Genomic DNA, 57671 nt, shown 5'->3' on the forward strand with positions numbered 1-57671 from the left:
ACTTGATCGGCGTGGTGATGAGGCCCGCGTCGTTGAGGACGTCGTTCACGAGCCCCGAGCTGGAGAACAGCGAGAAGGCGATCATGTAGACGAGCACCCACGAGATGAAGTTCGGCAGCGCCGTGAGGGTCTGCACAGAGCTGCGGAACCAGGGCGCCTTGATCTCGTTGAGCAGGATCGCGAAGAAGAGCGGCAGGACGGATGTCGCGATCCCCAGGAAGCTGATCGCCAGGGTGTTCATCAGCACCTGGCCGATCTGGGCCATCTGTGTGGGCGAGCTCACCAGCATCTGGAACCACTGCAGACCGACGAACTCGCTGCCCTCGATCCCGAGCGCCGGCTTGTAGTCGTACAGCGAGTAGATCCAGCCGTACAGCGGCAGGTACGAGAACAGGAACGCCAGGATCAGGAACGGGACGATGCAGAGGAACAGCGTGAACGAGGTCCGGCTGCCCGCGGGCCGCAGCCGCCGGCCGCGCCGCTTCTGCGCGTTCTGATCGAGGTTGTGGACGGCCGCCTCCTGGAAGACCGTCTGCGCCTGCGCCTGGGTGGTCATCGGACCGTGACCGGGTGGCGGACCGTCGAGGTCGCCGCCGTCTGAGCATGACGCCGTCCCATGTCACTCCTTCGTGTACGTGGTGCCGCTCCGTCGGGGGGGGCGGAATCCGAGGTTCGTTGTCGAACCGCTTCGATTTCGAACCGCTTCGATTGAAGATTAGGCGCGAGCACGCCATTCGTCAAATGTCTTCCCGTAACGCCGAGGTAACGATCGCCGGCTCGCCCGGCGCGGCGACCACCGCCTGGAAAGCGCCTACCATGGTCGCAGCGGACGCGCGGGGGCGCTCGCCCCCGGTCAGGCGCCGGGTGAGAGGGACGGAACAGGCGAGATGAAGCGAGTCGGCATCCGCGATGTCGCCGAGCGCGCCGGCGTCTCGATCAGCACCGTCTCGAACGCGCTCAACCGTCCCCACATGGTCAGCGAGCGGCTGATCCATCGCGTCCGGTCGGCGGCCGACCAGCTCGGCTACGTGCCTCTGCAAGCCGCTCAGCAGCTGCGCGCGGGTCGATCGGGCCTCCTCGGCATGACGGTCATCAACATCGCCAACCCGTTCTTCGCCGACATGGTCGCCGGCGCCGAGGACGCCGCCTCGGCTGCCGGACTGCGAGTGCTCGTCGGCAACTCCGGCGACGACGCCGCCAAGGAGCGCGATCACCTCGAGCTGTTCGAGCGCGTGCAGGTCGAGGGCGCCCTGGTGAGCCCGTTCGGTCCGCTCGCGCCGTGGCTGGAGCGACTGCGCGGCCGCGGCATCCCCGTCGTCATGGTCGATGCCGTCGACGACACCGGCGAGTTGCCCTCGGTCTCCTTCGACGACATCGCCGGCGGCCGGCTCGCCGCCCAGCACCTGCTCGACGCCGGCCGCCGCCGGCTCGCCTTCGTGGGCGCCCGCGAAGAGGTTCGCCAGGTGCGCGAGCGCCTGCAGGGTGCGCGGCTCGCCGTGACGGCGCACCCCGGCGCATCGCTCGAGCCGATCTGGACGGCGCGCACCACGTCCGCGGCCGGCCTCGCATACGGCGCGGAGCTCGCGACCCGCTCCCCCGCCGACCGGCCCGACGGGATCGTCACGTCGAACGACCACCTCGCGATCGGCCTCGTGCACGGTCTCATCTCGCACGGCGTGCGGGTACCCGAGGACGTCGCCGTCGTGGGCTACGACGACATCGAGTTCGCCGCGATCGCCGCCGTGCCGCTCACCTCCGTGCGCCAGCCCGCGCGGGAGATGGGCCGCACCGCGGCCGAGATCCTCCTGGCCCGCATCGGCGGCACGGCGGGCGCCGACCTCGGCAACGTGGTCTACCAGCCGGAACTCGTCGTCCGCGCATCGACCGGCGGCTGAGCCGTCAGCTGACGAGCTGCGAGCCCTTGGCCGGCCCATCGCCGTCCCGCCGCTCGATGGCGCGCAGCGATCGGCCCACGTAGGCCGCGATCCGGCGCGCCCCCTCCTCACGGAAGTGCGTGTCGTCGGCGAGCCCGTCCGGCCACAGCGGATGCTCGCCCGGCGCGAAGTGCGACAGCAGAGCAGCGGATGCCTCGGCCCCGAGCTCCTCGTAGAGCCACGTGGTGAACACCGTCAGGTCGATGAGCGGCACGTCGAGGTCGTGCGCCAGGTCTCGGACGGCGTTGGGATAGTCGCCGTGCGTGGGAGTCACCCGGTCGCCGTCGAACCAGCGCCGCTCGACGGACGTGCACAGCACGGCGTTCGCGCCCCGGCTGCGAACGTCGTCGACCATGCCGCGCAGGTTCGCGGTGTAGCCGCCGCGCGAGGCGAGCTCGGGCAGCTTCTGGTCGTTGTGCCCGAACTGGATGACGACGGTGTCGCCGGGCTCGACGCCGTCGAGCAGGCGCACCCACGAGCCGTCGGCGAGGAAGGACGCGGTGGTCGCCCCGCCGTAGGCGAGGTTCCGCACCGGCGCCTCGACGACGGGTGCGATATACGAGCCCCACCCCGTCATGGGCAGCTCGTCGGGCTTCGCGGGTGCGACCGTCGAGTCGCCTGCCAGGTGATACGTCATCTTGTGCCCTTCCGGGTGCGGGTCGCGGCATCCTCGATACCATTGCATCATGACGCAGAAAGCGTTTACCGGCGCCATCCGCACGATCTCCATCGCCCAGGGCCCCCGTCCCGGGCGATCGGTGCTGCGCCTGCTCGCGCGTCGTCCCGCCCGCATGGCGATCGCGATGCTCGCGTTCGCCTGCAAGGAGATCCCGCTGTGGTTCCTGCCGGTGGTGACGGCGCAGATCATCGACCTCGTCGCGACCGGCGGCGACGTGTCGACGGTGCTGATCTGGTTCAGCGTGGCGGCGGCGCTTCTCGTCCAGAACTACCCCATGCACATCGTCTACACGCGCAACTTCATGACGGTGGTGCGCGACACCGGCGCCGACCTCCGCAACGCCCTCGCCGCGCGGCTGCAGAGCCTGTCGATCGGGTACCACACGCGGGTGAGCTCCTCGATCGTGCAGACCAAGGTCGTGCGCGACGTCGAGAACGTCGAGCTCATGCTGCAGCAGGTGACGCACCCGCTGCTGTCGGCGACCATGGTGCTGATCGGCGCGATCGTCATGACGGCGATCGCCGTGCCGCAGTTCCTGCCCGTCTACGCCCTCGCGGTGCCCATCGCCCTGGGGCTGCGCGCCGCCCTCAGCCGCCGTTCGCGGGCGCGCAACGAGGTGTTCCGCCGCGAGGTCGAGGGCTTCGCCGCGCGCGTCGGTGAGATGGCCTCGCTCATCCCGGTGACCCGTGCGCACGGCCTCGAGCGCACCGCCGTCTCGCGGGTTCAGGCCGGCGCCGACGGCGTCCGCCGCGCAGGCCTCGACCTCGACATGCTCAACGGCCACGTCGCGTCGATCTCGTGGGTCGCGATGCAGCTGCTGGGACTCGGATGCCTCGTGCTCGCGGCGATCTTCGCGCTCACCGGCATCCTCCCGATCACCCCCGGCGAAGTCGTGCTGCTGTCGTCGTACTTCACGCTGCTCACGTCGGGACTGACGGCGCTGCTGATGCTCATCCCGGTCGGCGCGCGCGGGCTCGAGTCGATGCGGTCGATCTCGGAGGTGCTGCAGGAGCCCGACCTCGAGCAGAACGAGGGCAAGAGCGCGGTCGCGCAGGTGGGCGGCCACCTCGAGCTGCGACACGTGTCCCACCGCTACGACGGTGCCGACCGGGATGCCGTCCACGACGTCTCGCTCGACATCCCGCCGGGCGAGACCGTGGCGTTCGTGGGCTCGTCGGGCTCGGGCAAGTCGACGATGCTCAACCTGGTGCTCGGCTTCGTGCGCCCGACGTCCGGCCACATCCTGCTGGACGGCGCCGACATGCAGGACCTCGACCTCCGCACCGTGCGCCAGTCGGTGTCGGTGGTGCCGCAGGAGTCGGTGATGTTCGAGGGCACGATCCGCGAGAACATCGCGTACGGCCTCGACGACGTGTCGGACGAGAGGCTCCGCGCGGCGCTGCGCGACGCCAACGCCGCGGAGTTCGTCGATCGTCTGCCCGAGAACTGGGACACCGTCGTCGGCGAGCGCGGCGCGCGCCTGTCGGGCGGGCAGCGGCAGCGGCTCGCGATCGCGCGGGCGCTCGTGCGCGATCCGCGCATCCTCCTCCTCGACGAGGCGACCTCGGCCCTCGACCCCGAGTCGGAGGAGCTCGTCAAAGAGGCGCTCAACCGCCTGATGAGTGGCCGTACCACCCTCGTCGTGGCGCACCGCCTGTCGACGATCCGCCAGGCCGACCGCATCGTCGTGCTCGAGCACGGCGAGGTCGTCGAGATCGGCGCCCACGACGAGCTGCTCGCGGCGCGCGGCCGCTACGCCCACCTCCACGCGACGCAGTCCGGCCTCCCTCGCTGAGTCTCGCCGCCGCGCACCCGAAGACCCACGCGCACAGTCGCCGCCGACCCGCGCGCCGGTCGCCGCCGCCCCACGCGCACGGTCGTCGCCGCCCCGCGTGCCGAGTCGCCGCCGCCCCGCGCGCCGAGATCAGGTGATTTCACCGAGGTAGGACGATCTGACGCGAAACGTCCTACGCTCGCGAAATCACCTGATGCGGCGACGATGTCGCGCGAGGGGTGCGCATTGGGATAGCGCTTTCCGGCTATACCGCCTACCCTGGAGATACGGATGCCGCGGGCCGCGGCATCCGTTCCCCACCCGTCGAAGGAGCCACTGTGACCGACACCCTCCGCTGCGCCATCGTCGGAACGGGAGCGATCGCACACGCCCACGGTCAGGCAATCGCGGCGTACCCGAACGCGCAGCTCGTCGCGGTCACCGATCTCTCCCGCGATTCCGCGTCGGCATTCGCGGACGAGTTCGGCGGCCCCAAGGTGTACGAGGACCTCGACACCCTGCTCCAGGCTGAGCGTCCCGACGTCGTGCACATCTGCACTCCCCCGGTGGCGCACCGTGACCAGGCGGTCGCAGCGTCGACCGCCGGCGCGCACGTCATCGTCGAGAAGCCGCCGGCACCGAGCCTCGAGGAGCTGGACGACATGCGCGCCGCGGCGTCCTCGGCGGGGCGCGAGCTCGTCGTGGTGTTCCAGCAGCGCACCGGCACCGCCGCGGCGCATGTGAAGCGCCTGCTCGACGACGGCGCGTTCGGGCGCCCGCTCATCGCGCAGTGCCAGACGCTGTGGTTCCGCGACCCCGCTTACTTCGCGGTGCCGTGGCGCGGCAAGTGGGAGACGGAGGGCGGAGGCCCGACCCTCGGACATGCGATCCATCAGGTCGATCTGCTGGCCTTCCTCCTCGGAGAGTGGGAGAGCGTGCAGGCGCGGCTCTGGCGCCTCGATCGAGAGACGCAGACCGAGGATGCCTCGACCGCGACCGTCGCGTTCGCGAACGGCGCGATCGCCTCGGTCGTCACGAGCGCCGTGTCACCCCGCGAGACCAGCTCGATCCGCATCGACACGCAGCGCGCGACGATCACCGTCGACCACCTGTACGGACACGGGCACGAGAACTGGCGCATCACGCCTGCCCCCGGCTTCGAGGACCAGGCCGGCGACTGGGCACTCCCCGACTCCGAGGAGCCCAGCAGCCACGACGTGCTCATCCGCGACGTCTTCGACGCGCTGCGCAGCGGCGGGCCCCTTCCCGCGGTCGGGGATCAGCCCGCGCGGTCGTTCGAACTCGTGGCGGCGATCTACGCCTCAGCCGCCGGCGACGGCACGGTCGTGACCCCGGACGCGCTCGCCGCTCACCCCACACACCGGCGCGGCTTCGCCAGTCCGGTCGCCGATCGCCGAGGATCGGCACCGACCGGATGACCGCTGCCCGGCGAGGATGACCGCGGCCGGGCAAGGCTGACCGCGGCCGGGCGGCGATCGCCCCACTTACCCGTGGTGGGCGAAGACCGCCACCTGAACCGTGGATCCGCTACGAGCGTTCGGGCAGGCGGTCGCCGATCAGGGCGAGGTTCTGGATCGCGGCGAGGCCGTACTGCGCCACGTCGTTCGTGCCGACGCTCGGTGCCTCGTCCACCGGGTTCAGCACCGCAGGACCGTCGATGCGGCTGAGCACGAAATCGCGCCTGTGCACCAGCCACTCTCCGATGCCCTCGAACGCCTGCCAGGCGGCATCCGCCATCTTCTCGTCACCCGTGCTCGCCGCGGCGTAGGCCGTCAGACGGCTGTGCGCCTGCTCGAGATGGATGCCGGTGGGCCGCTCTCCGACGACCGCCACCTGCTCCTCGGGCGAGGCGAGGTACAGGCGGCAGTACTCGAGCCACGCCTCGCGGAATCCCGGGACGTCGACCAGGTCGATGAGCTCGCTGCACACCTCGACGAGGCCGAACACGGCGCTGAGGTGCGACACCGCGACGCGGTCGCGTGTCGTGTCGAAGCGGCCGGTCTCGATGTCGTACAGCGCTTCGCCGGTGAGGAAGCCCTTCGGCAGCGCGCCGATGTCGGCCATCGTGCCCAGCAGGCGGTCGCGCGAGCGTTCGTTGCCGGTGCGCTCCCAGTCGGCGAGCCACGTCGCGGCGAGCGCTCCCCAGTCCGTGCCGAGCCCGACCGCGAGTGCACCGCGATCGGGACGATAGGTCGCGGCATCCGTGCGCACCTTGCGCGTCGGATCGGTGTCGACGAAGCGCTCGTCGCTGTCGCGCAGCTCGGTGAGCAGGTCGCCGACCCGCTCGTCGGCGGTGAGGAAGTAGAAGATGCGCCGATAGATCGGGCTCGAGATGCGCAGCTGCTTCGCGCTGCAGCCCCAGTGCTGCACGTTGTGGCGCGAGCCCAGGCCCTGCCAGCGGCCGAGGTGATAGACGTCGACCTCGCCGGTGTGCCGTGTCATCGCCTCCGCGAGGCGGAACACATCGGCACGCCCGGTGCGCAGGTACGAGTACCAGAGCCAGAGATCGGGAGACAGCTCGCTGTTGTCCCACGCGTAGCCGCCGACGTCGTAGCGCCACACATGCCGGTCCAGGTCGTAGGCGTGCATGACGTCACCGAAGTTCCAGAAACCGTACCAGCGGCGCTGGTCGATCTGACCGAGATAGAACTCCAGGAGGAAGTCGATGCTGTCCTCGATCTCAGCGCGCGCAACCGTCGAGCGATCGACCGGCGCCCAGTCCCCGAAGACGCCCACCGCGCGGAGGTGCGCGGGAGTGGGCTGCAGCAGCGGCGGCCGCTGCACCGCTGCGACGGCAGCGGCCACGTCCTCGATCGCGGGGGTCGCCGCGTACGCGAAGAGCGTCAGCTCGTGGGTGCGGGCCACGCCGTGCGCATCGCCGAAGCCCGGCTCGTAATCCTCATAGGTGATCTCGAGCCCTTCGAGCTGGGTGGCGAAATCGTCCTGGCCGAGCCCGTCGTGGTAGAACCGCACGTCCATCGGCTGAGCCTCCGGCGCATACAGCCACGCGGTGAGCTCCGCGCGGTCCTCGGTCGCGCGCCGGAGGTCGAGCTGGCCCGGATGCGACTGCCAGAACGAGCGGATGCCGATCCCGAACCCGCCCGTGGGGTCGCTGATCGCGACGTAGCCTTCCGCGCGGGTGCCGGCGCCGGCGTCGATCCACGCGTGCCCGGGCGCGGTGCGCTTGCGGATGCCGAACCCGTCGGCGCTGAGCTGCGTGAGGGTCAGATCGCCCCATGCCGGGATGAGCTCGAGACGCTCGGACACCTGCGGGTTCCACTGCGCGAGCGGCGGGGTGGCCACACCCCGGACCTGCGCGGCGCGCACCTCGGTGCCCGGGTCACGGCGAAGGCCCGTGAGGCCGCGGACGGCCTCGGCGAAGAAGCCGCCGTCCGCGCCGGCGAGCCGCACATGACGATCGTGCAGCGGTGCCCGCAGCGGAACATCCGCGCGTACGCCGAGCCCCGCGAGGAAGTCGTGTTCGGCGTCGCCGTTCCACACGAGGCTGTGGACCAGTCGCACCTCGGCCGCTCCCGCCATGACCACGAAGCGGACCGTGAACGGCAGCCATGCGCGCTCGGCGTCTTCCTGCTGGTGGACGCCCTCGACGCGCACGACAGCGCGCACGGGACCGTCCTGCTCGACCTCGACCGTCGTGACCCGCGATCGGAAGCGGCGCCGGGGGGCCGACCCGCCGTCTTCGCGCACCTCGTCCTGCAGCAGGCTCACGAGGCGGACGTCCTCCGAGACCGTGCGCCCGTCGCGCACGAGCCGCCGCGCGATCGTGTCGACGGGACCGTGCTCGGGCCGCGCGAAGGCGATCTCGATTGTCCCGTTGGCCACGACGACTTCGGCATCGTCGTGGCGGACCGTGACGCGAGGTGCGGACGAGTCCTGCCCGCTCGCCCGCTCGCCGGCCGACAAGGACGCCGCGGCCCCCGAGACGACCTCGTATTCGACCGGCGCCTGCATGGCGCCGATCGCGACGCCCGCCCACTTGACCGAGCCGTCGGGCCACGTCGCGAGCGGCCAGAACTGCGCGGCCACCTCGGCGCCTCGGCCTGAGTCCTCTGCCCCTGCATCCGCCCCGGAGCCTGTCGGGGGCCCTGCGATCTCGCGCAGCCTCAGCCGCGCGATGGAGTCGACCGCGCCCCGAGGCAGCGGCACCCCCCAGGTCGCGCCGCCGGAGAGCCGGTCGGGCGGAGCGTCGTCGAGCCAGCGAAGGGGGACACGGACAGCGGAGCCGGTCACAGCGAGTGAACCTCCAGGTTGCGATAGCGGGCGACGAGGGGAGACATCTGGCGGAAGCCGATCCGTCCCTCGCGGATGCGTGGACCGGTCGACTCGTCGTCGGTCCAGGAGAAGAGCGGCAGCCCGTCGATCGAGAACGCGACGCTCTCGGCGTCCTTGACGACCTCGATGCGGTAGAACGCGTCACGCGCGTCGACCACGGGCGGCAGCGGGTCTGCGCCCTGGCACACCAGATGGAACCCGGGCGATTTCCGCAGGTTGCACGTGTGGAAGGCCCGTTCGTCCTCCCACCGGCGCCGGAAGTACGACACGTGCAGCGTCCGCACGTCGCTCGAGTGGTACTGCGGGTATGCGCCCGAGCGCGCCGCGACGCCTTGGTCGAAGATGCTGCCGCCGTCGACCGCCGTCGCACCGAAGAACAGCATCGCGAGCCCCGGCTCCTCACGGGGCGAGAACTCCCACGTGATGCGGATCCGGTCGCCGAACACCTCCGGGCACCACAGCGTCCAGTGGTCGTCGAAGCCGCCCGAGCTCGACAGGCTCACCCCGCCGTCGTCCGCTCGGACGGCGACCGGTCCCTCTGCCACCCATCCCTGCAGATCGGATGCCGCGGCCAGCGGATTGCGGTAGAGCAGCGTCATCCCTTCACCGATCCGATGAGCATCCCCTTCGCGAAGTGCTTCTGCAGGAAGGGGTAGAAGAGCACGATCGGCAGCGTCGCGACGATGATGACCGCGAACTTGATGCCCTGCGCGGGCGGCAGCTGCGTCGGATCCTGCTCCACGACTGACAGGTCGGTCGCGACGGTCACCTGACGCAGGAACATCTGCAGCGTCCACATCGAGTTGTCGTTGAGGTAGAGCAGCGGCGACATGAAGTCGTTCCAGATCCCGACCGCGTAGAACAGCGCGAACGTCGCGAGGACCGGCTTCGACAGCGGCAGCACGATGTTCCACAGCGTCTGCAGCTCGTTCGCGCCGTCGATCTTCGCGGACTCCTCCAGTTCGGCGGGAAGCTGCTGGAAGAAGTTCTTGATGATGATGAGGCTGAACGGGTTGATCGCCATCGGGAGGATCAGCGCCCAGTAGTTGTTGAGCAGGCCGAGGTCCTTCACCACCAGGAACGTCGGGATCATGCCGCCCCCGAACACCATGGTGAAGACGATGAGTGAGAGGATCACACGGCCGCCCGGCAGGTTGGCCTTGCTCAGCGGATAGGCCATCGTCGCGGTCAGCGCCAACTGGACCGCGGTGCCCACGGCCGTCACCGCGATCGTCGTGATGAGTGCCCGGATGAAGGCGGGGCTCGTGAAGATCGCCTCGTACGCGTCGAGCGAGAACGTCTCCGGCCACAGGAAGAAGGAGCGCGTCGCCAGTTCGGCCTCCGTCGCGAACGACCCTGCGAGGACGTAGACGAAGGGCACGAGCGCGACGATGCCGATCGCGATCAGGAGCACGACGTTGAACACGTCGAACACGCGGCCGGCGGGAGTGTTGAACCGGTACTTCTCGCGAGCCATCAGAAGATCCCTACCTGGTTGAAGCGCTTGGCGACCCAGTTCGCCCCGAAGATGAGCACGACGCCGACGACCGCCTTGAACAGGCCGACAGCGGTGCTGTAGCTGTAGGAGCCCTGCGTGATGCCCATGAAGTAGACGTAGGTGTCGAAGACGTCGGCCACCGAACGGTTGAGCGAGTTGGTCATCAGGTAGATCTGCTCGAACCCGGTGTTGAGGATCTGCCCCATCTGCAGCACGAGCATGACGATGATCGTGGGCATGATCGAGGGGATCGTGATGTGCCATACCCGCTGGAAGCGGCCCGCGCCGTCGATGATCGCGGCCTCGTACTGCGCCTGGTCGACACCCGCGAGTGCGGCCAGGAAGATGATGGTCCCCCACCCGGTGTTCTTCCAGATGTCCTGCAGGACGATGATCGGCCGGAACCAGGCCGGATCGGCCAGGAAGTTGATGTCGGTGCCGAGAATGCCGTTGACCAGCTGGAACAGCGGGCCGATGTCGAGAGCGAACAGCAGGTAGGTCAATGACGCGACCACGGTCCACGACAGGAAGTGCGGCACGTAGATGAGCGTCTGCGTCGTGCGCTTGAGGATCGTCACGCGCATCTCGTTGAGCAGCAGCGCCACGATGATCGTCAGCGGAAACGCGATCAGCAGCGACAGCAGGGCGAGGATGATCGTGTTCCCGAGCAGACGCGGGAAGTCGGGGCTTGCGAAGAAGTCCTCGAAGTGCGCGAATCCGACCCAGGGGCTGTCGGCGATCCCGAGGAAGGGGACGTAGTCCTTGAAGGCGATGATCGCGCCGTACATCGGCCAGTACCGGAACAGCAGGAAGTAGACGATGCCGGGTAGGAGCAGAAGGTAGAGCCACTTGAACTGCGTGAAGTGGACGCGCACGCCGCGACGGCGCCTGCTCTGCTTCTGGACGGTCAGCGTCTCGGTCGCCGTGACGGCGGTGTCGAGCATTGCCATGGGTGGGGCCTCTCGGTCAGCGCCGGGGATGACGGGCGCGCAGGCGCCCGCCATCCCCGGCCCGGCGATCAGGAGTCGGCGTCGGCCAGCTCGTTGATCTCGGCGATGATGTCGTCGCCGCCGCTGGAGCGCCACAGTTCGATGGCGTCCTCGAGCCCGTCGAGGTCGATCTGACCGGCGATGTACTGGATGCGCGCATCGGCGACGATGGTGTCCAGCTGCGCGCCCTTCGAGACGTATGTCGGCGACACGTACGGCGCTGCCGGGTCGAACTGCGCCGATTCGAGGTCGGACGCCTCGATCTGCTTGCGCTTGTCGTACATCTCCTGCTCGTAGTCCGACGGCTGCTTGGGCAGATACCCCTGGAAGCCGTTGACGTTCATGCCGAGCTGGGCGTAGGCGCCGACGGTGTCCTTCAGCGCCTGCGGCACGTCGTCCACCGCGACGGCGAGATCGCCGTCGAGGGTGTAGGTGACGTCTTCGATGCCGTTGTTGAGGATCGGCCCCGCCTCTGCCGAGTTGAGCTCGTTCAGCACCTCGAGCACGCCCCGCAGATCCTCCTCGGTGCGCACCTGAGCCTTGGGGACCGCGAGGAAGCCGCTGTAGCCCGAAGTGGGCAGTGCGTACAGCTCGCCGTCAGGCCCGGTCAGGTTGCCCGTGACGTCGACGAAGTTCTCGAAGTTCTCGGGGTCCGACTGCTTGACCAGGCTGATCAGCTGGCCGACACGCGAGTGGACGTCGATGATGATGCCGCCCTTGCCGGTGAGGAACGGCTCGTTCCACTTCGCCGAGTCGAACGTCGCGTAGTCGGGGTTCACGACACCCTCCTCGACCAGCTGCCGCTCGAACTGCACGGCCTCGAGCCACTCGTCGGTCGTGAAGTTCGGCACGAGCTCGTCGTCGCGCTCGGTCCAGCGGGTGCCTGCGCCGTACCAGGTCTCGATCGCATCCCACGGGCTGTTGGTGCCGATGGTGCCGGGCCACTTCGGGATGATGAGACCGTAGGTGTCGTCCGCGCCGTTGCCGTCGGGGTCGTCCTCGGTGAAGGCCTTCGCGATCTCGTAGAGGTCCTCGGTCGTCTCGGGCAGCTCGAGTCCTACGTTCTCGAGCCAGTCCTTGCGGATGATGACGGCTTCGCGCATGACATCGCGCGCGCGGAAGATTCCGTAGACCTTGCCGTTCACGCTCGACGCCCGCTGCACCTCGGGGAAGGTGGTCTTGAGGTTCTCGTAGTCGTCGAGATATTCGGTCAGATCCCAGAACGCGCCCGCCTCCGCGTTGCGGACGAACCCGGGGTCCTTGCCCTGGATCACCATGACCTGAGGAAGATCGTCGCCGGCGAGCGTGATGTTGACCTTGTCGCCGTAGGAGGCGTTCGGCACCCACGTCATGTCCAGGTCGACGCCGATGACATCCTCGAGGGCGGTCTCGATCTCGTTCTCCTCCTCGGGGGCGTTGGTGCTGAGGAACGGCGCCATGATCGACAGGCTCTCGAGCTTCGCGGCATCCGTGCTGGTCGCATCATCGTCGCCGGTGCTGCTTCCGGAGCAGCCGGTGAGGGCGAGGGCGGCGACGACGGCGATGCCGACGCCGACGAGCGGCTTGCTGTGGTTCATTGCAGGAACTCCTTCGTTCGGGGTGGGGGTTTTTCTCTGGGGGAGGTGGGCGGAGAGGATCAGGAAGAGGGGGATGCCGCGACGGCACGGTCGGCGACGGCGCGGTCGTTGGCGGTGAAGAACGAGATGCACAGGACGGTGCTGAGGGTCAGCCACGCCCCCACCGTCAGGAAGGGGACCACGCCGGGAAGGATGCTGGCGACCGCCGCGATCGCGACGACGCCCAGCAGGAGCAGCACCACGTGGAGAAGGTTGCGCATCGCCCAGCGGCTGGCGGTGGGGAGGTAGGCGCCGAGCGGCAGTTCGTAGTGCGCGTACAGCGGGACCGAGACAGCCGTGATCACGAAGGCTGCGGCCAGGGCGACGACGGTCGAGATACCGAGCACCGAGCCGAGGGCCCCGGCTGCGAGCTGCCCGGCGACGCCGACCGCCAGCATCCCGGTCACGAGGAATCCGACACCGAGCGCGACGTTCGACTTCCGCAGGTCGCCCCGCCATGCGGCGGCGAAGGTCCGTGCCACCGGGAACACCTCGCCGCGCAGGCGGCGCCGTGTGACGTGGGCGGCGGCGGTGCTCGAGGGCACGATGCCGAACACGATTCCTCCGGCGAAGGCGAACGCCCACCACAGTGCGTTGACGTACGCCATCCACCACACCCAGTCGAAGACGGCGTGAGCACGCACGGCCCACGTCGGCACGGCAGACGCAGACTCCGTCATCACATCTCCATCGTTGTGGGCGAGGGCGCTGGCCATGGAATACGTTTTCCCGGGCCAAGCCACGAGTACCGTAAACCGCCGCCGCGAGCGGAGTCAACTCCATGCACCTCCAGAAGTGAAACGTCTCATGCAAATCTCAGAAACGTTTCGTGTCCTCCGCACCGGCCCGATCCCCGTCGCGCAGCTCGGACAGCGGCCAGGGACTGGGACCGTGCACGGCCCCGCCGGCAAAGGCCGGGTCCGCCGTTACTGAATCGTTCTAATTTCTCGGAATGATGGCTTGCGAAACGTTTTTAGACGAGGTACCGTAGCGGGCAAGCGCTTTCCAGCACCGCATGATCCGCACCCGGATGCGCCCACACCGCACTCACAGACGACGAACGTCTCCCGCGGACAGCGAACGCAGACGTTCACAAGGAGGACAAGGATGTTCAGCAAGAAGCGGGCCCTCGCCGTAGCCGCGATCGCGGCCGGCGCAGCCCTGGTGCTGGCCGGCTGCGCCGGCGGCAGCGAAGAAGCCCCCGACGCGGCCCCCACGTTCGACCCGAACGAGGAGGTCACCCTCGACCTCGCGTTCTGGGGCAACGACGTGCGCGCCGACCTCTACAACCAGGCGATCGACGCGTTCAACGAGGAATACCCCAGCATCACGGTCAACGCCACGTTCCTGACCTTCCCCGAGTTCTGGGAGAAGCGGCAGACCGAGGCGGCCGGCGGGAACCTCCCCGACGTGATGCAGTTCGACTACTCGTACCTGCGTCAGTACTCCGAGAACAACCTGCTGCTCGATCTCGACCCCTACCTCGGCAACATCATCGAGACCGACCCGCTGCCGGAGAACATCCTCGACATCGGCGTCGTCAACGACACGACCTACGGCATCACCACCTCCACCAACGCGTGGGGCCTCTTCACCAACCCGGTCCTCCTCGAGAAGGCCGGCGTCGCGGAGTTCGAAGGCGGCAGCTGGGAGGACTACGCCGAGTGGATGGGCGAGGTCACCGACGGCGGCGGCGGCGAGTTCTGGGGTGGTGCCGACTTCACCGGCCGCATCCAGAACTTCGAGCTGCAGCTGCGCTCCGAGGGCGAGAACCTCTTCAACGAGGACGGCACGCCCGGCTTCGACGAGGAGCGCCTGACGGAGTTCTGGGAGTCCGGCCAGGACATCCGGGACGGCATCGGCATCCCGCAGCAGCGTGTCGAGGAGGTCGCCCCGAAGGGCGCCTTCGACAGCGCGCTGACCGCCAGCGAGCTGACGTGGGACAACTTCGGCGCCGGCTACCTCGCGGGCCTCGGCGCGGACTACACCGAGCTCGGCCTGATCGCTCCCCCGGTGACGGAGGAAGGCGCGAAGGACCTCTACCTGAAGCCCTCGATGCTCCACACCATCTCGGCCAGCACGGAGCACCCGGAGGCGGCGGCGACGCTCGTCAACTTCCTCGTGAACTCTCCCGAGTCGGGCGAGATCTTCGGCACCAACCGCGGCCTGCCGGCCTCGGAGACCGCCCTCGACGCCGCGGAGCTCGACCCGCTGAGCCAGCAGGTCAAGGAATACGAGGCCTTGATCGCCGACCGCCTGGGCGACGCCCCGCCGGTGCCGATCGTCGGCTACGGCACCCTGGAGGAGAAGTTCCGCCAGCTGGGCACCGAGCTCAGCTTCGGCACGGTCACGGTGGATGACGCGGTCTCGCAGTTCTTCGCCGAGATGGACGTCGTCCTCAACCAGTGACACCGTTCGGGTCCGGGCGTACGATGCGCCCGGACCCGGAACACCACTCCATGAATCTGTATCGGAGAGTCTCGTGAGCACCACAGCGACCAGAGTCATCGTGACCGGTGAGAAGTCCTCGCGTCGGTCCTTGTTCCGCAGGTCCCGGCCGGAGCGGGTGGATCGTCCGGGCATGCGACAGCGTGCCGTGAAGGAGACGGTCGCCGGTTACGGGTTCCTCGTGCCGTGGCTGGTGGGATTCTTCGGGCTCACGCTGATCCCGATGGCGTACTCGCTGTACCTGTCGTTCACGAGCTACAACATCTTCTCGCCGCCGAAGTGGATCGGCTTCGACAACTACATCCGCATGTTCACGTCGGACCCGGCGTTCATCCAGTCCGCGCAGATCACCCTGATCTACGTGGTCGTCGGCACCCCGATCACCCTCGCCGCGGCCCTCGCCGTTGCGATGCTGCTGAACTACCGCGACAAGGGCGCCGGGTTCTTCCGCTCCGCGTTCTACGCCCCGTCGCTGATCGGCGGATCGGTCAGCGTCGCGATCGTGTGGCGGGCGATGTTCGCCTCCGACGGCCCGGTCGACACCTCGCTGTCGGCGATCGGGATCGACCTGGGCGGCTGGATCGGCAACCCGGCTCTGGTGCTGCCCGCGATGATCCTGCTGGCGATCTGGCAGTTCGGCGCCACGATGGTCATCTTCCTCGCCGGCCTGAAGCAGATCCCTAAAGAACTCTACGAGGCGGCAGAGATGGACGGCGCCGGGCCCTGGCACCGGTTCCGCGCCGTCACCCTGCCGATGCTCAGCCCCGTGATCTTCTTCAACCTGCTGCTCGGCCTGATCGGCGCCTTCCAGGTGTTCGCATCGGCCTACATCATCTCGAACGGCACCGGCGGCCCCGCCGGCATGACCAACTTCATCACCCTGTACCTCTACAAGCGCGGCTTCAGTGACGGCCAGATGGGCTACGCCGCCGCCATCGCCTGGGTGCTGCTGATCGTCGTCGCCGTCATCGCCTTCATCCTCTTCCGCACCCAGCGCAGCTGGGTCCACTACGCCGGAGACAACCGATGAGCACCACAAGTTTCGGCGAGCCCGCCATCGCGACCCTCGAGAACCAGCTCGACGCGACACCCCGCGCCCCCCGCCGCAAAGTCAAGCGCAAGACCTGGCAGACCGCGATCTGGTTCATCGTGCTCATCGCGGTGACCGCGGTCGTGCTCTACCCGCTGGTGTGGCTGCTGTTCTCCACGTTCAAGCCGAACAGCGAGTTCGGCTCGAACATGGGCCTCCTCCCGAACGCGCCCACCATCGACAACTACACGAAGGTGTTCGAAGGCATCGCCGGAGTGCCGATGTGGCGGTTCTTCCTGAACTCGTTCATCATCGCCGCCGGCTCCGTGATCGGCGTGCTGCTGTCCTCGTCGCTGGCCGCCTACGCGTTCGCCCGCATCCAGTTCAAGGGCCTCAGCGTCCTGTTCGCCGCGATGATCGGCACCCTGCTGCTGCCGTTCCACGTCGTGATCATCCCGCAGTACATCATCTTCAACAATCTCGACATGATCGACACGTTCTGGCCGCTGCTGCTGCCGAAGTTCCTCGCCACCGAGGCGTTCTTCGTGTTCCTGCTCGTCCAGTTCATCCGCCAGATGCCCCGCGACATGGACGAAGCGGCCCGCATCGACGGCGCCGGCCACGTCCGCATCTTCTGGTCGATCATCCTGCCGCTGATCAAGCCCGCCCTGATCACCTGCTCGATCTTCGCGTTCATCTGGGCGTGGAACGACTTCCTCGGGCCCCTGCTCTACCTGACCAGCCCCGAGAACTACCCGCTCCCCATCGCGCTGCGCCTCTACAACGACCAGACCTCGGTCAGCGACTACGGCGCCACCGTCACCGCATCCTTCATCGCCCTCATCCCCGTCCTCCTCTTCTTCCTGGTGTTCCAGCGCTTCCTCGTCGACGGCGTCGCCACCCAGGGCCTGAAGGGCTGACGGGCGGCAAGCGCCGACCGCCGTTTCGCACGACCCACACACGCACGAGAAGGGATGCCGCAGCTCATGGACCGCAAGACACTCCGCGCCGCACGCCGGGCCGACGCGTCCGGCAGCGGGCCCACGCTCGAAGAGCGCGACCCTGCCCGCTACCCGGGTGCGAAGGGGGCCTTCGCGCTGTTCGGCGAGGTGCTGCTCACCGGCCTGCTCGTCACCGTCGCGGGTCTGCTGGTCGTGACCCTGCCTGCGGCACTGGCCGCCGGCATCCGTCATCTGCGTCGCTATGCCGGCGCGGAGCAGTCGCACGTCCGCACGTTCTGGCAGGACTGGCGCAGGGCGCTGCCCGGTGGGGTCGTGGTCGGAGTCGTCGGCGTGGCGCTCGCCGTGCTGCTGCTGCTCGACATCGACCTCGCGAACTCCGGCGCACTCCCCGGCGGCCCCCTCATCGCCGTGATCGGCTGGGCCGGGCTGCTGACAGCGGCGGTCTCACTGCTCCTGGCAGCGGGAGCCTGGACCCCCGAACGCGGCTGGCGACCGGCGGTCCGCGGCATCCCGTCGTCGATCGCACGGGACCCGATCGGAGCCGCGTATCTCGCCGCCGCGGCGGTGCTGGTCGTCGTCATGACCTGGATGCTCGCCCCGCTCATCGTCGCGGGCCTGGGCTGCGCCGCCTTCGCCGTCATGGCGGTCCCCGCCCGGCGCGGCCGCCGCTGAACCCCACCGACCGAATCACCTGTCACCGAAGCCAGAAGAAGGAGCTCGACGTGCTGTACGGCGCCGACTACAACCCCGACCAGTGGCCGGAGGAGGTGTGGGACGAGGACGTCCGCCTCATGCAGCAGGCCGGCGTCAACATCGTCAGCCTCGGCATCTTCGCGTGGTCGCGCATCCAGCCCTCCGAGGACGTGTGGGATTTCGCCTGGCTCGACACCGTCATCGGCAAGCTGCACGCGGGCGGCATCGCTGTCAACCTCGCGACGGCGACCGCCTCTCCCCCGCCGTGGGTGAGCGCGACGTACCCCGAGACCCTCCCGGCCGACGAGTCGGGCGCCTCCTACTGGCCCGGCAGCCGACAGCACTTCGCGCCGTCGTCGCCCACCTACCGGCGCCTGGCCGGCGAACTGGTGCGCCGCCTCGCCGAGCGCTATGCGGAGCACCCGGCCGTGGTGATGTGGCACGTCGGCAACGAGTTCGGCTGCCACCTCTGGATGGACTTCTCGGATGCCGCGCGCGACGCGTACCGCGGGTGGCTCGAGAAGCGGTACGCCACCATCGACGCACTGAACGATGCGTGGGGCACGAGCTTCTGGTCGCAGCGCTACGGCGGCTTCGACGAGATCTTCCCGCCGCGCCTCGCCCCGTACAGCCACAACCCGTCGTCGATGCTCGACTGGTGTCGCTTCACGAGCGACATGCTGCTCGAGTGCTACCTGATGGAGCGCGAGATCCTGCTGGCGGCCGGCGCGACGCAGCCGATCACGACGAACTTCATGGGTCCGTTCAAGCCCGCCGACTACCGCAAGTGGGCGCCGCACATGGACGTCATCGCCGACGACTGCTACCCCGATCCGGCGAACCCGCATCGCGTGCGCGACGCCGCGTTCCAGCGGGATCTGATCCGCTCGCTCAAGCCCGGCGTGCCGTGGCTGCTCTGGGAGCAGGCGACGGATGCCGTCAACTGGCGTCCCGCGAACGCCGGCAAGCAGCCGGGGGCGCTGATGGCCGAGACGGCGCAGTCCGTGGCACGGGGCGCCGACGGCATCATGTTCTTCCAGTGGCGGCAGTCCCGCGCCGGAAGCGAGAAGTTCCACTCGGCGATGCTTCCGCACGCGGGCACCGAGACCCGGACCTGGAACGCGGTCACCGACCTCGGCGCTCGCCTGGGTGCTCTCCCTGAGCTGCCCGCACCGGGCCGTGACGCCCAGGTCGCCCTGGTGTTCGACTGGGAGAACTGGTGGGCCGTCGAGGAGCGCGACCACCCGACGCAGATCGACTACCTCGCGCTGATCCTGGAGTGGTACGGCGCGTTCCACGCGCGCAACATCCAGGTCGACATCGTGGGACCCGAAGAGGTGGACCGCGCCTACGACCTGGTCGTCGCACCGGCGCTCTACCTGCTGCGCGATGAGGGCGCCGCGGCGCTGACCCGGTTCGTCGAGGACGGCGGCACGCTGCTCACCGGCCCCTTCACCGACATCGTCGACGCGCACGACCAGTTCCGCGACGGCGGGTTCCTGACCCAGCTGGGCCCCGTGCTCGGTCTGCGCTTCGAGGACTTCGGCGCGCTCGCCGGCGCTGCGGTGAGCGCCAGCGGCGTGGGCGGCCTCAAGGCCGAAACCGCCGCGGTACCGGGCGCCGGAGCCGTGGCCGGTGCCGCGGCGACGTTCCGGCTCGGGGGCGCCGCGCAGTCCGGCCGGCTCGTCGCCGAGTCCGTGCACGCGACCGGTGCGTCGGTCGTGGCGGCGTTCGACTCCGGGCTCCAGGCCGGCGCGCCGGCACTGACCCGCCACCGGTTCGGCGCCGGCGAGGCCTGGTACGTCGCGACCCAGCCCGTCGGCAACTCGCCTTCGGCCGCCGGGACCGCCCCCGACGCGCTCGACGCCGTCGTCGCGGCCGTGGTCGAGGCATCCGGTGTCCGCCCCGTCGTCGAGGGCCTGCCCGCCGGCGTCGAGGCCGCTCGTCGCGGCGATCTCGTCACGCTCATCAACCACGGCGACGCCCGCGTCGAGATCGCGATCGAGTGCACGGATGCCGAGACCGGCCGTGCCGTCGAGCGCGTGGCGCTCGACGCCCAAGGCGTCGCCTTCCTCCTCGCACCCGCCGCTGTCCCGCCCGCCCTCGCCACGCCCGCCGCCGAACCCTCGGCGCGCGAGTCCGTGCCGAGCTTCTGACCTCCCCCACTTCCCTTCGAGACTGGAGACCTCCATGCCCGCACCCCGTCTGCTCGCAGCAGCCGCCCTCACCGCGAGCGCCGCGCTCGTCCTCGCCGGCTGCGCCGGCGGCGCGTCCGACGACGCCGCCGACGCGTTCGACCCCGACGAGGAGGTCACGCTCGACTTCGCGTTCTGGGGCAACGACGACCGCGCCACCCGTTACAACGACCTGATCGCGGCGTTCAACGAGGAGTACCCGAACATCACGATCAACACCTCGTTCACCGACTTCCCGAGCTTCTGGGAGAAGCGGCAGACCGAGGCCGCGGGCGGTGGGCTCCCCGACGTCTTCCAGTTCTCCGACAGCTACCTGCGCCAGTACGGCGAGTCCGGCAATCTGCTCGACCTCGCCGAGGTGTCGGACCAGATCGACACGACGACGTTCGAGGAGTCGCTCCTCGGCACCGGTGCGCTCGACGGCGTGCAGTACTCGCTCCCCACGGGTTACAGCCTGTGGGCCAACTTCGTCAACGACGACCTCGTCGCCCAGGCGGGCGTCGAGACGCCCGAGGCCGGCACGAGCTTCGCCGACTTCGACGAGTGGATGGCCTCGGTCACCGACGCCACCGGCGGCACCGTGTACGGCGGCACCGACTACACCCAGCGCATCCAGGTGTTCGAGCTCGTGCTCCGCGCCGACGGCGGCAACCTCTACACCGACGACGGCGAGCTCGGCTTCACCGAGGACGAGCTCCGCGAGTTCTGGGAATCGGGTGCAGAGATCCGCGACGGCGTCACCGTGCCGCAGCAGAAGCTCGAGGAGCTCTCGCCCAAGTCGGGCTTCGGCGCCGCGATCACGGCGAGCGAGATGAGCTGGAGCAACTTCCTGGGCGGCTACCTCGCCGATTCGGGCGCTTCGTCGATCTCGATCGTCGCTCCCCCGACCGCGAAGGAGGGCTCGCAGGACCTCTACCGACAGGCCGGCCTGCAGGTCGCGATCGCGAAGAACACCGAGCACCCCGAGGCCGCTGCCCTGTTCCTCGACTTCGTCGTGAACAGCCCCGAGGCCGGCGAGATCTTCGGCACCACGCTCGGGTTCCCGGCCTCGTCGTCGAAGCTCGAGGGCGCGACCCTCGAAGGCCCCGACAAGCAGGTGGCCGACTACATCGAGTCGGCGGCCGACCGCATCGGCGACGCCCCGCCGGTTCCGGTCGTCGGCTACGGCTCGCTCGAGCAGACCTTCTGGGACCTCGGCAAGTCGATCGGTCTCGGCGCCCTCTCGGTCGACGACGCCGTGACGCAGTTCTTCGCAGAGGCCGACGCCATCCTCGGCTGAGACTCTCGAAGCCTGAGCCTGACCGATTCGACGGATGCCGCGGCACGGCCTCGTGCCGCGGCATCCGTGTCTCCCACCCCCCATCCCGAGAGGATCCCCGTGACCGACGCGTCCGCCCGCCTCGACCCGCACTACGAGATCGCCGACATCGACCGCCGCGTGTTCGGCGGGTTCGTCGAGCACCTGGGCCGTCACATCTACGACGGGATCTTCGAGCCCGGGCATCCGTCGGCCGACGACGAGGGCTTCCGCACCGACGTGATCGACCTCGTGAAGGAGCTCGGCGTCTCGACCATCCGCTACCCCGGCGGCAACTTCGTCTCGGGCTACCGGTGGGAGGACGGCATCGGGCCGAAGGCCGAGCGGCCGCGCCGGCTTGATCTCGCGTGGCACTCGACCGAGACGAACGAGGTCGGGCTCCACGAGTTCCAGGCGTGGCTCGACCGGGTCGGGAGCGACCTGATGCTGGCCGTGAACCTCGGCACGCGCGGCACGCAGGAGGCGCTCGACCTGCTCGAGTACGCCAACGCCGACGCGCAGACAGCGTGGACCGACCGGCGCGCCGCGAACGGACGCGAGACGCCGTTCGGCGTGAAGATGTGGTGCCTCGGCAACGAGATGGACGGACCGTGGCAGCTGGGGCACCGCAACGCCGACGACTACGGCAAGCTCGCGTCGCAGACGGCGAAGGGCATGCGGATGCTCGACCCCGCCGTCGAGCTCGTCGTGTGCGGCTCGTCGGCGCGGGCGATGCCCACCTTCGGTTCGTGGGAGCGCACCGTGCTCGAGCACACCTTCGACGATGTGGACTTCATCTCGTGCCACTCCTACTACCAGGAGCACGACGGCGACGCGCAGGAGTTCCTCGCGTCGGGCGTCGACATGGCGAAGTTCATCGAGGCGGTGGTCGCGATCGCCGACACCGTCGCCGCCACGAAGAAGAGCGAGAAGCGCATCATGATCTCGTTCGACGAGTGGAACATCTGGTACCTGCACGACGACGAGGGCGGCCAGAACGACAAGCCGGAGGAGAAGGGCTGGCCGGTCGCGCCTCGCCTGCTCGAGGACAAGTACAGCGCGCTCGACGCCGTCGTCTTCGGCGACCTGATGATCACGCTGCTGCAGCACGCCGACCGCGTGCGCTCTGCGTCGCTGGCCCAGCTCGTCAACGTCATCGCCCCGATCATGACCGAGCCGGGCGGACCGGCGTGGCGGCAGACGACGTTCTTCCCCTTCTCGATCACATCGCGGCTCGCGCAGGGGCGCGCGGTGCGCGTGCCGGTCGCGTCGAGCACGTTCGCGAGCGAGAAGCTCGGCGAGGTCCCCACCCTGAACGCGGTCGCGACCATCGACGACGACGGCGTGTCGCTCTTCGTCGTGAACCGTTCGGCGACGGATGCCGCGAACCTGCGTGTCGACCTCGCCCCGCTGGTGCGGACCCTCGGGCGCGAGGTCGCCGTCGTCGAGTCGCACCTGCTGCACGAAGACGACGTGTACGCGGCCAATACCCTCGACGATCCCGAGCGCGTCGGCGTGCGCGCGGCCGAGGCATCCGTCGACGGCGAATCGCTCTCGGTGACCCTCCCCGCCGTGTCGTGGGCCGCGGTGCGGCTCGCATGAGCAGCGCTCACGGCACGCGAGCAGTCGCGGGCTCGACCGCGCTCGCCGCGCCGCTGCGGCTCGACGCGACCGGCGACGCTCGCGCCGAGAGGCGCCCGCGCATGGCCAACGCCGAGGATGCGCGCGCCGGGCTCGGCCTGACCAGCCGCGCGCTGATCCGTGACGGACGTCCGTGGCTGCCCGTGTCGGGCGAGCTGCACTACACGCGCGTTCCGCGCGAGCGGTGGACCCCGCGGCTGCGGCTCATGCGGGCGGGAGGCATCTCCGTCGTGTCGACGTACGTGCCGTGGCTCCACCATGAACCGGTCCGGGGCGAGGTGCGCTTCGACGGGCGCTTCGACGTCGCGGCGTTCGTCGACGCGGTGCGCGCGGAAGGGCTCGAGATCGTGCTGCGGATCGGTCCGTGGGCGCACGGCGAGATGCGCAACGGCGGATTCCCCGACTGGGTGCAGCACGCGCCGGTGCAGCACCGCACCGACGACCCGGCGTATCTCGATCTCGTGCGGGAGTGGTTCGGGCACCTCGCCCGCGCCCTCGACGGGCGCTGCCGCCCCGACACGGTGCTCGCGATCCAGCTCGAGAACGAGCTGTACGACCAGCCGGGCCACCTCGTCACGCTCAAGCGGCTCGCGCGCGAGGCAGGACTGTCGGCACCGCTGTGGACCGCGACCGCGTGGGGCGGCGCCGAACTTCCCGATCCCGAGGTGCTGCCGCTGTGGGGCGGCTACGGCGACGGGTTCTGGGTCGACCCCGGCGAGCCGTGGGATCCGACCTTCCGGGCGCACTACTTCTTCTCCGACAAGTGGGACGACCCCGGCATCGGCGCCGATGTGCGCGGTGCGGAGGCGACCGGCGGGTCCGCCGAACTGTCGCCGTGGTTCCCGGCCGCCACCTGCGAGCTCGGCGGGGGCATGGCGACGGCATACCACCGGCGACCTCGGCCCGACGCCCTCGACATCGCCGCCGTCGCGCACGCCAAGCTCGGCAGCGGATCGGCGTGGCAGGGCTTCTACATGTACGCGGGCGGGACGAACCCGGGGCCGGGGCTCGAGGAGACGCAGGCCACGGGGTACCCCAACGACATGACCCGCCTGAGCTACGACTTCCACGCGGCGATCGGCGAGGCCGGCCGCACCGCCCCGAGTCACGCCGCGCTGCGCCTGCAGCACGCGTTCATCGAGGCGTTCGGGGAAAGCCTCGCGCCGATGCCGTCGCACCTTCCTGCGGAGCGCCCGGCCGGCGTCGAGGACGCCGAGACGCTGCGCTGGGCCGTCCGCGCCGACGACGGCGCGGGCGTCGTGTTCATCGGATGGCATCAGCCGCACGTGCCGCTGTCGACGTACCGCGGCGCGCAGTTCCAGATCGAGACAGCGGACGGTGTCGTCACGCTGCCGAGCACGCCCGTCGACGTCCCTCCCGGCACCCTCGCCCGGTGGCCCCTCGGTCTCGAGGTGGGCGGCGTCAGGGTCGAGTGGGCGACCGCGTCGGCGGTCACGGTGCTGCCCGGCATCCCGGCATCCGGCTCCGTTCCGACCCTCGTGCTGATCGAAGACGCGGGCATCCCGGTCGAGATCGCGCACGACGGCCTCGCCCATCGCGTGACACCCGGGCCGTCGCCGCTGCACATCGAGGAGCCCCATGGTGCGGCGCTCGATGTGCTCGTCCTTCCCGCCGACGAGGCGGCGCAGATCTGGGTGGTCGACGCGGCCGCCGGTGGACGACGGCTGTTCGTCGGGTCCGACGAGCTGACGTGGGATGCCGCAGGGACGGTGTCGGTGCGCGCGAGCGGGTCGGCACCCGACATGCGGGAGTACGCCGGAGGCGTCTGGCGCGAGCTCGCGTGGGACCACGTCGGCGGCGCTGCGGTCACCGAGAGCGTCGCGGTCGAGACGGTGCGCTCGGCGTCGATGCCGTCCGGCCGGTACGGGTCGCGCGATGGCCGGCCGTCCGCGCCGGATGACGCGGTGCTCGAGGCGCACGCCGCGGTGTATCGCCTCGACATCCCCGAGTGGGTCGACGAAGACGCCGTGCTGCGGGTGCGCTGGGCGGGCGATCTCGCGCAGCTGCGCGTCGACGGAGTGACGGCGACCGACCGGTTCTGGGACGGCTCCGAGTTCGTCGCGAACCTGCGCGACATCGGCGCTTCGCCCTCCACGCGCGTGGAGCTGCACGTGCTGCCGCTCCGGCGCGACAGCGGCGTGCACCTGCCCGCCGACGCCGCCGCGTGCCTCGCGGCATCGGTCGACGCAGTCTGCACGCTCGACGCCGCCGAGATCGACCAGCGGGCCCTCTGGTACGAGGCGCTTGCATGACGCCCGATCGCGTGTCACACTATTGGAAAGCGTTTACCCACTCCGCACTCCGCGGTGCCGGGTACCCCACAGCCTTCAGAGCAGAAAGCAGGACCCCATGACCGACACGACACTCGCTCCGGCCTCGGCCGAGGCATCCGCTCGTCCGCAGGTGCGCGAGATCGGCATCATCATGAACGGCGTCTCGGGCCGCATGGGCTACCGCCAGCACCTGGTGCGCTCGATCCTCGCGATCCGCGACCAGGGCGGCATCGAGCTGCCCGACGGCACCAAGGTCACCGTCAAGCCGCTGCTCGTCGGACGCAGCGAGGCCAAGCTGGCCGACCTCGCCGCCAAGCATGGCATCGAGGACTACACGACCGACCTCGACGCCGCCCTCGCCGACCCGCGCTGGGAGATCTACGCCGACTTCCTCGTCACGAAGGCGCGCGCCTCTGCACTGCGCAAGGCCATCGCCGCCGGCAAGACGATCTACACCGAGAAGCCCACGGCCGAGACCGTCGACGAGGCGCTCGAGCTCGCGAAGCTCGCGCAGGAGGCCGGCGTCAAGACCGGTGTCGTGCACGACAAGCTCTACCTCCCGGGCCTGCAGAAGCTGAAGCGCCTCATCGACTCCGGCTTCTTCGGCCGCATCCTCTCGGTGCGCGGTGAGTTCGGCTACTGGGTCTTCGAGGGCGACTGGCAGCCCGCCCAGCGCCCGAGCTGGAACTACCGCGCCGAGGACGGCGGCGGCATCATCGTCGACATGTTCCCGCACTGGAACTACGTGCTGGAGAACCTGTTCGGCGAGGTCAAGTCCGTCTACGCCCAGGCCGCCGTGCACATCGCCGACCGCTGGGACGAGAAGGGCGAGCACTACACCGCGACCGCCGAGGACGCCGCCTACGGCATCTTCGAGCTCGAGGGCGACATCGTCGCGCAGATCAATTCGTCGTGGACCGTGCGCGTGAACCGCGACGAGCTCGTCGAGTTCCACGTCGACGGCACGCACGGCTCGGCCGTCGTGGGTCTGTTCGGCGCCAAGATCCAGCACCGCAACGCCACCCCGAAGCCGGTGTGGAACCCCGACCTCGCCGACGACCACGACTACGACGCCGACTGGGCCGAGGTGCCGACGAACGACGTGTTCCAGAACGGCTTCCGCCAGCAGTGGGAGGAGTTCCTCGAGTCGTACGTGCTCGGCACAGAGTACGAGTTCGACCTGCTCTCGGGCGCGCGCGGCGTGCTGCTCGCCGAGGCGGGCCTGCAGTCGAGCCGCGAGGGCCGCAAGGTCGAGCTGCCGACCCTGTCGCTCGACTGACCGGCCCGAACCCACCGAACGGAACTGTCGGATGCCGAAACTCACCCTCCTCTCCGACGCCGGGGCTCTCTCGGCGGTCGAGCTGAGCGAGTCGCCGGGCTACACCAAGCCCGCCGACCCGCTCCGCAGCCGGGTCGCCTACGCCGCCGCACACGTCGTGCCTCAGACCTGGGCAGACAACACCCCCGGCCGGCCGGCTGAGGTCGACTGGGACGCCACGCTCGACTTCCGTCGCGCGGTGTACTCCTGGGGTCTCGGCGTCGCCGACGCCATGGACACGGCCCAGCGCAACATGGGCCTGGACGCGGCCGCGACGCGCGAGCTCATCGCCCGGTCGGCGCAGGTCGCCCGCGAGGAGGGCGGCTCGGTCGTCGTCGGTGTCAATACCGACCACGTCGAGGCAGAGCGGATCTCGGTCGACGAGGTCATCGACGCCTACAAGCAGCAGCTCCACTTCACCGAGGAGCAGGGCGCGGGGCCTGTGCTGATGGCATCGCGCCACCTCGCCCGCGCCGCCGAGTCGGCGGACGACTACCGCCGGGTGTACCGCGAGGTGCTCGGCTCGGCGACGACCCCCGTCGTGCTGCACTGGCTCGGCACCGCGTTCGACCCGGTGCTCGAGGGCTACTTCGGCTCTCCCGACTGGCGCGAGGCGTCGGCGGTGCTGCTCGAGATCATCGAGGAGAACGTCGAGAAGGTCGCGGGCGTGAAGATGAGCCTGCTGGATGCCGCGTCCGAGGTGTCGGTGCGCGAGCGCCTCCCCGAGGGTGTGCGCATGTTCACCGGCGACGACTTCAACTACGTCGGACTCATCGGCGGCGCCGACGTGCCCGACGCCCGGCAGCCGGAGCGCGACGCGAACAGCCCGCGCCAGCACTCCGACGCCCTGCTCGGCGCGTTCGCCGCGATCACGCCGGTCGCCTCGGCGGCCATCCAGGCGCTCGACGCCGGCGACCCCGCGCGGTACCTCGAGATCCTCGAGCCGACCGAGGAGCTCAGCCGCCAGGTGTTCGCCGCGCCGACGTTCTACTACAAGACCGGTGTCGCCTTCCTCTCCTGGCTCAACGGCCACCAGCCGGCGTTCCAGATGGTGGGCGGACTGCACTCGGCACGGAGCCTCCCCCACCTGTCGAGCATCGTCGAGCTGGCGAACTCCTCGCTCGCGCTCGAGCGGCCGGAGCTCGCGATGATCCGCTGGCACGGCATGCTGCGCCACAACGGCATCGACGTACCAGGCGTGCTCGCATGACCGCCGCCGAGGCATCCGTGTCCCGAAATCTCGCCCTCGTGTCCCGATTTCAGTTGGTCGGCGGCATTGTGAGCGAGCGAAATCGGGACATGAGGGAAGGGAACGCGCGATGACCGCTGTCGATCCGCGCCTGTCGATCAACCAGGCCACCATCAAGCACGCCGATCTCGCGACCGCACTGCGTGTGACGGCTGAGGCGGGTGTCGAGGCGATCGGCCTCTGGCGCGAGCCTGTGCAGGAGGTCGCCCTCGCGACCGCCGCGAAGATGCTCGCCGACTCGGGCCTGCGCTTCACGACGCACTGCCGCTCCGGCTTCTTCACGATGCCCGAGGGCCCGGCGCGCCGCGCGTCGATCGACGACAACCGCGTCGCGATCGAAGAGGCAGCGACCCTCGCCGCTGCGGGCGCCGAGGGGTCGACCGCAATCCTCGTGCTCGTCGCGGGGGGCCTGCCCGAAGGGTCTCGCGACCTGGTCGGCGCTCGTGAGCGGGTGCGCGACGCGATCGGCGAACTGGTTCCGGATGCCGCGGCCGCCGGTGTCACGCTCGCCATCGAGCCGTTGCATCCGATGTACGCGTCCGACCGCTGCGTCGTCTCGACGCTCGGGCAGGCGCTCGACATCGCCGCGGACTTCGACCCGGCCGTCGTCGGCGCCACCGTCGACACCTTCCACATCTGGTGGGACCCCGACGTCCTGGCCTCCATCGAGCGCGCGGGCCGCGAGGGCCGCATCGCGACGTATCAGGTGTGCGACTGGAAGACGCCGCTCGCGGCCGATGTGCTGCTCAGCCGTCACTACCCCGGCGACGGCGTCATCGACTTCGGCTCGCTCACCCGTGCGGTCGAGGCGACGGGCTACGACCGCGACATCGAGGTCGAGATCTTCAACGAGGAGATCTGGGCCACCGACCCGCTCGTCGCCGTGCAGCGGACGGCCGCCGGGTTCGCGGCATCCGTCTCGCCCCACCTCCGCGCCCGCGTCGCGAGCTGAACGCTCGGGCATGAGCACGGGAGCGCTCGCGGGATACGCCGACTGGCCGGCCTACCTCGCGGGCGCTCCGGCGTTCGTGCCGGTCGGTCTCGACGGACGCCGGAACCCCGGCGCCGGCGAGGACGGCACCGCTTCGCCAGGGAACGACGGCGCGACCGGCACGGTCGCCGACGCCCGCCGCGCCCTCGTCGACGTACTGGGCGTGCGCGCGGCGACCGCCGCCGACCTGAAGGTCGACCGCGAGTGGGTCGCCGACGGCGTGCGCGGCCGCGAGCTGAGCTGGTGGCTCGGCTTCGGCCCGCGGACGCGGGCCTACGTGCTCGAACCCGCCGACCACGACGGCGATCTCCCCGGCGTGCTCGCCCTCCACGCGCACGGCGGCGTGCGTTCGACCGGGGCCGAACAGCTCGTCGACACGGGGCGCGCGCCCAGCCCCTCGGCGGCCCGCATGCGCGCCCGCTGCTACGCGGGACGCACTCCCGCCAACGACCTCGCCCGCGACGGCTTCGTGGTGCTGGTACCCGACGCGTTCTCGTGGGCCAGTCGCGCGTTCGACCTGTCGTCGCCGCCGGAGGTGCTGGCGCGCCTGGGTGCGGCGCTCGACGCCCTGCACCGCGAACGCCACGAGACGCTCTCTGCCGATGAGCGCTTCGATGAGCTGTCGTCGCTGCACGAGTACGGCATCGCGAAGGCTGCGGGCGCGCTCGGCACGACCTTCGCCGGCGCCGTCGCGACCGACGATCTGGCGGCGCTGGACCTGCTGGCGGACTGGCCGGGCGTGGATGCCGGACGCCTCGGAGCGATGGGCTTCTCGGGCGGCGGCGGCCGGGCGCTGTTCGTGGGGGCGCTCGACGGCCGGGTCGCGGCATCCGTCGTCGCGGGCATGATGGCGACCTCTGCGTCGCTCGTGCCCGACTACCTCGACACCCACTCGTGGCTGCTGCACAGCCCAGGCCTCGCGGCGCGCTTCGACCTGCCCGACGTCGCGGCGCTGGGCCGCCGGGTGCTCGTGCAGTACGGCGAGCGCGACGAGCTCTTCCCCCGGCAGGGGATGACGGATGCCGACACCCGGCTCCGCACCCTGCTCGGTGCCCGCTACACCGGCGCCTGGCACGACGCCGCGCACGAGTTCACCGCCGCGATGCAGGACGAGGCGCGGGCGTTCCTGACGCAGGCGCTCATCCGACCCGCGCACGGCGATACCGCAGCGTGACGATCTCGAAGGGGCGGAGTTCGAACGCGACGGACGAGGGCTCCGACGCTCCGACCGGAGGGTCCAGCGGGCGCTCGAGCAGGTCGGTGCGCTGCACGCCCGCGACGGGGAACGAGGCGCGGACCGTCGCCCGCCGTCGACCCCCGGACGCCTCGTAGAGACGCACGACGACGTCTCCGCTGCGATCATCGGCGAGCTTCACCGCCTCGATGAGCACATGCGGGTCGGTGCAGGTGACGAGCGCCTCGGCCGGCCGGGATGACCGCACCGGACGCAGCGGATGAGCGAGGCGCAGGCCCTCCTCGCACGCGTCGGCGATATTGGCCGTCGGGCGCAGCGAGAACCGCACCCGATGCCTTCCGCGGTCGGCATCGGGATCCGGAAAGCGGGGGCCTCTGATGACCGACATCCCGATCATCGTCGTCGTGCCGCCGTCCGTCCTCGTCCGCCGCTGCACCGAATGCCCGTGCGTGGAGTCATTGGCGATGGCGACGCCGTAACCCGGCTCGCCGACGTGGATCCAGCGCTGTCCGGAGACCTCGAACCGCGCGGCATCCCACGAGGTGTTCGCGTGAGTGGGCCGCGCAAGGTGACCGAACTGGGTTTCGCTCCGGGTCTCCTCGGCATGGACGTCCAGCGGGAACATCAGCTTCAGCAGGCGCCCGCGGTGCTGCCAGTCCACGTCGAGGGCGATGTCGACTGCCGCCCGTCCGGGTGCCAGTGTCAGCTCCTCCGTGACGGAGGAGGACCCGAATCGCCTGACGCATCTCACCACGACCGCGCCGTCCTCCGTGACGACGCCGAGCTGCTCGAGCTCGGTGAGGTCGACGGCGTGACGGAGGTCGTCGCGCTCGATGTCCCAGGCGTCCCACTTGCCAGGCGCATCCCGGTGCAGCCTCAGCAGGGCGGCCGCCTCGCCGGCGGGGATCGCCTCGCGCCCGTCCGGCCCCTGCAGCGACACCAGCAGTCCCCGCCTGTCGACCACCGCCCGGACGATGCCGTTCGTGAGCACCCACCCGTCGGCGGTCTCCTCGAACCGTGCGGCTCCGGCCGGGTCAGCTGGTGCGGCTACCGCGTGCGGGGGCACACCGGCGAGCCACACCGCAGTGGCATTCGCGTACAGCAGCGGCCCGTCCTCACCGGCGACGCGCAGAGCATCGAGGCTCACCGCGACCATGCCCTCGAGCTCTCGCACGATGGCCGTGTGGTCGGCCTCGGCTTCACGATGCACCCACGAGATCGAACTGCCGGGCAGGATGTCGTGGAACTGCAGCATCAGCACCCGCTTCCACAGGCGGTCGAGCGCGTCGTAGGGATAGCCGGTCCCCGCCTGAACGGCGGCGGTGGTCGCCCACAGCTCCGCCTCATGGAGCAGCTCCTCGCATCGGCGGTTGCCCTGCTTCGTGCGCAACTGACTCGTCAGGGTGCCGCGGTGGAGCTCGAGGTACATCTCGCCGCGCCAGACCGGGAGCTCGTCCACCTCCTGAATAGCAGCGGTGTAGAAGTCGCCGGGACTTCCGAGGCGCACGCGGGGAGAGCCCTCCAGGTCCGCCTGCCGGCGGGCAGCCGCGAGCATCTCGCGTGTGGGCCCACCGCCACCGTCGCCCCAGCCGAACGGCGCGAGCGAGACCGTGCCCGCGTCGTGGTCACGATAAGTGCGCTCGGCGTGTGCCAGTTCCGCCGCGGACAGCTCGGCGTTGTAGGTCTCGATCGGCGGGAAGTGCGCGAAGATCCGAGTGCCGTCGATGCCCTCCCAGGCGAGGGTGTGGTGCGGCATGGCGTTGGTCTGGTTCCACGAGATCTTCTGCGTCATGAACCAGTCGACGCCGGCGAGCTTCATGATCTGCGGGAGCGCTGCCGAGTAGCCGAACGTGTCGGGCAGCCATACCTCACGCGTCTCGAGGCCGAACTCCTCGAGGAAGAAGCGCTTGCCGTGCACGAGCTGCCGCACCGTGGCTTCGCTTCCGGGCATGTTCGTGTCGGGCTCGACCCACTGGCTGCCGACAGGCACGAACTGCCCCGACGCCACCTTCTCGCGAATGCGTGCGAACAGCTCCGGGTACGACTCCTTGACCCACGCGAGCTGCTGCGCCGAAGAGCACGCGAAGCGGAAGTCCGGATGCTCGTCCATCAGTGCGAGCGCGTTCGAGAACGTTCTCGCGCATTTGCGGACGGTCTCGCGCACCGGCCACAGCCACGCGGTGTCGATGTGCGCATGACCGGTCGCGAGCACCGTGTGGGCGCTGGCCGCGGCCGGGGCCGCCAGCGCCGGCGCGAGGGCGCGTCGGGCGACGAGCACGGTGCCGCTCACGTCATCCGGATCGATCGCGTCCATCATCCGGTCGAGCGCGCTCCACAGCTGGAGGGCGCGCGGACCGTCCGCCGGCAGCTGCTCCGCGAGCCCGCGGACGACCTCGATGTCCTGCAGAAGCTCCCACACGCCGACGTCGACGAGCGCGATCTCCAGCCGGCGGAGCCGGTACAGCGGCTCGACGCCGGCCGTCGCCCTGTCGCCGAGGCGCGTCGATCGCCAGTGCGATTCCGGCGGGATGCCGGGGTTCCCCGCGAGCTCGAGGAAGTAGTCGATCTCTGCACCCACGACCGGCAGATGCGAGTTCCGGGGGGACACCGCCTTCACGACGGTGCCGTCGGGCCGGAAGGCGAGACCCTCCGCCTGGAACCCCGGCATGAGCCCGTCGAAGCCCAGATCGACGACGACCTCGGGGCGATGCCGGGCGTCCCGTGGCCACTCGCCCGGCAGGGTGCCACGCACGCGCAGCCACAGGGTGCTCCATGGTCGCCCCCACGGCTCCCCGACCGCGAACGGTGCGTACCGCTGACACGCCGCGTCGGCGAACGGGACGGGCTCTCCCGGCGCCTCCCACGCGAGGATCTCGAGCGGCGCGGTCCGCGTGTGGACGGCCGCCGTCAACGACTCGCCGACCAGCCTGTCGAGCCGATCGGCCACGCGGTCCGGCTCCGTCCGCCACCCCCCACGCCTCATCGCGTGACCGCAGCCGGCACGACGACGCGGTGGCCGAACGCGAAGAGCGGATCCACGGTGTCATGCGGCACGTCTTCGCGCGATCGACGCACCGCCTCCATCGAGCGCGGAATCTCGAACGGCAGGCTGCCCCGAGGGTGGATGACGCCGGTGAGCGCCGCGACGAACGCCTCGTCGCCGGTGCCGAAGCTCGCCGTGAGAACGCGTGCGATCCGGGCCAGGGGCTCGAGGATCGCCGGGCGCTCCAGCGACACGTCGATCACCAGGGGCACCTCGGCGGCGATGGCGGCGAGTCGCGCGACCAGTCCCGGGCGGAACTCCAGCGACCCTTGATGGAACAGCGATTCGAACAGCAGATCGTCGCGCGGCTCGTACGGTGCGGCAAGTCGCACCACAGCGATGTCGGCATCCCCCGGATGGTCGACGACGGTTCCGAGCGCCGCCGCCGCCGAGTGCGACAACCCCTCGACATAGACGCGCGCGTCCGCCGAGAGGGGCAGCATCCACCCTTCGTCCTGAAGGACGGCGAGCGATTCGCCCTGCGCCCGGAATCCGAGCGCGCGGAAGTCGGCGTTGCCGACGATCCGCTCGGCCTCGTCTTCGTCCACGAAGGGATCGTCGAACAGCCCGAGGCGGAACTTGAGCTCGAGGATCCGACGGGCAGACTCATCGATGCGCGCCTCCGGCACGCGACCGTCGCGGACGAGCTCGCACAGGATCTCGACGCATTCCTCGCCGCCGAACTGGTCGCATCCGGCATCCAGGATCGCCAGCATCCGCTCGGCCGGGCTGAGATGCTCGACGCCCCACGCCTTCGCGGGCAGCACCTGCCCGTGGGCGACGTTGTCGTTGACCAGCTCCCAGTCGGTCACCACAAGACCGTCGAACCCGAGCTGCTCGCGCAGCAGACCGGTGACGATGCGACGGTTGAAGCCGAAGCCGACCGCCGGCACCGGCCGGCCGTCGAGCTCGAGACCGACCGGCATGCCGTAGTACGGCATCATTCCCGCGGTGCCGCACGCCACGGCCGCGCGGAAGGGCGCGAGGTGCAGGTCGAACGCACCGCCGGGGTAGACCTGCTCCCGTCCGTAGGGGAAGTGCGCGTCCTCGCCGTCCTGCTGGGGGCCCGCTCCGGGAAAGTGCTTGGTCACGCATGCCACAGATGACTCACTGATCTCGGTCCCCTGGAACCCCTCGATGTAGGCGCTGAGCGCCCGCGTGGTCCGTTCCGGATCGGCCCCGAACGTGTGCAGCTGTCGCCCCCAGCGCGGCTCGGTGGCGAGATCAACCTGCGGATGAAGCGCCATCCGGATGCCGACGGCGAGGTACTCCCGGCGTGCGATGTCGGCGAACGCCCGGATGTCGTCGTCGTCGAGTCCGGCGAGACCGAGCGGCTCCGGCCACTGGGAGAAGGCGCCGGCGGTGAAGGACGTGCCGGCATTCTCGACGAACGCGTGACGCGGGTCGGTGCTGATCGTGACCGGGATGCCGTGGGGCGTCTGCTCCGCGAGCCGCTGGAGGGCGTTCGCCCACCGTGCGGCATCCCGGCCCGCTCCCAGGGCGTGGACGTTGAAATGGTTGAGATGCTTCTCAAGCACGACGGTGCGCGTCGAGGACTTGCTCAATGCGCCCGGGGCATCCAGGAGCGTCCCGTTCGGTCCGCTCTCGATGACCGTGTGGAACATCAGTCCCACCTTCTCCTCGATCGAGAGACGGCCGAGGAGGTCGGCCGTCCGTGCGACCGGATCGAGCCGAGGGTCTTCGTACGGATCCAGCACGCCGTTTCCGTTGAGGTCTCGCCAGGGGGTCGCTGCGGGGATCGGGGTGGTCGTGGGGACGGGCGCGGGCACGGGCACGGAGGTCCTTTCTGCGGGTGCGAGGGGCAGCACGGGCCTCAGCCCTTGAGACCGGTGAAGCCGATCCCCCGGACGATGGACCGCTGGAAGATCAGGAAGATGATGATGGGCGGGATGCTGGCGATGAGCAGCCCGGAGATCAGATACGCGGGGTTCGTCGCCTGCGCCAAGCGAGGCAGCGCGACCGCCAAGGGCTGGGTTTCGGGATCCGTCAGGACGATCAGCGGCCAGAGGAACTCCTTCCATGCCGACATGATCGACAACAGCGAGACCACGGCGATGATCGGCCGTGACATCGGCAGGACGATGCGCCAGAAGACGGTGAACCAGCCGGCGCCGTCGATCTGCGCGGCCTCGAAGAGCTCCCGCGGGATCTCCTCGAAGAACTGCTTGACGAGAAGGATCGTGAACGCGTTCGCTCCTGCGGGGAGCCAGACCGCCCAGGGTGTATCGGTGATGCCGAAGCCGAGGAGCGGGAGGTCGAGCACCGTCAGGTACAGCGCGATGAGCGTGACGGTGGCCGGCACGAACAGGGTGACCAGGAAGGCGCCGTAGACGAACCGGCCGTACCAGGGCCGGATCACCGCGAGGGCGAACCCGGCGGTGGTCGACACGACGAGCTGGACGACCCACGAGCCGAGCACGAGCACCACGGTGTTGCCGAGGTACTGGCCGATGTCGAGCAGGTTCCATGCCGTGGGGATGTTCTCCCACAGCGCCGGCTCGGGAATGAGGCTCAGCGGCCGATTCACCAGGTCGCTGGTCGTGGAGATCGCCGCGCGCAGCATCCACACCAGCGGGATCGCCCCGAAGCCGATCAGCCCGGCGAACAAGAGGATGTGCACCAGTCGCCATCCGGTCCCGACTGCGGGGCGGCGCCAGTCATGGGCTGAGAGGATGCCGCGGTCGCTGGGCTCGGCGCGTTGCCGGCGCCGGCGGGCGGTGAGGGTCGGCGCGGTCATCGGGTGCTCCAGGATCGGGTGAGGCGAAGGTAGAGGGCCGACACGAGCACCAGGACGATCGCCAGCAGGACGCTCAATGCGGTCGCGACGCCGTAATTGCCGAACAGGAACGCGTAGCGGTAGATCATGAGCATCACCGTCACGGTGGCGTTCGCCGGTCCGCCGTCGGTCATGACGTAGGGCTCCGTGAACACCTGGATGGCGCCGATGATCTGCAGCAGAAGCAGGATCAGGATGACGCCGCGCATCTGCGGCAGGGTGACGTGCCAGACCCGCCGCCATACCGATGCGCCGTCCAGCTCCGCAGCTTCGTAGAGCTCGGTGCTCACGCCGGTGAGGGCGGCGAGATAGATGAGGATGGCGGTGCCGGCGCCCGACCACGTCGCGACGATGACCAGGCTCGGCATCGCAAGTTCGGCGGATTGCAGCCACGGCAGCGGCCCGAGTCCGACCACCGCGAGGAGGCTGTTGGCGACGCCCGACTCTCCGGGTGCGAAGAACACCTTGAACAACAACACGGCCACGACCGGCGGGATGACGACGGGAAGGTAGGCCAGCACGCGCGCCACCGTGCCGCCACGGCGCAGCTCCGACATGAGCACGGCGCAGAGGAGCGGGATCGGCAGCCCGATCGCCAGCGAGAGCACGGTGAACCACAGGGTGTTCAGCGCAGCCTTGGGCAGAAGAGGGTCGGCGAACAGGGCCTCGAAGTTGCGCCAGCCGACCCACTCGGCGGGGGTGACGAGATTGGTCTGCTGGAATGCCAGCAGCACGCTCTGCGCTATCGGCCACCACGCGAAGTAGGCGAACACGACGAGCGCCGGCAGCAGGAAGATCAGCCCGGCCCAGGCTGCGCGGTGACGCATGGACATCGTGCGGCGCGGTGGCCGGCGCGCCGGGCGGCCCGCCTGGGCGGCACGGTGCGTGACCGTGCCGCCCAGGCGCTCGGGAGCGACCGTCATTGCGCGTGCTGGGCGAGGATCGTCTCGACCCGGCTCTCAGCGTCGGAGAGAAGGGCGTCGATGTCCGCGTTCGGATCCGTGAGGACCGCCTGGACCACCGGGTCGAGCGCCGCGTAGATCTCCTGCGACGCCACCACCGGCTCGGGAACGTACTCGAACTCCGAGAGCGACGCGACGTACGGTGCGAAGTTCTCGACGGGGACATTCACGAACTCATCGATCGCGTCCCGATAGGCCGCATAGGTCTCGTCACTGAAGATCGGCAGCACGGGTACGCCGACGGGCAACCCGTCGGCAGCCGACGCCTCTGCGGTCTCGGCGGCCACATCGAAGTCGTAGTTCGGGCGGAGTGCCCGGAACACGATCCACTTCACAGCGGCCTCCTTCTCAGCCTGGGTCGCGGTGGCGCTCACCATGAGCACCGTGGCACCGGCGAGAGTGGCATCCGCGCCGCCCTGCGGCATGGGCCCGGCTCCGAACGCGTCCGGATCCCCGCCCTGCGCGATGTAGTTGGGGTACACGTCCGGCGGCGCGGACACCCACATGCCGACGTTCCCCGCCGTGAAGTCGGCGACGAGATCCTCCTGCTTGCCCAGGACGTTGTCTCCGAGCGAGTCATCCTGCCACCGCATCTGCTTCCACTGCTCCAGCACGTCGCGTGCGGGATCGTCATCGAAAGACGCCGACCACGTGCCGTCCGCGGCCTGCTCGATCATCGAGCCGCCGTTGGTGTACGTGTAGCCAGTCAGGTGCCAGCCCCCGCTGTTGTTGGTGCTGATCTCGCCGAAGCCGGTCTTGCCGGTCTTCTCAGAGATCTGCGCGGCGTACTCGCGCACTTCGTCCCACGTGGTCGGCGGGGAATCCGGGTCCAGTCCCGCCTGCTCGAAGAGATCACGGTTGTAGACGAGGCCGAACGCATAGCTCTTCTCGGGGATGCCGTAGACGGCGCCGTCCCGCTCGAGGAACTGCATCACCCGGGGGTTCAGCTCGTCGAAGCCCTCGATCTCGTCGGTGACGTCTGCCAGATCCGCGACCTGCCCGCGTTCGATGAGCGCGGGGGGCTCGGTGAGGGGCACACGAAGCAGCGTCGGCGCACTGCCGCCCGCGAGCCGTGTGGCGAAGGTCTTCGCATCCCACGGCACATCGGACGCTTCGATGGTGATGTGCGGGTTCGCCTCTTGGAACTCCTCGACCTGGCGCTCGAAGAGCGCGAGCGCCGCGGTGTTCGTCGCCGCCGGCTTGCCCATGATCGTGATCGTCACGTCTTCGGGCTCACCGGCCGTGGTCGGATCGGGGTTGCCGCCCGACGTGCTGCTGCAGGCCGCTGTGCCTGCGAGCAGCGGAACAGTGATGAGCGCGGCGAGGAGCCGGCGCGTTCGCTGGTGCATGTTTCCTCCGATAGGGACAGGTGCGGCGGTGCCGCGGTTTCGCGGACGGCGGGATCAGAGGATCCGGTCACACTCCGTCGTGCGTCGTGGCCAGTATGTGGGCTGACTTTGCGTTACGCAAGCATTTTTTACATTTTCTTAACTCGAACTTTATAACTTGTGAAGTATGGGCCGATTGTGATGTGATCTCGGCATGGCACCGATGTCCCCCAGCCGCCCCGCAGCGCTCGTTGCGATGGGCGCCTCCGCATTCGCGGACCTTTTCGACGCCCCGCGGCTGGCGGCGCTGCGCGAGCTCTCGCGGATCGACGACCCTGTCCGCGTCGACGACCTGACGTCGTCGGACGTGCTCGCCCGCCTGCGCGACGTCGAAGTGCTCATCACCGGGTGGGGCGGGCCCCGACTCGGACCGATGCTGCTGGCGACCGCTCCGCACCTCCGCGCGGTCCTGCACGCCGGAGGATCCGTGAAGGGTCAAATCAGCCAGGCCATCTGGGACGCCGGCGTGCTGGTCACCAGCGCTGCGGACGCGAATGCGATACCGGTGGCGGAGTACACGGTGGCGACGATCCTGCTGGAGGCCAAGCGGGTTCCGGCATACATCGACGGCTATGCCCGCACGCGCGATGTCGCGGGTGCGTGGCGACATGACCTTCCACCCGCCCTGGGCTTCGGAGGCACGGTCGGCATCGTGGGGCTCTCGCGCGTGGGAAGGCGCGTGGCCGAGCTGCTGCGCCCCTTCGATTTCCGGGTGCTCGCCGCAGACCCCCTGCAAGATGCGCGGGGTGCCGCGCTCGTGGGCGCGCAGCTCATCGGGCTGGACGATCTCATGGCGCAGAGCGACATCGTGACGATCCACGCACCCGAGCTCCCCGAGACGCGGCACCTCATCGATGCACGGCGTCTGGCCCTGCTGCGGCACGACAGCGTCCTCATCAACACGGCGCGCGGCTCCCTCGTCGACGCGGAGGCGCTCATGGCCCGCTGTCGGGAGGGCACGCTGCGTGCCATCCTCGACGTCACCGAGCCGGAGCCGCTCCCTGCCGACTCGCCGCTCTTCACGACCCCCGGCGTCGTGCTCACGCCGCACATCGCGGGCGCCATGCATGCCGAGACCCACCGGCTCGCCGATGCCGTGCTGGAGGAGCTGCGGCGGATCAACGAATCCCAGCCACCGCTTCACCGTGTCGACCGACGGAGCCTCAGCCACATCGCATGATCGATCTTGAGCGATCTCGAGAATCCTGTGAGTTCTCGTGAGGAACGTTAGTCTGAGCGTGGTTATGGCGACGGGAGGGGCGACATGCTCGCAGCGGAACGACGCGCGCGCATCCTCGAGCTCGCGCAACAGGACGGCGCCGTCAGCATCTCGCGGCTGACGGCGGACCTCGGCGTCTCGCACGTGACGGTGCGGCGGGATCTCGACACCCTCGTCGCCGAGAAGGCCCTCGACAAAGTGCGTGGCGGAGCGATGCTCCCGGCCGGACATGCCACACCGCCCCGCACATCGTCGGTGACGATCGGCGTCGTCGTCCCGACGTCGTACTACTACCGCTATGTCGTCGACGGCATCGGTGATGCTCTCGAAGGGGTCGGCGAGTTCAAGCTGGTGATCTCGGAGTACGACCTCGAGGTCGAGTATCGGCTGATCGAGGAACTGGTGGAGGCAGGCGTCGACGGGCTGCTGTGGGTTCCGACGGTGTCGGAGCTCGAGGAAGCTCCGGAGTTCGCCGCCTTCACGTCCGCGCTGAGCGTCCCCGTCGTGTTCGTCGAACGCGAGACTCCGGGCGGCGGGCTCGCGATCGTCTCCTCGGTCCGTTCGGCGCACGAGCGCGGCGTCGTCAGCGCGCTCCGGCACCTGTGCGAACTCGGCCATCGCCGGCTCGTCATGGTCAGCCGCGGCAGTTCGCAGAGCGCCGAGTTCGTGAGACGCGGCTGGCGCGATGCGGTCGAGCGACTGGGGTTCGATCCTGAGAGCGTCATCCTCGGACCGCGGGAGCTGGGAGCCGGCCCGACGTGGGAGCGTGGGAGCGCGGATGTGGTGCTCGACACGGTGGAGAGGCTCGGCGCCACCGCGGTGTTCAGCCACGGCGACGAGAATTCGCTCTTCGGGCTGGTGCAGAATGCCCGCAGCCGCGGACTCTCCGTGCCCGAGAAGCTGTCGATCGTCGCTTACGACGACGACGTGTCGGCGCACGCCGACCCTCCAATCACCGCTGTCGCGCCGGACCGACGCCGGGTGGGGGCACACGCGGTGCGCATGCTGCTGGATCTGATCGACCATGGCACGGCCGAGCCGCCTTTGCAGCTTCAGGTCGATCCCCGGCTGATCGTGCGCGCGTCGACGGCGCCGCCGGCCTGACGCGGCGCCCGCGTGACGGTGCCGGGTTCCTGGCCGCCGTGCTGCCGGACTGACCCCGGGGAGACGTGGGTGCGGACGCGCTCCGGCCCGCGGTCCGCACCCAGACGGCTCACTCGCCGTCGACCCGGATCACCAGCACCTCGCTGCGCGTCGCACCGGCGGGGTTCGAGAACTCGACGACGTAGCGGTGCTCGCCGGCCGCGCGTCCCTCGAGGGGCACCTCGACACGTTGAGCAGCCGGGCTGGCCGGCACGAGGGACCCGGAGGCGACCTCGACGTCGTTCTCGAACAGGCGCCATGCGCTCGCGTTGGTGCCCCACCACAAGTTCGCGGTGACGGTGAAGGTGCCATCGCCGTCACGGTTGGCGGCCGAGAGACGCGGGACGCCGGGTGCGGCATCCGTCACCTTCACGGTGACCGGCGAGGGACTGGTCACGCCCTGCGAGTTGATCGCTTCGGCGGTGTAGACGTACTCCCCCGTTCCCCCGTCCCGCGACGGGCACCACGACGGACTGCGCCGCCGGTCCGGCGGCGGCCAGGTCTGCCGTGTGGATCAGCGCGCCGTTCTCGTAGACCTTGAGCCGAGCCGCGTTCGGGCCCCACCACATGTTCCACCGGAGCTCGAAGTTCCCGTCATGCAGCCCGTGGGCCCATCCGCTCGTAGACGACAGCACGCCGGGAGCCGGCGGAGCCGTCTCGGTGTCGGGCGGGAGCGGGGGTTCCTGGGTCAGGCATTCCTCGTACTCGTCCGGCGTGGGCGACCAGCGGAACCAGTCGAACGCTCCCGTGATCTCCGCGGCGGCGGTCGACCCACGGAAGGCGAACGGCCCGACGTGCGTGAAGGGCGCATCAGCCACCAGGATCGGACGACCGAACGCCGAGAAGGCTGCGCCGTCGTACGACACCGACGCCGTGATCTGCGTGCCGTCGCTCGTCAGACGCAGCCAGATCTTGGTCGCGCCCGCCACCGCGGGCGGGGAGGAGTCCTGGCGGTTGGATCCGTTGCGGTGGTACACGAACTCGACCGTGCGGCCGGGCGTCGCTCGTCCGAGATCGAACTTGGCGTAGTGGGTGTCGGTCGCGTACAGCAGCAGGCCGGCCTGCTGGAACGGCTGGGTGGGGTCGATCTCGACGGGGGCAGTGAGCTGCCACGGACCTTCCGGAAGCTCCTGCTGGAGCAACGGCGCCGCGGCCACCCCGCCGGCGTACGTCGGGATGACGAGCTTTCCGTCCTCCACCGCGTGACGCGCCGACTGCTCCCTGACGACGCGGTCCCACACATCTCCGATGCCGTCCTTGAACTCATCCGAGCCATCCGCCGCGCACGCCTCGAACACCGGGTTCTCGGGATCGACCGGGAACTCCCCGGGGATCTCCACGACCGGCTCGGCGCCGTCCTTGGCCCACGCGATCGTCGCGCCCAGACGGTCACCCGACTCGTAGAACAAGTACGTCTCGTCCTGATGGGTCACGATCTCGGGCGACGCCACGCGGCCCACATCTGCGCCGAGGCCGCTCGCCTGGTGAAGGATGATCGGCACCTCGCCGACCTCCCGGAGCGTCTTGTCGATCGTGCGCGCGTAGCTCTTGCCGCTCGACGCGTGGTAGACCACGTACAGCTGACCGTTCCACTCCCAGAGATTGCCCGCCGACACGTTCTGGCCCTCTTCGGCGCCGGGGGCTACGACGTAGTCGGGATCAACGGTCCAGGTGATCCCGTCGACGGACTCGGCGAGGCGGATGCGCCGGATGTTGTCGCGCTCGTTGCCCATGTAGAACATGCCGTACGCGAAGCCCGAGGCGGGGTCGGGGTGCTCGAAGACCCTGGCGTAGCTCGTCTCGGTGACGTTCGGTCCGCCCATGGCATTCGACACCACGATGTCGCCGTACTCGAAATGGATGCCGTCGTCCGACGTCGCGTAGCGGGTGACCGAGTTCTCGCCGTGGAAGTACATGAACATGTTCCCGGCCTCCTCGTTCCAGATCGCGTCCGGACTGGAGGTGTGGCTGACGTCGTAGTGAGGCAGCCACTCGCTCGCGATGATCGGGTTCGACCCGTATTCGATCCACGGGCCCTCGAGGCTGTCGGCGTACATCAGGAGCACACCCGCGGGCGAATCGTGGGGTGCCGTGTACAGGTACCACTCGCCGAGGGGGTTCTCGAAGTGCGCTCCGGCGTGGAAGACGCTCGGGAAGATGTATTCGTTCGTCGGGTTGTAGTCCATCTGGGACTTGTCGGTGATGACGCCCTGGTAGCCGAATGTCGGCCAGCCCTCGGGCGGCGGCGCCAGGGCCGTCGGCGCCACCCCGGTCGCGGCCGCAGGTGCGCTCGGTCCCGCCGGTGCCGCATGCGCGGACGGGGCCACCAGTGCCCCGACCACGAGGGCTGCCGTCGCCGTCGCCAGCGCGGCGACGACGCTCGAGCGGCGTCTCGCGGTTGTTCTCATCCGTATCTCCTTTGATGCGTGTCCCGCTGTCGCCCGTGCCCGCTTTGACACGTCCCTGCGGTCTGTGCGTATACTCGGCGGCATCTGCTAATGCGCATTACCACCGCCGATTCGCTATGCTAATGCGTATAACCCACTTCGGCTAGAGGATTTCTCGCACCGAAGGGCCCAGCAGGTACGGCGAGGACGCCGTCTCACCAGAGGAAGATCGATGACGACACCACCGAGCGCGCATGGGCGCATCACCCAGCGCCGCATCGCCGAGCTCGCCGGCGTCAGCCAGGCGACGGTATCGCTCGTACTGAACGGGAAGGCGGATGCGTCGACGCGCATCCCGGAAGAGACGCGCCGTCGCGTGCTGGACGTCATCAACAGCACGACCTATGTCCCCGATCCCGCCGCCCGGCGGCTGGCCGGCGTAGGGAACAAGATCATCGGAGTGTTCACCTACGAGCCGGCGTTTCCGAGCGCCAGCCTCGACTTCTACGCGGCTCTGCTCACGGGGATCGAGTCCGAGGCCGAGGTGCTCGGCTGCGACCTGCTGCTGTTCACGAGCGCACCGGTCGAGGGTTCCCGGCGTCGCCTGTTCCATGAGAACAACCGTCTGCGACTGGCCGACGGGTGCCTTCTGCTCGGGCAGGAGATGGACACCGAAGAGCTCGAGCGGCTCGTCGCGAGCGGATTCCCCTTCGTGGCCATCGGCCGTCGCGAGGCGGAGGGCGTGCCCTATGTCGCCGCCGACTACGTGACGGGCACAGCGGCGCTCGCCGCTCGCGCCGTCGACCTCGGCCATCGCCGCTTCGCATACGTCCATCCCGACAGCCGAGGCGAGTCGGTGCTCGACCGTCAGCGCGGCTTCCGCGCTGAGCTCGAGCGGAGGGGGATCGCGGCCGACGATGCGACCACGTTCATCGCAAGTGCCGGGGAGGATGCCGCGGCTGACTGGCAGCAGGTGCGCGCCTCGGGTGCGACGGTGCTCTTCGTCGAGAACCCGACGTATGCGATCGGGATGTTTCCGCACATCCTCCGCGACGGCCTCTCGGTTCCCGACGATCTCTCGATCGTCGCGCTGGCCGACCCCTCGCGATCATCCGAGAGCGACCTCGACTTCACGCGACTCAGCCCGCCGCGCACACGACTCGGCTCGGAGGCGCTGGCCCTGCTGTCGCGCATCCTCGATCCGTCCGCCGAGGTCGACGAGTCGGAACTGCGCATCACCCTCGACTGCACAATCACCGACGGAGCCACCCTCGCCCGCCCCCGCACCGCTCAGGAGACCACCCGATGACCGAACTTCGCACCGAGATCCTCGTCGTCGGAGGTGGCCTCGGAGGCGTCGCCGCAGCGCTGGCGGCGCTCGATGCCGGCCGGCAGGTGGTGCTCAGCGAGGAGTACCGGTGGCTCGGCGGACAGCTCACCAGCCAAGCGGTGCCGATGGACGAGCACAGCTGGATCGAGCAGTTCGGAGCCACAGCCCGGTACCGGCGGTTGCGCGACGGCATCCGTGACCACTACCGACGCTGGTATCCCCTGACCGCGCAGGCCCTGGCCGAGCCCACTCTCAACCCCGGGAACGGCATGGTCAGCCGGCTGTGCGCGGAGCCCCGCGCCGGTGTCGCCGTCATCGAGGCGCTGCTTGCCCCGCACCGGGCGGCCGGGCGGCTCACCCTCATCCAGCCCGCGGTCGCCGTCGCCGCCGACGTCGACGACGACCGCGTTCGGGCCGTGACCCTCCGGCGTCTGGACGACGGCTCCGAGGTCGTGGTGGCGGCCGATTACGTCATCGACGCGACAGAGCTCGGCGACCTGCTCCCCCTCACCGGCGCCGAGTATGTCACCGGGTTCGAGGGACGGTCCGATACCGGCGAACCCAGCGCGCCCGACGAGGCGCAGCCGGGAAACCAGCAGGCCTTCAGCTGGTGCTTCGTCGTCGACCACGTGGACGGGGACCACACCATCGACCGCCCGGCCGAATACGACATGTGGCGCACGCAGCAGCCGTCGTACTGGGGAGCACCGATGCTGTCGCTCACAGGGCCGGACCCCCGCACTCTCGAGACGCTCACGCGCACCTTCACCCCGCACGGAGCCCGACCGGCCGTCCTCGCCGATCAGGGCAAGGACCCGGGCGATCGCGAGCTGTGGACCTTCCGCCGCATCCTCGCGCGCGACAACTTCACGCCGGGCTCGTTCCCCAGCGACCTCGTGCTCGTGAACTGGCCGATGATCGACTACCTCGGCGGCACACTGGTGGACGTCTCGGCCGAGGAGGCAGAACAGCAGAAGTCCAGGGCGCGCCAGCAGTCCCTGTCGATGCTCTACTGGCTGCAGACCGAGGCTCCCCGGCCCGACGGCGGTACGGGGTTCCCCGGACTGCGGCTCCGCGGCGACGTCACCGAGGGTCCTGACGGACTCGCGATGGCCCCGTACATCCGGGAGTCCCGCCGCCTGCTCACGGAGCAGCGCGTGACAGAGCATGACCTCTCGATCGCCCTCCGCGGCCACGGGCGGCCCTTCACGACCCCGGAGTCCATCGGCGTCGGCATGTACCGGATCGATCTTCACCCGACGACCGGCGGAGACAACTACCTCGACGTGGCCAGCGCGCCCTTCGAGATTCCGCTCGGCATCCTGATCCCGCGGCGGCTCGAGAACCTGCTGCCCGCCGGCAAGAACGCCGGCACCACGCACATCACCAACGGCGCGTTCCGGCTCCATCCCGTGGAGTGGAACATCGGCGAAGCCGCCGGGTCGCTCGCCGCCTTCAGCCTGCATCGCACGACCACCCCCCGTGCGGTGCGGAACACTCCTGCGCTCCTGCAGGAGTTCCAGTCCCTGCTCACTGACACCGGCGTCGAGCTCCACTGGCCCGACGTCGCCGGCTACTAGGAGAATCCGAATGAGATCAGCAAAGCCGCTGACCGCCGCCGCCCTGCTCGCGGCGACAGCGTTCGTCGCCACCGCCTGCGCGGGCGGCCCTGCCCCCGATGCAGAACCCGCGGAAGACATCGATCTGCGCATGACCGTGTGGACCTCGAACGAGGATCACCTCTCCCTGTTCGACTCGATCGCCGACGAATACATGGCCGACCACCCGGAGATCGCGTCCATCACCTTCGATCCGCTGCCCTTCGACGACTACACCTCGACTGTCACGACGCAGCTCGCGGGCGGCAACGCACCCGACCTCGCGTGGATCCTCGAGAACTCGGCGCCGGACTTCGTCTCGAGCGGGGCGCTGGTGCCGCTGAACGACGTCCTCGAGTCGACCGAGGGCTACGAGTTCGACGACCTCTCCCCGAGCGCCACCGCGCTGTGGGAGAGCGAGGGCGAGCTGCTCGCCTACCCCTTCAGCACCTCGCCGTTCGTCGTGTTCGCCAACGATGACCTGCTGGCCCAGGCGGGGCAGCCGGCATCCGCCCAGCTCCTCGCCGACGGCTCGTGGACGTGGGAGGACGTCGATTCCATCGGCGCAGCCGTGCGCGAGGCCACCGGAAAGGCCGGCTTCGTCGTCCGCGACTTCGACTACCTGAACTGGGACTACCTCAGCACCGTCTGGAACGGCTGGGGCGCTGCGCCCTGGACCGAAGACGGTGCGACGTGCACGTTCGCCGACGACGAGATGGTGGAGGCGTTCGAGTTCCTGCACGATGCGGCATTCACGTCGCAGTCCATGCCGGGCCCCGGCACGACGGCGGACTTCTTCGCCGGCGAGGCCGCCTTCACCGTGACACAGATCTCGCGGGCGAACCTGCTCGAAGAGGGCGGCTTCGCCTGGAACCTCCTGCCGCTCCCGGAAGGCCCGGTGGGCGAGTACGCCGTCACCGGCCAGGCGGGTATCGGCGTGATGAGCCAGGGTGAGAACACGCAGGCCGCGGCGGAGTTCCTGGCGTTCTTCACCAACCCCGAGAACGCCGAGAAGCTGGCCGCCTACTTCCCGCCCCCTCGCACGTCGCTGCTGAACGCCGAGACGCTCGCCGCCGCCAACCCCCTCCTGAGCGAGGAGCAGATCGAGTCGGTCGTCGTGCCCGGCATCGAGAACGGCGAGGTGCGCCCCAGCCACACGGACTCGGCCGAGATCGGGCAGCAGGTCCGCGCCTCGCTCGACGACCTGTGGGTGGCGGACGCGGACATTCCCGCCGTCCTCGAGGCGACCTGCTCGGCGATCGATCCCCTCCTGTAGCGGGCGAAGGACGACATGACCGTCACAACGGACGCACTCCCGGGCCGCACCCTGCGGCCCGGGGGTGCCCCCGGCACCGCGCGGCGACCGTGGTTGACATACCAGCGACGCGACGCGCTCACCGGATACCTCTTCATCGCACCGCAGCTCGCCGGCATCGTGCTGTTCGTCCTCGTGCCGCTGGTGCTCGTCTTCTACTACTCGTTCCACGAGTGGAACGTCCTCGCGGGCACCTTCACGTTCGTCGGGCTCGAGAACGTCGAGAAGCTGTTCAGCGATCCCCAGCTCGCGTCGGTGCTGACCGCCACGGGCGTCTTCTCGGTCGGGCTCGTCGTCTTCAATCTGACGCTGGCACTCCTGCTCGCGGTCATGCTCAACCGGCGGTGGCGCGGCATCACCGTCTTCCGCACGATCTTCTTCTCTCCGGTCGTCGTCTCTCTGGTCGCCTGGACGATCGTGTGGGGCTTCCTCCTGCAGGACAACGGCGGCATCAACGGCCTGCTCGCGATGATCGGCATCGACGGACCCAACTGGCTGCGCGAGGGTCCGACGGCGATGCTGAGCGTGATCGTCGTCCAGGTGTTCAAGAACGTCGGCCTCAACATGGTGCTGTTCCTCGCCGCGCTCCAGGGCGTGCCGCGCGAACTGCAGGAGGCTGCACGCGTCGACGGCGCGAACGATCGCCAGATCTTCAGCCGCATCGTGCTTCCTCTCATCTCGCCGACGATCCTGCTCACCCTCATCATCACGATCGTCGGCTCGCTGCAGGTCTACGCGCAGATCGCGGTGCTCACGCAGGGCGGCCCGGGGATCTCCACGACCGTCCTCGTCTACTACCTCGTCCAGCAGGCGTTCGACTTCCACCACTTCGGGTACGGCTCGACGCTCGCGCTCCTGCTGTTCCTGATCGTCCTCGTGCTGACCATCGCCCAGTGGCAGTTGCGCAAGAGATGGGTCTTCTATGAGAACTGACACGGCTCCGACGGCCGAGCCGGCGGCATCCCTCATCCCCAACCTCGATGAACTCGCCGACCGCCCCTCGCGGGCACCCCGGCGGCTGGCGCCGGCCTGGAAGAAGGTGATCTTCTACGGCGCGCTCTGCCTCATCGCCATCCCCTTCGTCTTCCCGACGTGGTGGATGATCACGTCGTCTCTCAAGCCGGTCAACGAGATCTTCGCGTTCCCGCCGTCGCTGTGGCCCGCCGATCCGACCCTCCAGGCCTACGTCGACGCGTTCACCATCCAGCCGTTCGCGAGGCAGTACTTCAACAGCGTCTACATCGCCGTGCTGGTGACGGCCGGCACGATGCTGGTCGCGGCACTCGCCGGCTATGCGTTCGCTCGCATCAAGTTCCCCGGTCAGAACCTGCTGTTCATGGTGGTGCTGGTCGGCCTGCTGATCCCGAGCGAGGTCACGATCGTCCCGCTGTTCCAGATGTTCAACTCGTGGGGCATGGTGAACACCCATTGGCCGCTGCTGCTGGTGACCACGTTCGGCGCACCCAGCGTGCTGGCGACCTTCATCATGCGCCAGTTCTTCCTGACCCTGCCGGTGGAACTGGAAGAAGCAGCCCGCCTGGACGGGCTGGGCCGCTGGTCGATCTGGTGGCGCATCGCGCTCCCGCTCTCGAAGACGGCGCTCGCCGCGGTGGCGATCTTCACCTTCCTGCACGTCTGGAACCTCTACCTCGAGCCCACCGTCTATCTGCTCTCGCCTGAGCTCTTCACCCTTCCGCAGGCGCTCACGCGATACACCGACGCGTACGGCGGCGAGATGTGGAACGTGCAGATGGCTGCCTCGACGATGACGGCACTCCCGGTGCTCATCGTGTTCGTCTTCGCGCAGAAGCAGTTCGTCGAAGGGCTCGCCCAGACGGGGCTCAAGGGCTGATCGCCGCCGTAACCGTGGTGTACCGGCGTCCGCGGCAGACTGCGAACACCGCATCCCGACGAGCCCCCACCGTCCGCGGCGGGGGGCTCGTCGGGCATGCGGTGTCTGCCGGGGCACGAAGGATGGGGACACGCGCGCCGACTCGTCGGTAAACGCTTGCTCGATAAGCCTGCCGAACCGGACACACAGGGCCTAGACTCTGGCCTGTGAGCGACATCATCGCGCCGACCCGAGGCGCCGCCACCCTGCACGACGTCGCCCGTGAGGCAGGAGTCTCGCTGGCCACGGCGTCGCGCGTCCTCAACGGCTCCACCCGCAAGGTCGCCGAGAGCTACCGGGAGCGCGTAGAGGCCGCGGCCGAGAAGCTCGGCTACTCGGCGAACCTCTCCGCTCAGGCCACGGCGCGCGGCACGTCGGCGATCGTCGCGCTGCTGGTCGCCGACATCGCCGACCCCTACTTCGGCCAGCTCGCCTCGGGCGTCGCACGCGGCGCCGACGAAGCGGGGCTCGTCGTCACGATCGCGATCACCGAGCGCGACCCGCAGCGTGAGGTGAAGCTCGTGCGCGCGCTCCGCGGTCAGCGCCCGCGCGGACTCATCCTGGCCGCATCCCGTGTCGAAGGACCGGACGCCGTCGGCCTTCAAGGAGAACTCGACGCCTTCGCCAACATGGGCGGCCGCGTCGTCGTGGTCGGGCCGGGCGGCGGCGATGCGCGATCGGTCGCGGTCGACAACCACGGCGGCGCACGTGCACTCGGCGCCGAGCTCGCCGGACTCGGGTACCGCGAGGCGATCGTGGTCGCGGCGTCCGAGGGCATCCGCACCTCCGACGATCGCCTCGCCGGGTTCACGGAGGGCTTCACCGCAGCCGGCGGTGCCATCCGCGACGTGCGACGGTCGGGGTTCACCCGCGATGCGGGCTACCAGGCCGCATCCGACCTCCTCAGCGGCGACGTCCCCGCCGGCACCCTCATCTTCGGCATCAGCGACGTCGTCGCGATCGGCATCACGTCGGCCGTCCGCGATGCCGGACGCCAGGTCGGCGCCGACATCGCCGTCGCCGGCTTCGACGACATCGCCACGGGGCGCGACATCCGTCCCGGCCTCACGACCGTGCGCGTGCCTCTCGAGGATCTCGGATACCGCGCACTGCAGGCGGCGACCGACCCGGAATGGGAGGCCGCCGAGCCGCAGCTGCCGCTCGAGGTCATCGTGCGAGGCAGCACCCCGCCGCGAGACTGACGGCTCCGCCGGTTCACGGGCGAGATCGCCGCGTGCGCCGAACCGCTCAGGAAACGTTCCCCGGTAGGCTGAGCGCGCCGTGCGACCGAAGGAGTCACGGATGCCTCGACTGCCCCGCGCCGACGGAATGACGCGCGTCACGATCGCCGACGTCGCCGCCCGTGCCGGGGTCTCGCTGTCCACGGTCTCGCGCGCGCTGAACGGCAACCCGACGGTGGATCCGGAACTTGCCGAGCGGGTGAAGGATGCCGCGGCCGCCCTGGACTACACCGCGAGCCCCGTCGCCCGCAGCCTCGTGCTCGGCCGCACGCAGACCGTAGCCGTCATCGTGCCCGACCTCGGCAACCCGACGTTCCAGGCGATCCTGCGCGGCCTGAGCCGGGCCGCGGCGGCCGACGACTACCACGTCCTCGTCGCCGACTCCGCCGAGTCGGTCGAGGAAGAGCGCGTGCTCGCCGGCGCGACCCGGCGGCGCACCGACGGGGTCATCCTGTGCTCCCCGCGCCTGCCGCAGGACGAGCTCGACCGGCTCGTCGGCGGGCTGCGGCCCGTCGTGCTCATCAACCGCACGTCCGGCGAGGTGCCGTCGGTGCGCGCCGATTACGGCGGCGCCCTGGCCGACGAACTCACCCACCTCCACGGCCTCGGCCACCGGCGCATCGTGTTCCTGGCGGGCGCGCCGCGCAGTGTCGCGAACGCCGCCCGGCTCGAGGCGATCGCCGCGTTCGTCGCTGCTCACCCCGAGACCGAGATCTCGGAGATCCCCTGCGGCGTCGACTTCGAAGCCGGTGCCGCTGCCGGCGCCGCCGTGCTCGCATCCGGCGCCACGGCTGCGGTCGCCTTCAACGATCTGGTGGCGATGGGCCTTCTCAGCGCCGTGCAGGCCAGCGGATGCCGCGTCCCCGGCGATCTCTCCATCGTCGGCTTCGACGACATCCCGTTCGCGCAGTACACGACTCCCCCGCTCACCACGGCCGCGGTTCCCGCCGCCGAGCTCGGTGCCCGGGCGTGGGAGCGGATGCGCGAGCTGCTCGAGGGCGCCGAGCCGGGGCATCCGCTCACCGTCCTGCCGAAGCTGACGGTCCGCGGCTCGAGCGGCCCTGCCGGGGCACGCGCCACGTCCGCCGGCGGCTAGGGATCGATCAAGACGGGCTCGTCCGGACACCTGTTCCGGGCACCACGTCGCCGCGGCGTGGTAGTCTGAGAAAACGTTTCCTGAAGGAGTGAGATGAGCCACCGCCGGTACGCCCTCGTCGGTGCGGGACACCGCGCCCAGATGTACGTCGACGCCATCATCGGGCGGTACTCGGACGACGCTGTGCTCGTCGCGATCTGCGAGCCGAACCCGGTCCGCGCGCAGTACTACGTCGACCGCGTCGTCGAGGCGGGCTTCCCGGCGCCGACGGTGTACGGGCCCGACGACCTCGAGGCGATGGTCAGCGCCGAGCGCGTCGACCGCGTGGTGATCTGTGCGCGCGACGACCTGCACGCGCCCCTGATCGTGCGGGCACTGGATGCCGGAGCCGACGTCGTCGTCGAGAAGCCGCTGACCATCGACGGGCCGTCGGCCGCCGCCATCGAGGACGCCATCGACCGCACCGGCCGCGAGGTCGTCATCACCTTCAACTACCGGTATTCGCCGCGCAACTCGGCGCTCCGGCAGGTCATCCAGGACGGCACCATCGGCGACGTCACGAGCGTGGACTTCTCGTGGGTGCTCGACACCAAGCACGGCGCCGACTACTTCCGCCGCTGGCACCGCGAGAAGGAGCACTCGGGCGGCCTGCTGGTGCACAAGGCCAGCCACCACTTCGACCTGGTCAACTGGTGGATCCGCTCGGCACCGCGCCGCGTCTTCGCCTCGGGTGGGCTGCGCTTCTACGGCGCCGGCAACGCCACGGCACGCGGCATCCATGGCCGACCCGCCCGTGGCACCCACGACGGGAGCGATGCCTTCGAACTCGACCTGCGCTCCGACGAGCGCCTCAAGGCGCTGTACCTCGACGCGGAGCAGCACGACGGCTACCTGCGCGACCGCGACGTGTTCGGCGAGGGCATCACGATCGAAGACAACCTCGCCCTCGTCGTCGACTACGCCTCCGGCGCGACCCTGTCGTACTCGCTGAACGCGCACTCGCCCTGGGAGGGCTACCGCGTCGCTGTCAACGGCACGCTCGGGCGCGCCGAGCTCGAGGTGGTCGAGCGCGGCGCCGTGCTCGCCGACGAGGGACTGCACCCGGTGCTCGACCCGTCGGCCGTCGACGCCGGATCGTCGGGGTCGCTGCGCCCCGAGGGCGAGCGACTGATCGTGCAGAAGCACTGGGAGGCCGCCTACGAGGTGCCCATCGTCGCCGCGGGAGAAGGCGGTCACGGCGGCGGCGACGACCTGCTCCTCGCCGATGTGTTCGAAGGCCCCGGCGACGACCCGCTCGCCCGCCCCGCCGACTGGCGTGACGGCGTGCGCTCCATCGCCGTCGGCATCGCCGGCAACCGCTCCCTCGAGACCGGCCTGCCGGTGCAGGTGGCCGAGCTCGGCATCCGCTTCCTCGCCGCCGACGGCGCTCCCGCCGTCGCCGTCCGCGCATGAGCCGCATCGCCGTCACCGGCGGCGCCGGACGCCTCGGTCGCAGCCTCGTCGCCGGACTGGCCGGCGCCGGCCACGAGCTGGTGTCGCTCGACCGGGCCGTCTCCGAGGCCGCCGAGCTGGCGAACGTCGAGCAGGTCGCCGTGGATCTGACGGATCCGGATGCCGCGTCCCGCGCGATCACGGATGCCCGGGCCGACGCGCTGATCCATCTCGCGGCCATTGCGGTGCCGTTCAGCGCACCCGAAGACGTGATCCTCCGCACCAACGCGGCCCTCGCCTTGAACGTGATGTCGGCGGGCGTCGCGGCGGGTGTCGCGAAGATCGTGGCGGCGTCGAGCCCGACCGTCCTCGGCTACGGCGCGCCGAGAGGATGGCTGCCCGACCGCTTCCCGCTCGACGAGGAGACGGCGCCGAAGCCGTGGAACGCCTACGCGCTGTCGAAGCACCTCGCAGAGCAGACCGTCGCGATGCTCGCGCGCCAGACCGGCGACGCGACGCGGTTCGCGGCCTTCCGCCCCTGCTACGTCATCGCGCCCGAGGAGTGGGACGGCGCACCCACCCAGCAGGGCCACACGGTGGCCGAACGCCTCGACGACCCTGCGCTGTCGGCGCCCGCCCTGTTCAACTACGTCGACGCGCGGGATGTCGCGACCTTCATCGACACCCTCCTGTTGGCGCTGCCCGAAATCCCGAACGCCGAGGTGTTCTTCGTCGGCGCCGACGACGCACTGGCCCGCCGCCCGCTCGCCGAGCTGCTGCCGCAGTTCGTGCCGGGCACCGCTGAACTCGCCGCGGAATTGACCGGCACCGCGCCGGCGTTCTCCAATGCGAAGGCCCGCCGCGTGCTCGGCTGGCGCCCGGCCCACACCTGGCGCGGCGAGTTGGGTGAACCCCTGCCCGCCTCCGACGCGTTTGGACTCGCTCGTTCCTCGCTCGCTCAACGACCGGGTGGGGACGTCGACTCCCGGCCGTTGAGCGAGCTTGCGAGTCGAAACGCCCCGGACGCGGACCCCGCCTCAACCCGAAAGGACGTGCTGGCGTGAACTTCGACGGCATCCTCTTCTTCCCCGTCACCCCGTTCGACGCCGACGACCGCGTCGACGAAGACCTGCTGCGGCAGCACCTCGACACAACGCTCGCGCACGCCCCCGGCGGCGTGTTCCCCGCGTGCGGCACGGGCGAGTTCCATGCCCTCTCCACCGAGGAGGCCACGCGCGTCGTGCAGGTGGCGACCGAGACGGTCGCGGGCCGCGTGCCCGTCGTCGCCGGCACCGGCGGGCCCCTCGGCCACGCCAAGACGCTCGCCCGGGCAGCCGCAGACGCCGGCGCCGACGCACTGCTGGTGCTGCCGCCATACCTGGTCGGCGGTCCCCAGGCGGGACTCGTCGCCTACGTGGAAGCGGTGGCTGCGGCATCCGATCTTCCCGTCGTGATCTACCACCGCGGCACCGCGCAGTATTCGGTCGACTCGGTGCGCCGGCTCGCGCAGAACCCCAAGGTCGTCGGCTTCAAGGACGGCGTGGGCGACGTCGGTCTCGCCCAGCAGATCGTGCGCGCCGTCGCCGCCGAGGGACGCGACGACTTCGCGTTCTTCAACGGCCTCCTCACTGCGGAGCTGACGCAGGGCGCGTACCGCGGCATCGGCATCCCGCTGTACTCGTCGGCGGCGTTCGCGATGATCCCCGAGGTCGCGGGCGCCTACTACCGGGCGTACGTCGACGGCGACGAGGTGCGCCGCGCGGCGCTGCTCGACGGCTTCTACTCACCGCTCGTGAAGCTGCGGGACGAGACCCCGGGCTTCGGCGTCTCGCTGATCAAGACGGGCCTGCGGCTCGGCGGCCTGCCGGTCGGCTCGGTGCGTGCGCCGCTGGTCGACCCGACTCCGGCGCAGGAAGAGCGCCTCGCCGAGATCCTCGAGGCCGGGCGGGCGCTGCTGTCATGACGAACCCTGCGGAGGCCGGCGTGGTGGCGGACGCCTCGTCCACGGCCGCGCTCGGCGCGGGCGCGGCGTCGTTCGACGCGGCGCCGACGATCGCCGCTTTCGACGCGCGGCTGCTCCGCGTGCCGCTCACGCGCCCGTGGGGCGCCGACGTCACGACGATCGGCGTCATCGCGACGCACGTCGTCCGGTCGGACGGCGCGGAGGGCTGGGGCTTCTCCTGGACGCCGCAGATCGGCGCCGAGGCGGTACACGCCCTGCTCGCGAACGACATCACCGCCTTCGCCGTCGGCCGGCCGGCCGACCCCGGCTCGGAGTGGCTCTCGCTCTGGCAGCACCTCCACGAGGCCGGTGGCGGCGGGATCACCACCATCGCCATGGCCGGGCTCAATCTCGCACTGTGGGACGCGGCGGTGAGGGATGCCGGAACCTCGCTCACCGGCTTCCTCGGCGCCCAGCGCGAGAGCGTCCGGGCCTACGGCTCGGGCGTGAACCTCCACTACACGCCGGACGAACTGGTCGCCCAGGTGCGGCGCTGGGTCGCCGCCGGGTTCGACGCGGTCAAGGTCAAGGTCGGAAAGCCCGACGTCGCCGAGGACCTCGACCGCATGCGCGCCGTCCGCGAGGTGCTCGGCCCCGATCGCGCGCTCATGATCGACGCGAACCAGCGCTGGGAACTCGACCGCGCCACGGCGTCGCTCGAGGTGCTCGCCGAGGTGTCGCCGGCATGGATCGAGGAGCCGCTGCGCGCCGACGATCTGTACGGGCACATCGAGCTCTCGAAGCGGCTCGGCGCGTCGAGCCGGATCCCGATCGCGGTCGGCGAGAACCTGCACAACGTCTTCCGGTTCGACGACTTCCTCCGCACCGGCGCCGCGCAGATCGTGCAGCCCAACATCGTGCGCGTCGGCGGCATCACACCGTTCCTGGGCATCGCGGCGATCGCCGCCGAGCACGGCGCCGCGGTGCACCCCCATCTGCTGCCCGAGCTGTCGGGCCAGCTCGCCCTGTGCCTGCGCGCCGTGCCCGGCGTCCCCGAGCCGATGACCGAGGACGTCGAGGACGCCGGCTTCGGCTCGCTCGGCGCTCTCGTCGACGATTCGCCCGTGCGCATCGCGGACGGCATACTCACCGAGGTCGACCACGCCGGTCTCGGCATCCGCTTCTCATGACCGAATTGCGAGCCTCCGGAGGACTCTCATGACCACCGCCATCACCACCACCTCAGCCACCGAACTCGACGCTCTCGCCGCTGCCGCCGCCGCGGCGGCCCCCGTGTGGCGGGCAGCGGATGCCGCGACCCGCGCGTCGTGGCTGCGTGCAGCGGCCGACGCGCTCGACGCGCACACCGACGAGCTCGTCGCGATCGCCGATGAGGAGACCCGCCTCGGCGAGACCCGCCTGCGCGGCGAGGTCGGACGCACCACGGGCCAGCTGCGCCTCTTCGCGAGCGTGGTAGAGGAGGGCTCGTACCTCGAGCTCACCGTCGATGACGCCGACGCATCGGCCGCCCCGCCGCGTCCCGAGCTGCGCCGCATGCTCGTCGGTGTCGGCCCGGTCGCGGTGTTCTCGGCCTCGAACTTCCCATTCGCGTTCTCGGTCGCCGGTGGCGACACCGCGTCGGCGCTCGCGGCCGGCAACCCGGTCATCGTCAAGGCGCACTCGGGGCACCCCCGCCTGTCGGAGCGCACGGCCGCGATCGTCTCTTCCGCGCTCGTGGCGGCCGGTGCGCCCGAGGGTTCGCTGGCGCTCGTCGAAGGCCGTGAGGCAGGCAACGCGCTGGTGCAGCATCCGGTGATCCAGGCTGCCGGTTTCACCGGCTCGCTCACGGGCGGCCGCGCCCTCTTCGACCTCGCGGCGGGGCGCCACGACCCCATCCCGTTCTACGGCGAGCTCGGCTCGGTCAACCCCGTCGTGATCACCTCGACGGCGGCCGCCGCGCGCGGCGAGGCGCTCGCGCAGGGTCTCGTCGGATCGTTCACGCTCGGCGTCGGACAGTTCTGCACCAAGCCCGGCGTGGTGTTCGTGCCCGCCGGCGCGGGCTTCGAAGAGCTCGTCGCCGGCTTCGCTTCCGGAGCCGCCGGCGGACCACTTCTCACCGACCGCATCACCGACGCCTTCCCGGCCGGCATCGAGCACCTGGAGTCCGACCCGTCGGTGTCGGTCGTCGCGCACGGGCTTCCCGTCGAGGCGGGAGCGGCGCAGCCTGTGGTGCTGACGACGGATGCCGCAGCCGTCGCCGCGCGCCCCGAAACGCTGCTCGAGGAATGCTTCGGCCCCGTCACGCTGCTGGTGCGCTATTCGTCGGCCGAGGAGTTGCAGGCCGCCCTCGAGGCGGTGCCCGGGTCGCTCACCGCGACCCTGCACTCGGAGCCCTCCGACGAGGTGGCGGACGTGCTCGAGGTGCTCACCCGCAAGGCCGGCCGCGTGCTCTTCGCGGGCTGGCCGACCGGCGTCGCGGTGACCTGGTCGCAGCAGCACGGCGGCCCCTGGCCCGCGACGACGTCGCTGCACACGTCGGTCGGTGCCACGGCGATCCGCCGCTTCCTCCGGCCGGTCGTGTTCCAGGACGCACCCGAGGCGCTCCTGCCGCCGGTGCTCCGCGACGAGTCCCTCGAGCGCCTGCCGCACCGCCGCAACGGCGTGCTGCGAGCCCCGTGACCGGGCGGTCCTGACCCGGTCGCTCTCCGAGCCTGTCGTAGGGCGTCCAGGGAGCGGGCTGGCGCTTCTGGACCGCCAGACCCGTTTCGTCT

General features: G+C 70.0%; 43 protein-coding genes and 1 pseudogene. 29 read left to right on the forward strand and 15 right to left on the reverse strand.

Features of this window, described 5'->3' with window-relative positions; translation table 11 throughout:
• Positions 1-556 (reverse strand): annotated as a pseudogene (locus tag B2K11_RS07715) (sugar ABC transporter permease); the annotation flags it as partial.
• Between the two features lie 331 nt (positions 557-887).
• Here B2K11_RS07715 and B2K11_RS07720 point away from each other — a divergent pair.
• Positions 888-1895 (forward strand): LacI family DNA-binding transcriptional regulator, encoded by a 1008-nt coding sequence (locus tag B2K11_RS07720; protein WP_163617695.1) that lies wholly within the window; start codon positions 888-890, stop codon positions 1893-1895.
• Between the two features lie 4 nt (positions 1896-1899).
• Here the strand turns inward: B2K11_RS07720 and B2K11_RS07725 are convergent, their stop codons facing one another.
• Entirely contained in the window at positions 1900-2571 is a 672-nt protein-coding gene (locus tag B2K11_RS07725) for a rhamnogalacturonan acetylesterase (RefSeq protein ID WP_163617696.1), read from the reverse strand.
• A gap of 49 nt (positions 2572-2620) precedes the next feature.
• On the opposite strand from B2K11_RS07725, the gene B2K11_RS07730 reads away from it, so the two are divergent.
• Positions 2621-4408 carry an ABC transporter ATP-binding protein gene (locus B2K11_RS07730; protein ID WP_163617697.1) on the forward strand — a complete coding sequence of 596 codons (1788 nt, stop codon included), beginning with the start codon at positions 2621-2623 and terminating at the stop codon, positions 4406-4408.
• Positions 4409-4725: 317 nt separating this feature from the next.
• Entirely contained in the window at positions 4726-5826 is a 1101-nt protein-coding gene (locus B2K11_RS07735; protein ID WP_163617698.1) for a Gfo/Idh/MocA family oxidoreductase, read from the forward strand.
• A 109-nt stretch (positions 5827-5935) separates the two neighbouring features.
• On the opposite strand, the gene B2K11_RS07740 is transcribed toward B2K11_RS07735, so the two are convergent.
• From B2K11_RS07740 to B2K11_RS07765, 6 genes are all read right to left on the reverse strand, one after another.
• Positions 5936-8659 (reverse strand): Tat pathway signal sequence domain protein, encoded by a 2724-nt coding sequence (locus B2K11_RS07740; RefSeq protein ID WP_163617699.1) that lies wholly within the window; start codon positions 8657-8659, stop codon positions 5936-5938.
• Positions 8656-9300, reverse strand: a complete 645-nt coding sequence (locus B2K11_RS07745; RefSeq protein WP_163617700.1) for a DUF1961 family protein — start codon at positions 9298-9300, stop codon at positions 8656-8658. Before B2K11_RS07745 ends, B2K11_RS07740 begins: the two co-directional genes overlap by 4 nt.
• Positions 9297-10178 carry a carbohydrate ABC transporter permease gene (locus tag B2K11_RS07750; protein ID WP_163617701.1) on the reverse strand — a complete coding sequence of 294 codons (882 nt, stop codon included), beginning with the start codon at positions 10176-10178 and terminating at the stop codon, positions 9297-9299. The genes B2K11_RS07745 and B2K11_RS07750 overlap by 4 nt, the downstream gene beginning before the upstream one ends.
• Entirely contained in the window at positions 10178-11149 is a 972-nt protein-coding gene (locus tag B2K11_RS07755) for an ABC transporter permease subunit (protein WP_204260046.1), read from the reverse strand. Before B2K11_RS07755 ends, B2K11_RS07750 begins: the two co-directional genes overlap by 1 nt.
• Before the next feature lie 68 nt (positions 11150-11217).
• Positions 11218-12765: an extracellular solute-binding protein gene (locus B2K11_RS07760; RefSeq protein WP_163617702.1), complete on the reverse strand. Its 1548-nt coding sequence runs from the start codon at positions 12763-12765 to the stop codon at positions 11218-11220.
• 59 nt (positions 12766-12824) lie between these two features.
• A complete protein-coding gene (locus B2K11_RS07765; RefSeq protein ID WP_163617703.1) occupies positions 12825-13484 on the reverse strand; it encodes a DUF624 domain-containing protein in 660 nt (219 codons plus the stop codon).
• A 427-nt stretch (positions 13485-13911) separates the two neighbouring features.
• Between B2K11_RS07765 and B2K11_RS07770 the strand changes: the two genes are divergently transcribed.
• From B2K11_RS07770 to B2K11_RS07825, 12 genes are all read left to right on the forward strand, one after another.
• The gene (locus B2K11_RS07770; RefSeq protein ID WP_163617704.1) at positions 13912-15213 is read left to right on the forward strand and encodes an extracellular solute-binding protein; all 1302 of its coding nucleotides are present in this window, start codon (positions 13912-13914) and stop codon (positions 15211-15213) included.
• Positions 15214-15385: 172 nt separating this feature from the next.
• The gene (locus B2K11_RS07775; protein ID WP_204260047.1) at positions 15386-16282 is read left to right on the forward strand and encodes a sugar ABC transporter permease; all 897 of its coding nucleotides are present in this window, start codon (positions 15386-15388) and stop codon (positions 16280-16282) included.
• Entirely contained in the window at positions 16279-17202 is a 924-nt protein-coding gene (locus B2K11_RS07780) for a carbohydrate ABC transporter permease (RefSeq protein WP_163617706.1), read from the forward strand. The genes B2K11_RS07775 and B2K11_RS07780 overlap by 4 nt, the downstream gene beginning before the upstream one ends.
• 54 nt (positions 17203-17256) lie before the next feature.
• Positions 17257-17916, forward strand: coding sequence for a DUF624 domain-containing protein (locus tag B2K11_RS07785; protein ID WP_239525848.1), 660 nt, complete (start codon positions 17257-17259; stop codon positions 17914-17916).
• Between the two features lie 50 nt (positions 17917-17966).
• Entirely contained in the window at positions 17967-20093 is a 2127-nt protein-coding gene (locus B2K11_RS07790; protein ID WP_163617707.1) for a beta-galactosidase, read from the forward strand.
• Positions 20094-20127: 34 nt separating this feature from the next.
• Positions 20128-21411 (forward strand): extracellular solute-binding protein, encoded by a 1284-nt coding sequence (locus B2K11_RS07795; RefSeq protein WP_163617708.1) that lies wholly within the window; start codon positions 20128-20130, stop codon positions 21409-21411.
• Positions 21412-21510: 99 nt separating this feature from the next.
• Positions 21511-23031 (forward strand): alpha-N-arabinofuranosidase, encoded by a 1521-nt coding sequence (locus B2K11_RS07800; protein ID WP_163617709.1) that lies wholly within the window; start codon positions 21511-21513, stop codon positions 23029-23031.
• Positions 23028-25343 carry a beta-galactosidase gene (locus B2K11_RS07805; RefSeq protein ID WP_204260048.1) on the forward strand — a complete coding sequence of 772 codons (2316 nt, stop codon included), beginning with the start codon at positions 23028-23030 and terminating at the stop codon, positions 25341-25343. The genes B2K11_RS07800 and B2K11_RS07805 overlap by 4 nt, the downstream gene beginning before the upstream one ends.
• A 97-nt stretch (positions 25344-25440) precedes the next feature.
• A complete protein-coding gene (locus B2K11_RS07810) occupies positions 25441-26643 on the forward strand; it encodes a Gfo/Idh/MocA family oxidoreductase (protein WP_204260049.1) in 1203 nt (400 codons plus the stop codon).
• Positions 26644-26674: 31 nt separating this feature from the next.
• A complete protein-coding gene (locus B2K11_RS07815) occupies positions 26675-27892 on the forward strand; it encodes a dihydrodipicolinate synthase family protein (RefSeq protein ID WP_163617710.1) in 1218 nt (405 codons plus the stop codon).
• Positions 27893-28001: 109 nt separating this feature from the next.
• Positions 28002-28883: a sugar phosphate isomerase/epimerase family protein gene (locus B2K11_RS07820; RefSeq protein WP_163617711.1), complete on the forward strand. Its 882-nt coding sequence runs from the start codon at positions 28002-28004 to the stop codon at positions 28881-28883.
• A gap of 10 nt (positions 28884-28893) precedes the next feature.
• On the forward strand, positions 28894-30096 hold the full coding sequence (locus tag B2K11_RS07825) for a dienelactone hydrolase family protein (RefSeq protein WP_163617712.1): 1203 nt from the start codon (positions 28894-28896) through the stop codon (positions 30094-30096).
• Here B2K11_RS07825 and B2K11_RS07830 read toward each other — a convergent pair.
• From B2K11_RS07830 to B2K11_RS07850, 5 genes are read right to left on the reverse strand one after another with little or no spacing between them, the layout of a single operon-like run.
• A complete protein-coding gene (locus B2K11_RS07830; RefSeq protein WP_345770763.1) occupies positions 30062-33064 on the reverse strand; it encodes a glycoside hydrolase family 38 C-terminal domain-containing protein in 3003 nt (1000 codons plus the stop codon). The genes B2K11_RS07825 and B2K11_RS07830 overlap by 35 nt on opposite strands.
• 32 nt (positions 33065-33096) lie before the next feature.
• A complete protein-coding gene (locus B2K11_RS07835) occupies positions 33097-34950 on the reverse strand; it encodes a glycoside hydrolase family 3 N-terminal domain-containing protein (protein ID WP_239525868.1) in 1854 nt (617 codons plus the stop codon).
• Between the two features lie 44 nt (positions 34951-34994).
• The gene (locus B2K11_RS07840) at positions 34995-35918 is read right to left on the reverse strand and encodes a carbohydrate ABC transporter permease (RefSeq protein ID WP_163617714.1); all 924 of its coding nucleotides are present in this window, start codon (positions 35916-35918) and stop codon (positions 34995-34997) included.
• Positions 35915-36880, reverse strand: a complete 966-nt coding sequence (locus tag B2K11_RS07845; protein ID WP_163617715.1) for a sugar ABC transporter permease — start codon at positions 36878-36880, stop codon at positions 35915-35917. Before B2K11_RS07845 ends, B2K11_RS07840 begins: the two co-directional genes overlap by 4 nt.
• Positions 36877-38268 (reverse strand): extracellular solute-binding protein, encoded by a 1392-nt coding sequence (locus tag B2K11_RS07850; protein WP_163617716.1) that lies wholly within the window; start codon positions 38266-38268, stop codon positions 36877-36879. Before B2K11_RS07850 ends, B2K11_RS07845 begins: the two co-directional genes overlap by 4 nt.
• A 193-nt stretch (positions 38269-38461) precedes the next feature.
• Between B2K11_RS07850 and B2K11_RS07855 the strand changes: the two genes are divergently transcribed.
• The gene (locus tag B2K11_RS07855) at positions 38462-39487 is read left to right on the forward strand and encodes a hydroxyacid dehydrogenase (protein ID WP_163617717.1); all 1026 of its coding nucleotides are present in this window, start codon (positions 38462-38464) and stop codon (positions 39485-39487) included.
• Between the two features lie 84 nt (positions 39488-39571).
• Positions 39572-40630, forward strand: a complete 1059-nt coding sequence (locus B2K11_RS07860) for a LacI family DNA-binding transcriptional regulator (protein ID WP_163617718.1) — start codon at positions 39572-39574, stop codon at positions 40628-40630.
• Between the two features lie 109 nt (positions 40631-40739).
• On the opposite strand, the gene B2K11_RS07865 is transcribed toward B2K11_RS07860, so the two are convergent.
• Both B2K11_RS07865 and B2K11_RS07870 read right to left on the reverse strand, forming a co-directional pair.
• Positions 40740-41066, reverse strand: a complete 327-nt coding sequence (locus B2K11_RS07865; protein ID WP_163617719.1) for a hypothetical protein — start codon at positions 41064-41066, stop codon at positions 40740-40742.
• A complete protein-coding gene (locus B2K11_RS07870; RefSeq protein WP_163617720.1) occupies positions 40987-43077 on the reverse strand; it encodes a DUF1349 domain-containing protein in 2091 nt (696 codons plus the stop codon). The genes B2K11_RS07865 and B2K11_RS07870 overlap by 80 nt, the downstream gene beginning before the upstream one ends.
• Positions 43078-43288: 211 nt before the next feature.
• Here B2K11_RS07870 and B2K11_RS07875 point away from each other — a divergent pair, with 211 nt between their 5' ends.
• The 12 genes from B2K11_RS07875 (at position 43289) to B2K11_RS07930 (ending at position 57579) form a co-directional block, all read left to right on the forward strand.
• Entirely contained in the window at positions 43289-44365 is a 1077-nt protein-coding gene (locus B2K11_RS07875) for a LacI family DNA-binding transcriptional regulator (protein ID WP_163617721.1), read from the forward strand.
• A complete protein-coding gene (locus B2K11_RS07880; RefSeq protein ID WP_163617722.1) occupies positions 44362-45966 on the forward strand; it encodes an FAD-dependent oxidoreductase in 1605 nt (534 codons plus the stop codon). The genes B2K11_RS07875 and B2K11_RS07880 overlap by 4 nt, the downstream gene beginning before the upstream one ends.
• A 10-nt stretch (positions 45967-45976) precedes the next feature.
• Positions 45977-47260: a sugar ABC transporter substrate-binding protein gene (locus B2K11_RS07885; protein WP_163617723.1), complete on the forward strand. Its 1284-nt coding sequence runs from the start codon at positions 45977-45979 to the stop codon at positions 47258-47260.
• Positions 47261-47275: 15 nt separating this feature from the next.
• Positions 47276-48232 carry a sugar ABC transporter permease gene (locus B2K11_RS07890; protein WP_163617724.1) on the forward strand — a complete coding sequence of 319 codons (957 nt, stop codon included), beginning with the start codon at positions 47276-47278 and terminating at the stop codon, positions 48230-48232.
• Positions 48222-49151: a carbohydrate ABC transporter permease gene (locus B2K11_RS07895; RefSeq protein ID WP_163617725.1), complete on the forward strand. Its 930-nt coding sequence runs from the start codon at positions 48222-48224 to the stop codon at positions 49149-49151. The genes B2K11_RS07890 and B2K11_RS07895 overlap by 11 nt, the downstream gene beginning before the upstream one ends.
• A gap of 206 nt (positions 49152-49357) precedes the next feature.
• A complete protein-coding gene (locus B2K11_RS07900) occupies positions 49358-50392 on the forward strand; it encodes a LacI family DNA-binding transcriptional regulator (RefSeq protein WP_163617726.1) in 1035 nt (344 codons plus the stop codon).
• A 100-nt stretch (positions 50393-50492) separates the two neighbouring features.
• Positions 50493-51527 carry a LacI family DNA-binding transcriptional regulator gene (locus B2K11_RS07905; protein ID WP_239525849.1) on the forward strand — a complete coding sequence of 345 codons (1035 nt, stop codon included), beginning with the start codon at positions 50493-50495 and terminating at the stop codon, positions 51525-51527.
• A gap of 93 nt (positions 51528-51620) precedes the next feature.
• Positions 51621-52979, forward strand: a complete 1359-nt coding sequence (locus B2K11_RS07910; RefSeq protein WP_163617727.1) for a Gfo/Idh/MocA family oxidoreductase — start codon at positions 51621-51623, stop codon at positions 52977-52979.
• Positions 52976-54022: an NAD(P)-dependent oxidoreductase gene (locus B2K11_RS07915; RefSeq protein ID WP_163617728.1), complete on the forward strand. Its 1047-nt coding sequence runs from the start codon at positions 52976-52978 to the stop codon at positions 54020-54022. The genes B2K11_RS07910 and B2K11_RS07915 overlap by 4 nt, the downstream gene beginning before the upstream one ends.
• Positions 54019-54921: a 5-dehydro-4-deoxyglucarate dehydratase gene (locus B2K11_RS07920; protein ID WP_163617729.1), complete on the forward strand. Its 903-nt coding sequence runs from the start codon at positions 54019-54021 to the stop codon at positions 54919-54921. Before B2K11_RS07915 ends, B2K11_RS07920 begins: the two co-directional genes overlap by 4 nt.
• Positions 54918-56090, forward strand: a complete 1173-nt coding sequence (locus B2K11_RS07925; protein ID WP_163617730.1) for a mandelate racemase/muconate lactonizing enzyme family protein — start codon at positions 54918-54920, stop codon at positions 56088-56090. The genes B2K11_RS07920 and B2K11_RS07925 overlap by 4 nt, the downstream gene beginning before the upstream one ends.
• Before the next feature lie 28 nt (positions 56091-56118).
• Positions 56119-57579, forward strand: a complete 1461-nt coding sequence (locus B2K11_RS07930; RefSeq protein WP_163617731.1) for an aldehyde dehydrogenase (NADP(+)) — start codon at positions 56119-56121, stop codon at positions 57577-57579.
• The last annotated feature ends 92 nt before the right edge of the window (positions 57580-57671 follow it).

This window comes from Microbacterium sp. B35-30 (assembly GCF_010634855.1).
GTDB lineage: Bacteria > Actinomycetota > Actinomycetes > Actinomycetales > Microbacteriaceae > Microbacterium.

Excerpts from the sequence above, each read along its gene's own strand:
- B2K11_RS07795 (WP_163617708.1), top strand. The coding sequence starts at position 20,128 with ATGCCCGCACCCCGTCTGCTCGCAGCAGCCGCCCTCACCGCGAGCGCC.
- B2K11_RS07845 (WP_163617715.1), bottom strand. The coding sequence starts at position 36,880 with ATGACGGTCGCTCCCGAGCGCCTGGGCGGCACGGTCACGCACCGTGCC.
- B2K11_RS07745 (WP_163617700.1), bottom strand. The coding sequence starts at position 9,300 with ATGACGCTGCTCTACCGCAATCCGCTGGCCGCGGCATCCGATCTGCAG.
- B2K11_RS07780 (WP_163617706.1), top strand. The coding sequence starts at position 16,279 with ATGAGCACCACAAGTTTCGGCGAGCCCGCCATCGCGACCCTCGAGAAC.
- B2K11_RS07760 (WP_163617702.1), bottom strand. The coding sequence starts at position 12,765 with ATGAACCACAGCAAGCCGCTCGTCGGCGTCGGCATCGCCGTCGTCGCC.
- B2K11_RS07875 (WP_163617721.1), top strand. The coding sequence starts at position 43,289 with ATGACGACACCACCGAGCGCGCATGGGCGCATCACCCAGCGCCGCATC.
- B2K11_RS07810 (WP_204260049.1), top strand. The coding sequence starts at position 25,441 with ATGACCGACACGACACTCGCTCCGGCCTCGGCCGAGGCATCCGCTCGT.
- B2K11_RS07870 (WP_163617720.1), bottom strand. The coding sequence starts at position 43,077 with ATGAGAACAACCGCGAGACGCCGCTCGAGCGTCGTCGCCGCGCTGGCG.
- B2K11_RS07750 (WP_163617701.1), bottom strand. The coding sequence starts at position 10,178 with ATGGCTCGCGAGAAGTACCGGTTCAACACTCCCGCCGGCCGCGTGTTC.
- B2K11_RS07730 (WP_163617697.1), top strand. The coding sequence starts at position 2,621 with ATGACGCAGAAAGCGTTTACCGGCGCCATCCGCACGATCTCCATCGCC.
- B2K11_RS07925 (WP_163617730.1), top strand. The coding sequence starts at position 54,918 with ATGACGAACCCTGCGGAGGCCGGCGTGGTGGCGGACGCCTCGTCCACG.
- B2K11_RS07785 (WP_239525848.1), top strand. The coding sequence starts at position 17,257 with ATGCCGCAGCTCATGGACCGCAAGACACTCCGCGCCGCACGCCGGGCC.
- B2K11_RS07770 (WP_163617704.1), top strand. The coding sequence starts at position 13,912 with ATGTTCAGCAAGAAGCGGGCCCTCGCCGTAGCCGCGATCGCGGCCGGC.
- B2K11_RS07880 (WP_163617722.1), top strand. The coding sequence starts at position 44,362 with ATGACCGAACTTCGCACCGAGATCCTCGTCGTCGGAGGTGGCCTCGGA.
- B2K11_RS07930 (WP_163617731.1), top strand. The coding sequence starts at position 56,119 with ATGACCACCGCCATCACCACCACCTCAGCCACCGAACTCGACGCTCTC.
- B2K11_RS07895 (WP_163617725.1), top strand. The coding sequence starts at position 48,222 with ATGAGAACTGACACGGCTCCGACGGCCGAGCCGGCGGCATCCCTCATC.
- B2K11_RS07805 (WP_204260048.1), top strand. The coding sequence starts at position 23,028 with ATGAGCAGCGCTCACGGCACGCGAGCAGTCGCGGGCTCGACCGCGCTC.
- B2K11_RS07720 (WP_163617695.1), top strand. The coding sequence starts at position 888 with ATGAAGCGAGTCGGCATCCGCGATGTCGCCGAGCGCGCCGGCGTCTCG.
- B2K11_RS07820 (WP_163617711.1), top strand. The coding sequence starts at position 28,002 with ATGACCGCTGTCGATCCGCGCCTGTCGATCAACCAGGCCACCATCAAG.
- B2K11_RS07915 (WP_163617728.1), top strand. The coding sequence starts at position 52,976 with ATGAGCCGCATCGCCGTCACCGGCGGCGCCGGACGCCTCGGTCGCAGC.
- B2K11_RS07885 (WP_163617723.1), top strand. The coding sequence starts at position 45,977 with ATGAGATCAGCAAAGCCGCTGACCGCCGCCGCCCTGCTCGCGGCGACA.
- B2K11_RS07905 (WP_239525849.1), top strand. The coding sequence starts at position 50,493 with ATGCCTCGACTGCCCCGCGCCGACGGAATGACGCGCGTCACGATCGCC.
- B2K11_RS07855 (WP_163617717.1), top strand. The coding sequence starts at position 38,462 with ATGGCACCGATGTCCCCCAGCCGCCCCGCAGCGCTCGTTGCGATGGGC.
- B2K11_RS07890 (WP_163617724.1), top strand. The coding sequence starts at position 47,276 with ATGACCGTCACAACGGACGCACTCCCGGGCCGCACCCTGCGGCCCGGG.
- B2K11_RS07825 (WP_163617712.1), top strand. The coding sequence starts at position 28,894 with ATGAGCACGGGAGCGCTCGCGGGATACGCCGACTGGCCGGCCTACCTC.
- B2K11_RS07840 (WP_163617714.1), bottom strand. The coding sequence starts at position 35,918 with ATGACCGCGCCGACCCTCACCGCCCGCCGGCGCCGGCAACGCGCCGAG.
- B2K11_RS07755 (WP_204260046.1), bottom strand. The coding sequence starts at position 11,149 with ATGGCAATGCTCGACACCGCCGTCACGGCGACCGAGACGCTGACCGTC.
- B2K11_RS07850 (WP_163617716.1), bottom strand. The coding sequence starts at position 38,268 with ATGCACCAGCGAACGCGCCGGCTCCTCGCCGCGCTCATCACTGTTCCG.
- B2K11_RS07765 (WP_163617703.1), bottom strand. The coding sequence starts at position 13,484 with ATGACGGAGTCTGCGTCTGCCGTGCCGACGTGGGCCGTGCGTGCTCAC.
- B2K11_RS07775 (WP_204260047.1), top strand. The coding sequence starts at position 15,386 with ATGCGACAGCGTGCCGTGAAGGAGACGGTCGCCGGTTACGGGTTCCTC.
- B2K11_RS07725 (WP_163617696.1), bottom strand. The coding sequence starts at position 2,571 with ATGACGTATCACCTGGCAGGCGACTCGACGGTCGCACCCGCGAAGCCC.
- B2K11_RS07815 (WP_163617710.1), top strand. The coding sequence starts at position 26,675 with ATGCCGAAACTCACCCTCCTCTCCGACGCCGGGGCTCTCTCGGCGGTC.
- B2K11_RS07860 (WP_163617718.1), top strand. The coding sequence starts at position 39,572 with ATGCTCGCAGCGGAACGACGCGCGCGCATCCTCGAGCTCGCGCAACAG.
- B2K11_RS07910 (WP_163617727.1), top strand. The coding sequence starts at position 51,621 with ATGAGCCACCGCCGGTACGCCCTCGTCGGTGCGGGACACCGCGCCCAG.